General features: G+C 62.2%; 41 protein-coding genes and 1 rRNA gene. 29 read left to right on the forward strand and 13 right to left on the reverse strand.

The window, feature by feature from the left end:
• The first annotated feature begins 91 nt into the window (after positions 1 to 91).
• The 17 genes from K328_RS0116240 to K328_RS0116320 all read left to right on the forward strand — a co-directional run bounded on the left by K328_RS0116240 (position 92) and on the right by K328_RS0116320 (position 16,834).
• On the forward strand, positions 92 to 844 hold the full coding sequence (locus tag K328_RS0116240) for a YebC/PmpR family DNA-binding transcriptional regulator (protein ID WP_028466877.1): 753 nt from the start codon (positions 92 to 94) through the stop codon (positions 842 to 844).
• A gap of 49 nt (positions 845 to 893) precedes the next feature.
• Positions 894 to 1,472, forward strand: a complete 579-nt coding sequence (ruvC, locus tag K328_RS24435) for a crossover junction endodeoxyribonuclease RuvC (protein ID WP_036554684.1) — start codon at positions 894 to 896, stop codon at positions 1,470 to 1,472.
• The gene (ruvA, locus tag K328_RS0116250; protein ID WP_028466878.1) at positions 1,469 to 2,092 is read left to right on the forward strand and encodes a Holliday junction branch migration protein RuvA; all 624 of its coding nucleotides are present in this window, start codon (positions 1,469 to 1,471) and stop codon (positions 2,090 to 2,092) included. The genes ruvC and ruvA overlap by 4 nt, the downstream gene beginning before the upstream one ends.
• Before the next feature lie 29 nt (positions 2,093 to 2,121).
• Positions 2,122 to 3,168 carry a Holliday junction branch migration DNA helicase RuvB gene (gene ruvB, locus K328_RS0116255; protein ID WP_425411523.1) on the forward strand — a complete coding sequence of 349 codons (1,047 nt, stop codon included), beginning with the start codon at positions 2,122 to 2,124 and terminating at the stop codon, positions 3,166 to 3,168.
• Positions 3,161 to 3,625: a tol-pal system-associated acyl-CoA thioesterase gene (ybgC, locus tag K328_RS0116260; RefSeq protein ID WP_028466880.1), complete on the forward strand. Its 465-nt coding sequence runs from the start codon at positions 3,161 to 3,163 to the stop codon at positions 3,623 to 3,625. Before ruvB ends, ybgC begins: the two co-directional genes overlap by 8 nt.
• Positions 3,626 to 3,672: 47 nt before the next feature.
• A complete protein-coding gene (gene tolQ, locus K328_RS0116265) occupies positions 3,673 to 4,404 on the forward strand; it encodes a protein TolQ (protein WP_028466881.1) in 732 nt (243 codons plus the stop codon).
• Between the two features lie 3 nt (positions 4,405 to 4,407).
• Positions 4,408 to 4,851, forward strand: a complete 444-nt coding sequence (tolR, locus tag K328_RS0116270) for a protein TolR (RefSeq protein ID WP_028466882.1) — start codon at positions 4,408 to 4,410, stop codon at positions 4,849 to 4,851.
• A 4-nt stretch (positions 4,852 to 4,855) separates the two neighbouring features.
• Positions 4,856 to 5,824 carry a cell envelope integrity protein TolA gene (locus K328_RS0116275; protein WP_028466883.1) on the forward strand — a complete coding sequence of 323 codons (969 nt, stop codon included), beginning with the start codon at positions 4,856 to 4,858 and terminating at the stop codon, positions 5,822 to 5,824.
• 92 nt (positions 5,825 to 5,916) lie between these two features.
• A complete protein-coding gene (tolB, locus tag K328_RS0116280) occupies positions 5,917 to 7,239 on the forward strand; it encodes a Tol-Pal system beta propeller repeat protein TolB (RefSeq protein WP_028466884.1) in 1,323 nt (440 codons plus the stop codon).
• A 165-nt stretch (positions 7,240 to 7,404) separates the two neighbouring features.
• Entirely contained in the window at positions 7,405 to 7,923 is a 519-nt protein-coding gene (pal, locus tag K328_RS0116285) for a peptidoglycan-associated lipoprotein Pal (RefSeq protein WP_028466885.1), read from the forward strand.
• A gap of 190 nt (positions 7,924 to 8,113) precedes the next feature.
• Positions 8,114 to 9,187: a tol-pal system protein YbgF gene (ybgF, locus tag K328_RS24440; protein WP_051284996.1), complete on the forward strand. Its 1,074-nt coding sequence runs from the start codon at positions 8,114 to 8,116 to the stop codon at positions 9,185 to 9,187.
• 37 nt (positions 9,188 to 9,224) lie between these two features.
• Positions 9,225 to 10,580 (forward strand): tRNA lysidine(34) synthetase TilS, encoded by a 1,356-nt coding sequence (gene tilS / locus K328_RS24445; protein WP_051284997.1) that lies wholly within the window; start codon positions 9,225 to 9,227, stop codon positions 10,578 to 10,580.
• A 47-nt stretch (positions 10,581 to 10,627) separates the two neighbouring features.
• Positions 10,628 to 12,562: an ATP-dependent zinc metalloprotease FtsH gene (ftsH, locus tag K328_RS0116300; RefSeq protein WP_028466886.1), complete on the forward strand. Its 1,935-nt coding sequence runs from the start codon at positions 10,628 to 10,630 to the stop codon at positions 12,560 to 12,562.
• 3 nt (positions 12,563 to 12,565) lie between these two features.
• Positions 12,566 to 13,699, forward strand: coding sequence for a dihydropteroate synthase (folP, locus tag K328_RS0116305; protein ID WP_036554688.1), 1,134 nt, complete (start codon positions 12,566 to 12,568; stop codon positions 13,697 to 13,699).
• Between the two features lie 44 nt (positions 13,700 to 13,743).
• Positions 13,744 to 15,108: a phosphoglucosamine mutase gene (gene glmM / locus K328_RS0116310; RefSeq protein ID WP_028466888.1), complete on the forward strand. Its 1,365-nt coding sequence runs from the start codon at positions 13,744 to 13,746 to the stop codon at positions 15,106 to 15,108.
• Positions 15,095 to 15,940, forward strand: a complete 846-nt coding sequence (thiD, locus tag K328_RS0116315; protein ID WP_342665348.1) for a bifunctional hydroxymethylpyrimidine kinase/phosphomethylpyrimidine kinase — start codon at positions 15,095 to 15,097, stop codon at positions 15,938 to 15,940. The genes glmM and thiD overlap by 14 nt, the downstream gene beginning before the upstream one ends.
• Before the next feature lie 174 nt (positions 15,941 to 16,114).
• Positions 16,115 to 16,834, forward strand: coding sequence for a DNA helicase (locus tag K328_RS0116320; protein ID WP_028466890.1), 720 nt, complete (start codon positions 16,115 to 16,117; stop codon positions 16,832 to 16,834).
• On the opposite strand, the gene K328_RS0116325 is transcribed toward K328_RS0116320, so the two are convergent.
• Positions 16,831 to 17,997, reverse strand: a complete 1,167-nt coding sequence (locus K328_RS0116325) for a hypothetical protein (protein ID WP_028466891.1) — start codon at positions 17,995 to 17,997, stop codon at positions 16,831 to 16,833. The genes K328_RS0116320 and K328_RS0116325 overlap by 4 nt on opposite strands.
• 197 nt (positions 17,998 to 18,194) lie before the next feature.
• Here K328_RS0116325 and K328_RS0116330 point away from each other — a divergent pair, with 197 nt between their 5' ends.
• The 3 genes from K328_RS0116330 to K328_RS0116340 are packed head-to-tail and all read left to right on the forward strand — an operon-like array spanning position 18,195 to position 19,880.
• Positions 18,195 to 18,908 carry a corrinoid protein gene (locus tag K328_RS0116330; RefSeq protein WP_028466892.1) on the forward strand — a complete coding sequence of 238 codons (714 nt, stop codon included), beginning with the start codon at positions 18,195 to 18,197 and terminating at the stop codon, positions 18,906 to 18,908.
• A gap of 11 nt (positions 18,909 to 18,919) precedes the next feature.
• Positions 18,920 to 19,540 carry a DUF1638 domain-containing protein gene (locus K328_RS0116335; protein ID WP_028466893.1) on the forward strand — a complete coding sequence of 207 codons (621 nt, stop codon included), beginning with the start codon at positions 18,920 to 18,922 and terminating at the stop codon, positions 19,538 to 19,540.
• A gap of 31 nt (positions 19,541 to 19,571) precedes the next feature.
• A complete protein-coding gene (locus tag K328_RS0116340; protein ID WP_028466894.1) occupies positions 19,572 to 19,880 on the forward strand; it encodes a virulence factor in 309 nt (102 codons plus the stop codon).
• 13 nt (positions 19,881 to 19,893) lie between these two features.
• Here the strand turns inward: K328_RS0116340 and K328_RS24450 are convergent, their stop codons facing one another.
• Both K328_RS24450 and K328_RS0116350 read right to left on the reverse strand, forming a co-directional pair.
• Entirely contained in the window at positions 19,894 to 20,403 is a 510-nt protein-coding gene (locus K328_RS24450; protein ID WP_051284998.1) for a nuclear transport factor 2 family protein, read from the reverse strand.
• 32 nt (positions 20,404 to 20,435) lie between these two features.
• A complete protein-coding gene (locus tag K328_RS0116350) occupies positions 20,436 to 21,473 on the reverse strand; it encodes an SDR family oxidoreductase (RefSeq protein ID WP_036554690.1) in 1,038 nt (345 codons plus the stop codon).
• Between the two features lie 170 nt (positions 21,474 to 21,643).
• On the opposite strand from K328_RS0116350, the gene K328_RS0116355 reads away from it, so the two are divergent.
• Positions 21,644 to 22,438, forward strand: coding sequence for an alpha/beta fold hydrolase (locus tag K328_RS0116355; RefSeq protein WP_028466896.1), 795 nt, complete (start codon positions 21,644 to 21,646; stop codon positions 22,436 to 22,438).
• A gap of 5 nt (positions 22,439 to 22,443) precedes the next feature.
• On the opposite strand, the gene K328_RS0116360 is transcribed toward K328_RS0116355, so the two are convergent.
• Positions 22,444 to 23,052: a DUF1684 domain-containing protein gene (locus K328_RS0116360; protein WP_156901413.1), complete on the reverse strand. Its 609-nt coding sequence runs from the start codon at positions 23,050 to 23,052 to the stop codon at positions 22,444 to 22,446.
• A 161-nt stretch (positions 23,053 to 23,213) separates the two neighbouring features.
• Here K328_RS0116360 and K328_RS0116365 point away from each other — a divergent pair, with 161 nt between their 5' ends.
• The 4 genes from K328_RS0116365 (at position 23,214) to K328_RS0116380 (ending at position 28,935) form a co-directional block, all read left to right on the forward strand.
• Positions 23,214 to 23,819, forward strand: a complete 606-nt coding sequence (locus K328_RS0116365; RefSeq protein ID WP_028466898.1) for a carboxymuconolactone decarboxylase family protein — start codon at positions 23,214 to 23,216, stop codon at positions 23,817 to 23,819.
• Positions 23,820 to 23,957: 138 nt separating this feature from the next.
• Positions 23,958 to 25,925: a methyl-accepting chemotaxis protein gene (locus tag K328_RS24455; protein WP_051284999.1), complete on the forward strand. Its 1,968-nt coding sequence runs from the start codon at positions 23,958 to 23,960 to the stop codon at positions 25,923 to 25,925.
• Between the two features lie 174 nt (positions 25,926 to 26,099).
• Positions 26,100 to 27,518, forward strand: a complete 1,419-nt coding sequence (locus tag K328_RS25950) for a serine hydrolase domain-containing protein (RefSeq protein ID WP_051285000.1) — start codon at positions 26,100 to 26,102, stop codon at positions 27,516 to 27,518.
• A gap of 142 nt (positions 27,519 to 27,660) precedes the next feature.
• A complete protein-coding gene (locus tag K328_RS0116380) occupies positions 27,661 to 28,935 on the forward strand; it encodes an Hsp70 family protein (protein ID WP_028466899.1) in 1,275 nt (424 codons plus the stop codon).
• Between the two features lie 21 nt (positions 28,936 to 28,956).
• On the opposite strand, the gene K328_RS24465 is transcribed toward K328_RS0116380, so the two are convergent.
• The gene (locus K328_RS24465) at positions 28,957 to 29,814 is read right to left on the reverse strand and encodes a DUF748 domain-containing protein (RefSeq protein ID WP_051285001.1); all 858 of its coding nucleotides are present in this window, start codon (positions 29,812 to 29,814) and stop codon (positions 28,957 to 28,959) included.
• A gap of 251 nt (positions 29,815 to 30,065) precedes the next feature.
• On the opposite strand from K328_RS24465, the gene K328_RS0116390 reads away from it, so the two are divergent.
• The gene (locus K328_RS0116390) at positions 30,066 to 30,458 is read left to right on the forward strand and encodes a hypothetical protein (protein WP_028466900.1); all 393 of its coding nucleotides are present in this window, start codon (positions 30,066 to 30,068) and stop codon (positions 30,456 to 30,458) included.
• Positions 30,459 to 30,502: 44 nt separating this feature from the next.
• Here K328_RS0116390 and K328_RS0116395 read toward each other — a convergent pair whose 3' ends face one another.
• The 4 genes from K328_RS0116395 to K328_RS0116410 form a co-directional block, all read right to left on the reverse strand.
• On the reverse strand, positions 30,503 to 31,171 hold the full coding sequence (locus tag K328_RS0116395) for a DUF4286 family protein (RefSeq protein WP_028466901.1): 669 nt from the start codon (positions 31,169 to 31,171) through the stop codon (positions 30,503 to 30,505).
• A 27-nt stretch (positions 31,172 to 31,198) separates the two neighbouring features.
• On the reverse strand, positions 31,199 to 32,167 hold the full coding sequence (locus K328_RS0116400) for a quinone oxidoreductase family protein (RefSeq protein ID WP_028466902.1): 969 nt from the start codon (positions 32,165 to 32,167) through the stop codon (positions 31,199 to 31,201).
• A gap of 224 nt (positions 32,168 to 32,391) precedes the next feature.
• A complete protein-coding gene (locus K328_RS0116405) occupies positions 32,392 to 33,525 on the reverse strand; it encodes a M20/M25/M40 family metallo-hydrolase (protein ID WP_028466903.1) in 1,134 nt (377 codons plus the stop codon).
• A gap of 246 nt (positions 33,526 to 33,771) precedes the next feature.
• Positions 33,772 to 34,497: a hypothetical protein gene (locus K328_RS0116410; protein WP_028466904.1), complete on the reverse strand. Its 726-nt coding sequence runs from the start codon at positions 34,495 to 34,497 to the stop codon at positions 33,772 to 33,774.
• Positions 34,498 to 34,562: 65 nt separating this feature from the next.
• Here K328_RS0116410 and K328_RS0116415 point away from each other — a divergent pair, with 65 nt between their 5' ends.
• Positions 34,563 to 35,660 (forward strand): ComEC/Rec2 family competence protein, encoded by a 1,098-nt coding sequence (locus K328_RS0116415; protein ID WP_028466905.1) that lies wholly within the window; start codon positions 34,563 to 34,565, stop codon positions 35,658 to 35,660.
• A gap of 65 nt (positions 35,661 to 35,725) precedes the next feature.
• On the opposite strand, the gene K328_RS0116420 is transcribed toward K328_RS0116415, so the two are convergent.
• From K328_RS0116420 to K328_RS0116430, 3 genes are read right to left on the reverse strand one after another with little or no spacing between them, the layout of a single operon-like run.
• A complete protein-coding gene (locus K328_RS0116420) occupies positions 35,726 to 37,780 on the reverse strand; it encodes an ASKHA domain-containing protein (protein ID WP_036554693.1) in 2,055 nt (684 codons plus the stop codon).
• Positions 37,781 to 37,802: 22 nt separating this feature from the next.
• Entirely contained in the window at positions 37,803 to 38,708 is a 906-nt protein-coding gene (locus K328_RS0116425) for a methyltetrahydrofolate cobalamin methyltransferase (RefSeq protein WP_028466907.1), read from the reverse strand.
• Between the two features lie 37 nt (positions 38,709 to 38,745).
• On the reverse strand, positions 38,746 to 39,669 hold the full coding sequence (locus K328_RS0116430; RefSeq protein WP_028466908.1) for a methylenetetrahydrofolate reductase: 924 nt from the start codon (positions 39,667 to 39,669) through the stop codon (positions 38,746 to 38,748).
• A gap of 251 nt (positions 39,670 to 39,920) precedes the next feature.
• Between K328_RS0116430 and K328_RS0116435 the strand changes: the two genes are divergently transcribed.
• Positions 39,921 to 41,123, forward strand: a complete 1,203-nt coding sequence (locus K328_RS0116435) for a hypothetical protein (RefSeq protein WP_028466909.1) — start codon at positions 39,921 to 39,923, stop codon at positions 41,121 to 41,123.
• Between the two features lie 63 nt (positions 41,124 to 41,186).
• Here the strand turns inward: K328_RS0116435 and K328_RS24470 are convergent, their stop codons facing one another.
• Positions 41,187 to 42,503, reverse strand: a complete 1,317-nt coding sequence (locus tag K328_RS24470; RefSeq protein ID WP_156901416.1) for a peptidoglycan DD-metalloendopeptidase family protein — start codon at positions 42,501 to 42,503, stop codon at positions 41,187 to 41,189.
• An 875-nt stretch (positions 42,504 to 43,378) separates the two neighbouring features.
• Here K328_RS24470 and K328_RS0116445 point away from each other — a divergent pair.
• Positions 43,379 to 43,513 (forward strand): 16S ribosomal RNA (locus K328_RS0116445); the annotation flags it as partial.

Below are 43,513 nucleotides of genomic sequence, written 5' to 3' on the forward strand. Positions count from 1 at the left end.
GATTGATCCGGCCTCCGGACCGCTCGGTGCGCCGTGTTGCGCTCCGTTCGGTATTTCGAATGAGCCTGGGCTCCACGAGGATTGTAAGGAAATGGCAGGGCATTCCCAATTTAAGAACATCATGTACCGCAAGGGCGCGCAGGACAAAAAGCGCGCCAAACTGTTCACCCGGCTGATCCGAGAGATCGCGGTCGCGGCGAAGGCGAGTACCGATGCAAGTGCCAATCCGCGGCTACGGTCGGCCATTCAGGCGGCCCGCGAGGCCAATATGCCGAAGGACAATATCGACCGGGTGCTGAAGAAGGCCGAAGGCGGTGGTGCTGACGACAATTACGAGGACATCCGCTACGAGGGCTATGCCTCCGGCGGTGTCGCCATGATCGTCGAGGCATTGACCGACAACCGCAATCGGACGGCTTCCGAGGTCAGGTCCACGTTTTCCAAGTATGGCGGGACCCTGGGTGAGACCAACTCGGTCAGCTTCATGTTCGACCGCGTTGGCCAGATCTCCTACCCGGCCGACAAGGCGGAGGCAGACGCCATGTTCGAGGCGGCTCTGGAAGCAGGCGCCGAGAATGTCGAATCTTCCGAGGACGGGCATGTCATCACGTGCGCGCCTGACGATCTGAGTTCGGTGCGCGAGGCGCTCTCCGAGCAGTTCGGTGCCCCCGAGGAGGCCGAATTGTCCTGGAAGCCGCAGAACACTGTGCCGGTGGACGAAGACCACGCCGAGACCATCATGAAGCTGCTGGGCGCGCTGGAAGACTTGGATGATGTCCAGTCCGTTTCGGCGAACTTCGAGATCCCGGACGATGTTATGCGGAAACTGACGGCGGCCGCCTGAGATCCATGTCAGGCGTTTGCCAAAAGTCCATTGGGGAGATGCAATCACGATGAGGCTTCTCGGTCTCGACCCGGGACTCCGCTTTACCGGCTGGGGTGTGGTCGATGTGGATGGCCACCGGCTGCGCCACGTCGCCAATGGGACCCTGAAGTCCACGTCATCCCGGTCCATTGCGGAACGTCTCCTCGAATTGCATGACGGTGTTCTGGAGATTCTCGACCGTTACAGCCCAGGTGAGGCGGCGGTCGAGGAAACTTTCGTCAACAAGAACCCGGAATCGACCCTGAAACTCGGACTGGCTCGTGGCGCCGTCATTCTGGCTCCCGCCAAGCAAGGCCTCCGGGTTACCGAGTATGCGCCGAACCGGGTGAAGAAAACTGTGGTCGGTGCCGGACACGCCAACAAGGACCAGGTCCAGATCATGGTGTCGAAGCTGCTGCCTGAAGCGGTGTTTGATTCCGCGGATGCGGCGGATGCGCTCGCGGTGGCGATCTGCCACGCGCATTTTGCCCAGAGCCGCCACGCCTTCGGCGAGACGGTAGGCGTGTCCCGGATCAAACAACAATCTGTAACCGGTGGGTACGAGCGCGCGATCCAGGCGGCTCTGCGTAAGGAGATGGGCCAGTGATCGCCAAGTTGCGGGGTGTTCTCGATTCCTTCGGTGACGGCAGCGCCGTGATCGATGTCGGCGGTGTCGGATATCTGATCTTTGCGTCCAGCCGGACTCTCGCGAAACTGGGGGACAAGGGCGGGACTGTCTCCGTTCATGTCGAAACCCATGTCCGCGAAGATCACATTCATCTCTACGGTTTCGCCGACAAGGCAGAGCAGGAGATGTTCCGGATCCTGCAGACAGTGCAGGGTGTGGGGGCCAAGGCGGCACTTTCCATCCTGTCCGCGCTGGCGCCTGACGAGGTCCTGCGGTCTGTTGCCGCCGGGGATGCCAAGATGCTGACCCGGGCGGACGGCGTCGGCCCCAAGCTGGCCGGCCGGATCGTGAACGAGTTGAAAGACAAGGCGGTGAACATCTCGCTTGGCGCCGATGCCTCGATGCCGGCACCTGCGGGTGGCAAGGCCGCACCGGCGGGAGAGTCCGCCGCTGTCGCCGATGCGATCTCCGCCCTTGTGAATCTCGGCTATGACCGCAGCATTGCCTATGGCGCTGTTCATGCCGCTGTCAAAGCGATGGGGCCCGATGCGGACCTTAACCAGCTGATCACCGGCGGGCTGAAGGAGCTCGCTTCGTGAGCGACTGGGATGATGGCGAAGAGGGCCGGATCGTCGACGGCGAACGGTCGACCGAGGACACGCCCGAGCGGGCGCTGCGTCCGGTTACCCTCGACGATTTCGTCGGCCAGAAGCAAATGCGGGAGAATCTGAAAGTCTTCATCGAGGCTGCGAAGACTCGTGAAGAGGCGATGGACCACGCGCTTTTCTTCGGCCCTCCCGGTCTTGGCAAGACCACGCTGGCCCAGATCGTCGCCCGTGAGCTTGGGGTGAATTTCCGCGCCACATCTGGTCCGGTGATCGCCAAGGCCGGAGATCTCGCGGCCCTGCTGACCAACCTTCAGGCGCGCGACGTTCTCTTCATCGATGAGATACATCGCCTTAATCCTGCCGTAGAGGAAGTGCTCTATCCGGCCATGGAGGATTTTCAGCTCGATCTCATTATCGGCGAAGGCCCGGCGGCCCGGTCTATCCGGATCGATCTGCCACCTTTTACGCTGGTGGCTGCGACGACGCGGTCGGGCCTGATCACGACGCCTTTGCGCGAACGTTTCGGCATTCCCTTGCGGCTGCAATTTTATACGCCGGAGGAACTGCAGAGCATCGTCATGCGCGGTGCCTCCCTGCTAGGCATGAACCTGCTGCCCGAAGGGGCGGCGGAAGTCGCCAGCCGCTCACGCGGGACTCCGCGCGTGGCCGGACGCCTGCTGCGCCGGGTGCGGGATTTCGCAGTCGTGGCCGGGGTTGATGAAATCGACCAGAAGGCCGCTGATGGAGCGCTGAACCGTCTCGATATCGACAAGCGCGGGCTGGATGCCATGGATCGGCGCTATCTGCGCTGCATCGCCGATAATTACGGTGGTGGCCCGGTCGGGGCGGAGACCCTTGCGGCGGCACTGGCCGAGCAGCGTGATGTGATCGAGGAAGTGATCGAGCCTTATCTGTTGCAACAGGGCTTGCTCCAGCGCACGCCGCGCGGGCGGCTTCTGTCCGAATCCGGCTACCGCTATCTCGGCCTTGCCATGCCGAACAGGACGCCCGCCGAAGCGGCGCAAATGAACCTTCTCGACAATAATGCCGAGGGTGAGGATGTCTGAGCGGCTGCTGCAGCCTGCGGTGACGGGGTTCACGGCGGACGGTACCCATTTGCTCCGCGCCCGCGTCTATTACGAGGACACGGATGCGGGTGGTGTCGTCTATCACGCCAACTATCTGCGTTTCGCCGAACGTGGCCGCACGGAATATCTCCGCGACATCGGTGTCTCCCAGTCGGAACTCACCGACCAGGAAGGCGTTTTTTTCGTGGTCAGGCGCAGCGAGATCGATTTTCGCCTGCCCGCCCGGCTCGACGATGCGCTTGAAATCCAGACGGTGATTGCCGGGATCAAGGGCGCGTCGTTTCTGGTCGAGCAGACCATATCAAAGACGGGCACGGACGGATATCTGGTGAAGGTGGTCAGCACCATTGCCTGTGTGGACCGGAAGGGGCGCCCGGCGCGGGTGCCACAATCGGTGAAATCAAAATTGGACCGGCACGACGGAGGGCGATCGTGATGATCGCCGCTCAAGCCATAAGACAGACGTCGGGGAAGAGTATCTAAATGGATCAGACACTAGTCGATACCGTGACGCTTGGAGGCACCGCCGCCATGGACATGAGCATCTGGGGCTTGTTCATGGCGGCGGACTGGATCGTGAAGACCGTGATGATCATCCTGATCGGTGCGTCGATCTGGAGCTGGGCGATTATCGTCGATAAGGTTTTGAAAATGCGGCGGCTTTCCAAAGCTGCAGCGCAGTTCGAGGAATCATTCTGGTCCGGCGGCTCGCTTGAGGATCTTTATGATCGTATTGGCGGGCAGCCGGGCGATCCGATGACCGGTGTGTTCACGGCAGCAATGCGGGAGTGGCGCCGGTCTGCCGCCAAAGGGCTGACCACGAAAGGCTCAGACATCCGAGCCAGTCTGCGCCAGCGCATCGAGCAGGTCATGCAGCTCTCGATTTCCCGGGAGATGGATCGCCTCGAAAAACACATGACCTTTCTTGCTTCGGTCGGCTCCGTCGCTCCTTTCGTCGGGCTGTTCGGCACCGTCTGGGGGATCATGAACAGTTTCCAGTCCATCGCGGCGACCAAGAACACCTCACTTGCGGTGGTGGCGCCGGGTATTGCAGAGGCCCTGTTCGCAACGGCCCTTGGCTTGGTCGCGGCTATCCCCGCAGTGATCGCCTACAACAAGATTTCCACTGACCTTGGCCGGTATGCGGGGCGCCTGGAAACCTTCTCCAGCGAATTCGCCTCTATCCTGTCCCGTCAGCTTGACGAGGGAGGCTGAGCCATGGCCGCTTCCATGATCGGAGCTGGGCGGGGCGCGCGAGGGCGCTATCGTCCGCTGAGCGAGATCAACGTGACGCCGCTGGTCGACGTTATGCTGGTGCTACTGATCGTCTTCATGGTCACCGCGCCGCTGCTGACTGTCGGTGTGCCGGTGGATTTACCGAAAACCAAGGCGGCGCAGCTGACGGATGAGGTTGAGCCGTTGGTTGTGTCGGTGAACGCGGAAGGTGTGATCTTCCTGCAGGACACTGAAGTGCCAAGGGAAAATCTGGTGCCGAGGCTGAACGCCGTCACCGGGCAGCGACCGGATGTGCGGATCTTCGTGCGCGGAGACAAGACGATCCAGTACGGCACGGTGATGGAGGTCATGGGGCTGATCAGCTCCGCCGGCTTCAAGAAAGTCGCGCTTCTGGCCGAAATTCCGGACAGCAAGGGGACGCGCTGACGCCATGCGCACCGGGCTCTCCATATCCATTGGCATCCATGTTGCGGTGTTCGCATTTGCATGGTTCGGCCTGCCCGAACTCCGGAATGACGATATTCTCCCGGAGCAACTGGTCATTGTCGACGTGGTGGATATCTCGGAAGTGACCAATACCCCGACGGCAGCGGTCGAGCCCGAGAAGGTGGAAGAGCCGAAGCCCAAGGAGCCGGAGCCCGAAGCCCCGAAACCTGCGCCCCCACCACCTGAGGCGGCAGCACCGCCTCCGCCTCCGCCTCCACCTCCGCCCCCAGCTCCTACACCGGAACCTGCGCCTGAGCCGGTTGCCGAAGTGCCCGAGCCGGAACCAGCGCCGATCCCGAAGCCCGCGCCCGAGAAGGCGCCTGAGCCGGAGAAGGTTGCGCAGGCCCCGGCGCCCGCGCCGAAACCGCGCCCCAAGCCGCGCGCGCCGGAACCGACGCCGAAAGAGGCGGAGAAGAAGCCGAAAAAAGATGACAAGAAGCTCGATTTCTCGCGCCTGCTGAAGACGCTTGAGAAGACGGAGCCCGCACAGCCGGTGAAACCGGAAGAAGAAAAGCCGAAGAAAAAGGCGGATCCCTTGAAGGACGTGCTCGCCAAGCTGCAGGCACCGGCCCGCAGCCGGTCCGACAAGGCGTTCGATCCGGAGAACAAGGTCTCCATCAGCGAGATCGACGCGGTCCGCCGGCAGATCGCGCAATGCTGGAACGTTCCGGCAGGCGCCAAGGATGCGGAAGATCTCTACATCGAGATTGCCTTGCAGATGGGGGCAGACGGCACCGTGCGAGATGCGCGGATCGTCGACCAGGCACGGCTGTCCCGGGACGGTTTTTTCCGGAGTGCTGCCGAAAGCGCAAGGCGCGCTGTGCTGAGCTGCGGCAAGCTTCCGTTGCCGCCTGAAAAATATGAGTCATGGAAAAACATCACCATGACTTTCAATCCGAGGGATCTGCTGTGAAGATCCGCGATCACGACCGACTTGAGAGGCCGATCATGAGGTTCGCTGGACCGTCCCGCACTATGGGCACTATGGAGTTTTCGCCTGCTGCAATGCTTTGGCGGTGGGTACTGCCGGCTCTGCTGCTGGTACTTCTTGCAACAGGCCCGGCCCGGGCCGAGCTGAGGATCGATATCACCCAGGGCAAGGTTGATCCTTTGCCCGTGGCGGTCTCCGAGTTCACCGGCAACAATAGCGAGAGTGCGCAGATCGGCCGGGATATCGCTGCCGTGATCGCCGCCAACCTGGAGCGCTCCGGTCTGTTCGCCCCGATCGACAATGCGGCCTTTATCCAGCGCAATGTATCGCTGAGTGCGTTGCCCCGGTTTGGTGACTGGCGCCTGATCAATGCGCAGGCATTGGTGCATGGTGCGGTGAGCTTCGAGGCGAGCGGCGCTGTGAAAGTCGAGTTCCGTCTCTGGGACGTCTTTGCCGAGCAGCAGATGGTGGCGAACGCCTACACCACGGTTCCGGCGAACTGGCGCCGTGTCGCCCATATCATCTCCGACGCTATCTACCAGCGCATGACTGGTGAATCCGGCTATTTCGATACCCGTGTCGTCTATATCGCCGAAAGCGGTCCGCCGGACCGCCGGACCAAGCGGCTGGCGATCATGGATCAGGACGGTGCGAACCACCGTTTCCTGACAGACGGCAAGGATCTCGTACTGACGCCGCGCTTCTCGCCGACGCTGCAGGAAATCACCTATCTCGCGTATTATAACGACAAGCCGCGGGTCTATATTTTCAACATTGAAACCGGGCAGCAGGAAGTGCTGGGAGACTTCCCAGGCATGACCTTCGCGCCGCGTTTCTCGCCGGATGGCAACCGGGTGATCATGAGTATGGCCCGGAACGGTATCACCGACATTTACACGATGGATCTCGCAACCCGGCGGGTGCGTCGTCTGACCGATAGCCCGTCGATCGATACATCGCCGACCTTCGCACCGGATGGCGGTCAGGTGACCTTCAACTCCGATCGTGGCGGCAGCCAGCAGATCTACGTGATGGATGCGAACGGCAGCAATGTGAGGCGAATCAGTTTTGGCAAAGGGCGCTATGCCACGCCGGTCTGGTCTCCACGTGGCGACCTTATTGCCTTTACCAAAATCGTCGGCGGTCAGTTCTATATCGGGGTGATGCGGCCGGACGGAACCGGTGAGCGTCTGCTCTCCCAGGGCTATCTCGTGGAGGCGCCGACATGGGCACCGAATGGCCGGGTTCTTATATATTTCAAGCAGTTTCCATCGGATTCTTCTGGCCGAGGGGGCAAAACCAAACTCTACTCCGTTGACCTCACAGGATATAACGAGCGCGAGATTGTCACACCTGTGGATGCTTCCGATCCCGCATGGTCGCCCTTGATTCCTTAGCGGCATGCAAATATATTTTTCTCGACAAGCCTTCTCCGGTAATGAGCGGGTATCGCCATCCGTAGAAATCTGTTAGAGAACACAAAGGATTGGCGCGTCCGGTTAGAGTCTAAGGGGCACGGCCGTAAACTTGGATCGAAGGCTCACTTCTGTGGGGGTTAAAGAATGGCAATGAAGTTTCTTTCAATCGTGGCTGCGGGTCTCCTCGTCGCCGCGTGCTCGACCGACCAGGAAACGGCGTCCCAGTCGGGCGGCGCGGGTTCGACTGTACCGGCTGCGAATCAGCCCTCGACATCATCAGCCTCGACAGGGGCTGTTACGGCTGCTCCGGGTTCGCGCGAAGAGTTCGTCGCCGAAGTCGGCGACCGGGTGTTCTTCGGGTTCGATAAGTACGACCTGACTCCGGAAGCCCGTACGACGCTTGAGCGTCAGGCTTTCTGGCTGCGTAAGTATCCGAGCGCGACCGTGACCATCGAAGGACATTGCGATGAGCGCGGTACCCGGGAATACAATCTGGGCCTTGGCGAGCGTCGTGCCAGTGCAGCAAAAGATTATCTGATCGCGCTTGGCGTCGATGCCGGTCGTGTCAGCACCATCAGCTACGGCAAAGAGCGTCCGGTTGCTTTCGGCAGCAATGAAGAAGCATGGGCACAGAACCGTCGCGGTGTGACCACCATCAATTAAGGCTTTGGCCTGCCCGCTTGAGTTAGACCGCGCCGGTCTGGTTTTCCAGACCGGCGCGTTGTCTTTTGTGGAGGCGGAATTGCCTGCACTCCGATGGCAGCCGTGCCTTATTCCTGCTCGATTGGCGGGTTAGATGTGACGGTCGCGACGATTGTGAGACTCGACGATAGTGAGACTGGGAGTTCGAGAGATGACGAGCCGGTTCGTATTTGGCGGAGCATGCACGATTGGTGCTGCGGTCCTTATGGTCCTCGCCCTGACGGCGCTGCCGGCAGCCGCGCAGGACGTCCAGAACTTGCTGAACCGTATCGACCGGATGGAGCGCGACATGCAGGACCTGCAGCGCCAGCTCTATCGCGGCAGCGGCACGGGCATCACGGCGACACCTGTGACCCCGGCACCGATCACGTCCGGGACGTCAACGACCTCGGCCGCCGCGGGCAATCAGGGCGCAGGCTTTGATACAAGCTATGCCGCCCGTGTTGAAGTCCGTCTGCAACAGCTCGAAACCCTGATCCGCTCTCTCACCGGTAAGATCGAGGAAGTTGAGTTCGAGGTGGAACAGAATTCCGGCCGTATCGACCGGTTGGTGCGTGACATCGATTTCAGGCTCCAGGCGCTCGAACGTGGCGGTGTTCCGGTACAGACAGGATCTGTCGAGGGCAATTCGAACAATGCCGCGGCTGGACCGGCGTCGACGGAGACGCCGGCCGCGGGCCAGGGGCAAGGCGTTCTGGGTTATCTGAAGCAGTCCGAGGTCAAGGCTCTCGATAATGCGCCGGCTCCCGCCACGGAGGCTAAACAGCCTCCTGCGCCTGCCAGAGCTCCCGAGACCGTCGCAAGCGCACCTTCGGCTGTTCCCCAGCAGATCCTGCCCGACGGCTCCCCCGAAGAGCAGTACAAGCACGCCTTTGCCTATCTGCAGAAGCAGGACTTCCAATCTGCCGAGCAGGCGCTCAGCGCATTCCTCGACCGTCATCCAAAGAGCCCGCTGGCCGGTAATGCGATCTACTGGCTCGGGGAGACCTATTATGTGCGTAAGGATTTCGCCAATGCGGCCAAGACCTTCGCCAAGGGCTATACGGAATACCCGGGCAGCTCCAAGACCGCCGATAATCTGCTGAAACTCGGTTTCTCTCTGGCCCGGATGGATCGGAAGGAAGATGCCTGCGTCACCTTCGATCAGCTGAAGACCGACTTCCCGAACGCTTCGGCCAATATCAAGCGCCGGGCGGAGACGGAACGGCAGCGGATCGGCTGCTAGCGCATCCCCGGGTAGTGGGAGAAAACGACTGTCCGGCTTGAAACCAGTCTCGGACTCCGAATTCGAGGCGCTTCTCAAGGACGCCGATCCGGCGCTCGCCTCTGCCGGACCTTCAGTCTTTATTGCCGGAGTGTCGGGCGGCGCGGACAGCATGGCTCTATGCCTGATGCTGGCGCACTGGTGCCGGGCCCGAGGGCATCGTCTCGTTGCCGTAACTGTTGATCACGCGCTGCGAGCGGACTCCGCTGCGGAAGCCCGTCGGGTATCTGGCTGGTTGGCGGCGCGCGGGATCGAACACGAGATCCTGTCATGGTCCGGGACGAAACCGTCTGCCGGATTGCAGGCGGCAGCCCGTTCGGCGCGGTTTGCGCTTCTGACGGATCATGCGCTGTCTCTTGGGGCCCAAGCGCTATTCCTCGCACACCATATGCAGGATCAGGCCGAGACCATGGCGATGCGGCTTGCGCGCGGCAGCGGCCCGGACGGGCTGGCCGGTATCCGGCCAAGGCAGATGCGCGGTGGCATTGCTGTCCTGCGCCCGCTGCTGGGCCTGCCGCCGGTTCGGCTCCGCGCTCATTGCCTCGCCGAGGCGCAAGCCTGGGTCGAGGACCCGAGCAACCGTGACCGGCGTTTCGAACGGGTTCGGGTTCGTCAGAGCGCGCAGGGAATGACGGATGCTGGGCTGGATGCGCACCAACTCAATCGCCTTGCGCGGGTATTCGGACGGCTGAGGGACTGGAGTGAGGCCCGACTGGCAGGCTTTCTGACTGAGTTCGCTGACCTGGACCCGCGCGGATTCGCCGTGCTCGATCGTTCTGCTGCTCTGAATTTGCCGCTGCCGTTGCGTGCCAAACTGCTCTCCGGATTGCTGCAATCGATCGGCGGGCTGGATTATCCGCCACGCGCAGAGCGTATGAAGCGTTTTTTGAGGTGGCTGGATGATGGCGTTGGCGATCGGGTCACACTCGGAGGCTGCCTCGTCTGGCGCGGCCGGTCGGACAGGCTCTGGATTGCCAGGGAAACACCACGAGAAACCGGCCCGGAAATGCTGCGGAGCCAGGGTGTGAGCCGTTGGGACGGACGTTTTGACGTCACCTGGTCAGGTGCGCAGCCGGCCTGGATTCACATGCTGGAACGCAGGGGTGAGCGCCGTTTACGGCTGACCGGGGCGGCCGCGAAGACCTCCGTGGCGCTTCCAGCGGGCATTCGCGCGTCACTTCCTGCTGTAACTGACCTTGACGGGCGTCTCTTTGCCCCCCACCTTTCGGACACATGGACAAGTCGGCGGCCCTTGGAGGCTGGTTTGTTCCACATTGAATTTCGTCCAGCTGTGCCATGGGTAGCCGACGCTTTCCGGGCCAGCAGGGATGACAGGGCCGTGACGAACGACTAAGAATGGGCCGTCCGGCTGAACAGGAACCCTACCGAGGCATAATCGGCGTGAACAATTTCGGCAAGAATCTCGCACTCTGGATTATCGTAGGCGTCCTGCTCGTGGCGCTATTCAATCTATTCCAAAGTTCGAACAAACCTGGTGGATATCCGAATTTCGCATTTTCGGATTTCCTTAGCTCGGTGGAGTCCGGTCGGGTGACCGACGTCGTGATCCAGGGCAATACCATCAAGGGTCACTTCAGCGACGGGCGCACTTTTGCGACCTACGCCCCGAACGATCCTGGTCTGGTGGACCGGCTCAAGGAAGGGGGCGTGCGGATTGCCGCTGCGCCGCCTGAAGAGGGCATGTCCGGCCTGCTCGGCATCCTGATCTCCTGGTTCCCGATGCTGCTGTTCATCGGCGTGTGGATCTTCTTCATGCGCCAGATGCAGGGCGGCGGCGGCAAAGCCATGGGCTTTGGCAAGAGCCGGGCTCGGCTGCTGACGGAGAAAGTCGGACGGGTCACCTTTGACGATGTCGCCGGTATCGACGAAGCCAAGACCGAGCTCGAAGAGATTGTCGAGTTCCTGAAGGACCCGCAGCGCTTCCAGCGTCTCGGCGGCAAGATCCCGAAGGGCTGTCTGCTGGTGGGCCCTCCGGGTACCGGTAAGACGCTGCTGGCCCGCGCCATCGCTGGCGAAGCGAATGTGCCCTTCTTCACCATTTCCGGCTCAGACTTTGTCGAGATGTTCGTTGGCGTCGGCGCCAGCCGTGTTCGCGACATGTTCGAGCAGGGCAAGAAGAACGCACCCTGCATCATCTTCATCGATGAAATCGACGCTGTCGGTCGTCATCGCGGCGCCGGTCTCGGCGGCGGCAATGACGAGCGTGAGCAGACCCTGAACCAGTTGCTGGTCGAGATGGACGGTTTCGAGGCGAATGAGGGCGTGATCCTGATCGCTGCCACCAACCGCCCGGACGTGCTTGACCCGGCGCTGCTGCGTCCCGGTCGCTTCGACCGTCAGGTCGTTGTGCCGAACCCGGATATCCTGGGCCGTGAGCGCATCCTGAAAGTGCATATGCGCAAGGTGCCGCTGGGTCCGGACGTCGATGCCAAGGTTATCGCGCGCGGTACCCCGGGCTTCTCCGGCGCCGATCTTGCGAACCTCGTGAACGAAGCAGCCCTGCTCGCCGCCCGCAAGGGCAAGCGCGTGGTCGCCATGGCGGAGTTCGAGGAAGCCAAGGACAAGGTTATGATGGGCGCGGAACGCCGCTCCATGGTCATGACCGACGAGGAAAAGGCGCTGACGGCCTATCATGAAGCCGGCCACGCCGTGGTCGCGCTGCATTGCCCGGACAGCGACCCGATCCATAAGGCGACGATCATCCCGCGTGGCCGTGCCCTCGGTATGGTTATGCGTCTGCCGGAAGGTGACCGGATCTCGCTATCCCGTGCCAAGCTCTATGCGGATCTGCAGGTTGCCTGTGGCGGCCGGCTCGCCGAGGAGCTTGTCTTCGGGGAAGAGCGGGTCACAACCGGTGCCTCCTCCGATATCCGGATGGTCTCCGACATGGCGCGCCGCATGGTCACCGAGTGGGGCCTCAGCGACAAACTCGGCTTCCTGGCCTATTCGCAGGACCAGCAGGAAGTCTTCCTCGGTCATTCCGTGACCCAGCAGAAGAACGTTTCCGATGCGACCGCGAAGGTGATCGACGAGGAAATCCGCCGGATCGTGGATGGCGCCTACAGCGACGCCCGCCGCATTCTGGAAGAAAACTACAACGAGCTGGAAACGCTGGCCAAGGGGCTGCTCGAATACGAGACCCTCTCGGGCGACGAAATCAAAGCCCTGCTTGCTGGCGAAAGCCTGGTGAAGAACAACAAGGAAGACGGACCGAAGCCGGGGGCCGGCCGCCGTTCGTCGGTGCCGACCGGCGGCAAGGAAGACACCGGGAAGACCGGTGGGGGCCTAGAGCCCGATCCGCAGCCCGGCGAGTAATTCATGACCGACATTCTAAAAGAGGCCGCGCTGATGCGCGGCCTTTTGCCGTCCGGGGCCAGAGTTCGCCTCGCACCGACCGGTATCGTCTGGGGTGAGATGGCGGACCGGCTCCTGAAGGCCGGACTTGGCCGCCCCCTGGCTGGCGGCCCCGCCGCATTCTCCGCCGTCGAGATCATTGCCCGTTCCGCAGATGCCATTCACCTGCTGGGACCCGCCCCGCTTGATGCGACCACTGTCTGGGCTGAGGGCGAAGGGATCGGCGCCATCTTCGATCAACAACTCGACCTCATCAGCGCGCCGCGTCCTGCGCTTGCCGGATTGCCGGCGGATCGCCCCCTGATCATGGGCATCGTCAATGTGACGCCGGACAGTTTTTCCGACGGCGGCGACTTTGCTGCGACGAATGATGCCGTGGATCATGCATTCGAGCTGCTGATGCAAGGCGCGGACATTCTCGATATCGGCGGGGAGTCCACCCGGCCGGGCGCCGATCCGGTACCGGTAACGGAAGAGCTGCGCCGGGTGGTGCCGGTGATCGAGGGTATTCGTCGCCGGTCCGGGGCGAAGCGCCCGGTGATCAGCGTCGACACGCGGCGCTCGGACGTGATGCGGGCCGCGCTCAAAGCCGGGGCGGACATCGTCAACGATGTGACAGGGCTCGCCGATCCGGAAAGCCGCCGCATTGTCGCGGAAGCGAAGGTCCCGGTAATGCTGATGCATATGCGGGGCGAGCCGCAGACCATGCAGAGCGAGGCTCAGTACGATTTCACCCCTCTGCAGATGCTGGAGGAGCTGGAGCAACGGGTGTTGGAGGCCGAGCAGGCCGGCATCCCGCGTGAGCGTATCGTCGTTGACCCCGGTATCGGATTCGCCAAGAACACGGACCAGAACCTCGAAGTGCTGGCCCGGCTTGGCCTGTTGCACGGATTCGGCTGCACCGTTCTTCTCGGCGCGTCGCGCAAGAAGATGATCGCCAATATCAGCCGGGACGAGCCGGCAAAGGAACGAGTGCCGGGCTCGCTCGCCATTGCCCTTGCCGGTGTGGAGCAGGGCGTCCAGATCGTCCGGGTGCACGATGTTGCCGAGACCGTGCAGGCGCTAAAAGTCTGGGCGGGAATCGCCGGTCGGCGGTAAGCTGCGGTGCTCGCTCCAGTCATTCTGATATTGCTTGGAACTTCATGACCAGAAATCTCTTCGGAACCGACGGCATCAGAGGCACCGCAAATGCCGAGCCGATGACAGCCGAGACAGCGCTTCGCGTGGCCATGGCGGCCGGCCGTCACTTCGTGCACAGCAACGGCAGGCCGAAGACCGGACACCGGCCGCTGGCGGTGATCGGCAAGGACACGCGGCTCTCGGGCTACATGCTGGAGCCGGCAATGGTGGCGGGGTTCACCTCGATCGGGATGGATGTGGTGCTGCTTGGCCCGCTTCCCACCCCGGCCGTGGCGAGCCTGACCCGCTCCCTGCGGGCCGATCTCGGCGTCATGCTCTCCGCCTCGCACAATCCCTATCAGGATAACGGAATCAAGCTGTTTGGCCCGGACGGCTTCAAGCTGTCGGACGAGGTCGAGCACGAGATCGAGAACCGGATCGATACGCTGGGCGCCGAGGACAGGGCATCGGCGGACCGACTCGGCAAGGTCCGGCGGCTGGAGGATGCCCAGGGCCGTTATATCGAGATTGCCAAGAACACGTTCCCGAAGGGCATGCGGCTCGAGGGCCTGAAGCTGGTGGTCGATTGCGCCAACGGTGCCGCCTACAAGGTCGCGCCGCGCGTTCTGTTCGAGCTTGGCGCCGAGGTGATCGAGATCGGGGTATCTCCCAACGGCACGAATATCAATGCCGGCTGCGGTGCCACGGCCCCGGATGCCATGTGCAAAGCGGTGACGGAGAATGGCGCGCATCTGGGCATTGCGCTGGATGGCGATGCGGATCGCCTGATCATGGCAGACGAGCATGGCCGGATCATCGACGGTGACCAGATCATGGGGCTGATCGCGACGTCTTGGGCGGAAGCCGGGCTGTTGCGTGGTAACGCGCTGATCACCACCGTGATGAGCAATCTCGGCCTGGAGAAACATCTCGAAGGCATCGGCGTTGCCATGCACCGGACCAAGGTGGGCGACCGTTATGTGCTGGAGCATATGCGCTCCGGTGATTTCAATCTTGGCGGCGAGCAATCCGGCCACATGATCATGAGCGAGCATGCGACGACCGGCGACGGGCTGATCGCGGCGCTTCAGGTGTTGGCGGTGCTGATTTCGTCCGGCAAGCCAATGAGCGAGGTCGCCTCGGTCTTCTCGCCCTTGCCGCAATTGCTGAAGAACGTGCGGTATTCGGGTGAGCCGCCACTGGATGCAGAGACCGTCAAGAATGCGATCCGGGAAGGCGAGGGGCGTCTGGCCGGAAGTGGCCGGGTGCTGATCCGGAAATCCGGGACCGAGCCGCTGATCCGGGTCATGGCCGAGGGCGCGGACGAAAAGCTCGTCGCGAATGTGGTGGACGATATTGTACGGGAGATTGAGCGTGCCGCAGGTTGATGCAACAGGCTCCAGCGAAATGCATCCGATGAAGGGGCGGGTCCTGATCTGCGCCGGCTCTGATTCCGGCGGGGGCGCGGGTATCCAGGCCGACATCAAGGCAGTCACCTGCCTCGGCGGTTTCGCTATGACAGCCATTACCGCCCTGACCGCTCAGAACACCGAGGGCGTGCATGACGTTTACGACGTCCATGAGGAGTTCATCGCCAAGCAGATAGAGCTGGTGCTGAAGGATCTCGGTGCCGATTGCATCAAGACGGGCATGCTGCACTCGATCCCGGTGATCGAGACCGTGCATAAGGCGCTGGCCGAGTTGGCGCCGGATACGCCGCTTGTGGTCGACCCGGTGATGGTTGCCAAGGGCGGACACCCGCTGCTGGAGCCGCAGGCGCTGGACGCAATGAAGCGCAGGATGGTCGCCCGCGCGACCATCCTGACGCCGAACATTCCGGAAGCGGAGCTTCTGACAGCAAGGAAGATCGTGAACCGGGACGACATGCTCCGCGTCGGCGAGGTTCTGCTCAAGCTCGGCCCGAAGCACGTTCTGATGAAGGGCGGGCACATGGAGGGCGACGAGTTGATCGATATCCTGGTGTCCGCGGATGCTGAGCCGGTCACCTTCCGCTCAGAGCGAATCGACACCGTCCACACGCATGGCACTGGTTGCTCCACGGCCTCGGCGATGGCCGCCGGGATTGCCCAGGGGCTATCTGTGGAGGATGCCGTCAGTCGGGCGCGGGATTATGTGCGCAAGTCGATCCTGAGTGCGCCGGGTTACGGTCACGGTCACGGCCCCCTCAATCACGCGCATACTCTTCGTGCGGGCGTCTGAAGCGCGCTTGAGTTTTGCATAGGCGTTGCCTAGTCTCACCTGACAGGCACGCCCGAGCCTCCCCCCTCCATTGGGAAAGCATCCGACATGTTGGGCTTCGATCTTATCGAACCCACTGTTCGAGTATGCGCATAAGGAGGGATTGCGACAGACGCTCGCATCAGGAGGTTCCCGATGAGATTCTCTCATCCTGTTTTCCGTCTCAAACGTCAGGCCCGTCTGCTGTCCCGCGAGGACGGTATCCCTCTGAACAAGGCACTCGACCGTATTGCCGCCGGGGAAGGCTTCAAGAGCTGGAGCCATCTCGCGGCCAATGCATCACCCGAGAGGCCGGCCGGCGAGATGCTGGCACAGCTTTCTCCCGGCGATCTCGTCCTGTTGGGCGCACGGCCGGGCCATGGCAAGACACTGCTTGGGCTTGAACTGCTGGCTGAAGCGGCGAAGGCCGGACGGCACGGTTTCTTCTTTACACTGGATTACACCGATGCGGACGTCATCGACCGTGTCCGTGCGCTCGGCATCGAGCCCGCAGCGATTTCCTCACGGGTGACGCTGGATACATCCGACGGGATTTGCGCCGACCATATTATCTCGGAGATGCAGGAGGCTCGGCCTCACAGCATCGCTGTAGTCGATTATCTGCAGCTGCTGGACCAGAGACGTCGGAACCCCGAACTTGCCGAGCAGGTGGTCACGCTGAAGAGTTTTGCGCAAACGGCCGGTCACATCGTGGTCCTGATCTCGCAGATCGACCGCGCTTATGACCCGGGAGAAAAGCCGCTGCCGGACTTGTCCGATGTCCGCCTGCCCAACCCCGTGAACCTGACACTCTTCACCAAGAGCTGCTTTCTGCATGATGGGGAGGTTCGGCTGGAAGCCGTGGCCAGACGCTAGCCGACAACGAAATCCTGTTTTTCCAGGTTATAGACGTGCTTGGCGAGAATGCCGGCCGTCGTCATTTTTTCGATCTCCTGACGCAATGTCTCGATGCGGGACGCGTATGTCGTGCTGCCGATATCGAGCAGGGCGTTCAGGGGATCGCTGGCCTTGAGAGCCTGTTCGATCACGCTGCTTTTCGCCCGTCCCTGATGGCGGATGTCGGCGACCACGATACAGACAGAATCCTTTGCTCCGTTCAGATTGTAGCGCCGGGCGTAGCTCGCATATTTCTGGCGTTGCTGCTCGATGGTGAAAGCAACCTGGGTTGCCCGGTTCTCCGGATTGTTCTCCGCCCAGTGTACGAATTTCGCTGCGACCTCGGCCTCCTGCTGACAGACAGCATCCGGATCCGGATTGAGATAACTCATCAGCCCCTGGCTGCTGGTGTCGTCTTCGAGCTGGACAGTGCCTCCAGGTGTTTTCTGGAAGATGTGGCCATTTTGCAGGACCAAGTCAGGGAAATAGAATTGTGCGTCTTTGAGCAACAGGAACCGGCGTAGCAGCAGGACGAAGTTTTCATCGGGCTCGTGAACGGCATCCTGCATGAATCCGAAGGTGAAGGCCGCGCGGTCATAGGTGTTGAGGCAGTGGAAGCTGCCCTTGCTCTCGCACATCACTGTCGGGGCGATAAGATCGGCCCAGATCCCGAAATTTTCCCGGTAGGCCTCAGGTGTGTAGATGTCGGTGCCGGGGGTGGTGTTCATCAGGCCCCGGAGGCTCTGGAAGCGGACGTCGCTGCCGACAAAGAATGTGGGCCCGTCATTGATCTGCGCCGAATAGCGCTGTCCGTCGGTACTGATGGATACGGTCGCCGGCTCGGTAATCTGCTGCGCCGGGCCGGAAATGGCCGTTTTGGCGGAGACCCGTTCGGTCGGGCTGTTGGCGAATGGCATGGCAAGCAGGGTACGCCCCGCATATTCCGGCGCGATGGCGACATAGAGTGTCGGGCCGGCGGCCATGGAACGGGAGACGCGGACGCCGTCACACTGGACCTCCCAGTTGATCCGCGCCAGATCCGCCGGTTCGGGGTTGGGCTGGTTGAACGCTGACGCCTCATAATGGGCGACTGAGCCGACTTCCGCAGTTTCCGGTCCGTCTACGGCTGTGACGAGCAGCATGGCAGCCTCCAAGATTTCCTAGAAGGGAGAATTACTAGCGCAATTACAACCCTGCAACGAATATGGCCGGCTTTCGATTGTCGATTTTTCGTCGTGCTGCCGATACTTGATGTCGCCCGGGGTATGGAGTTCAGACGCGTCCCGCGTAAGTGTTGTGATAGCAAAAAGAATTCAAGCGCTTTTCTTGTGGAGGCGGCATGGCCGAGGAAGACGATATCGTTCTGTCCGAACTGGACGATGAAGAACTCGTGCAGCAGATGCACGACGATCTCTATGACGGTCTGAAAGACGAGGTCGAAGAGGGCGTCAACATCCTGCTGGGGCGCGGCTGGACACCTTACAAGGTTCTGACCGAAGCCCTGGTCGAGGGCATGCGCATCGTCGGTATCGATTTCCGCGACGGCATCCTGTTCGTGCCGGAAGTGCTGATGGCCGCCAACTCCATGAAGGCCGGGATGGTTATCCTGCGCCCGCTGCTCGCCGAGACCGGTGCGCCGCGCATGGGCAAGATGGTGATCGGGACGGTGAAGGGCGATATCCACGATATCGGCAAAAACCTCGTCTCCATGATGATGGAGGGCGCGGGCTATGAGGTGATCGATATCGGGATCAACAACCCGGTCGAGAATTATCTGGCCGCGATCGAGGAGCACAAGCCGGACATTCTCGGCATGTCGGCCCTGCTGACCACCACCATGCCCTACATGAAGGTCGTCATCGACACCATGAAGGAAAAGGGTATCCGCGACGATTACATCGTCCTGGTCGGCGGCGCGCCGCTGAACGAGGCATTTGCCGAGAGTGTCGGCGCCGATGCCTATTGCCGCGATGCCGCCGTTGCGGTCGAGACCGCAAAGAAGATGATCGCCGAGCGCGAGCGCTCCAACTCGGCGGCCATGGGCGTCAGTTGAGCGGGGCGGCAATGGCCGCCTCGACATACTCTGAGAGACCGCGGGCGCTTGTGATTGCCTGCGGTGCTCTCGGCCGGGAGCTGGTCGCGTTGAAAGAGAGCACCGGCTGGGACGCGCTGGACATAACCTGCCTGCCGGCAATCTGGCACAATCATCCCGAAAAGATCGCCCCCGGCCTGCGGCGCAAGCTGCAGGCGGCGAAGGGCTATGAGCAGGTGTTCGTCGCCTATGGTGATTGCGGCACCGGTGGAGAAGTCGATCAGGTGATCGAGGAGTTCGGCGTCGAGCGCATCGCCGGGCCGCACTGCTACCAGTTCTTCATGGGCACGGACGCGTTCACGGCGCTGACCGACGACGACCCCGCCTGCTTTTTCCTGACCGATTATCTTGTCCGGCATTTCGACCGGTTGATCGTCAAAGGGCTGGGGCTGGATCGTTTCCCGGAACTGCGCGACATGTATTTCGGCAATTACACGGCGCTGGTTTATATCGCCCAGACCGAAGACCCGCGCCTGAAAGTAAAGGCGGAACAGGCCGCCGAACGGCTCGGCCTCGCCTTCGCGTATCGCTATCGCGGCTATGGCGAGCTGCAGAGCTTCATCGAAACCGCACATCCCGTGCATGCCGGATGATAACGGCCGCACACACTAACGGAGAGCCGGCATGGCCCATCTCATCATCGTCTATTGGCGCGATATCCCGGCCCAGGTCATCGCCGAACGCGGCCGGGGCCGCAAACGCGAGCAGGCCAAGATCGAGTTGCCCGTGCGCTTTATCCACGCCATCGACATGGCCGCTATGCGGGATGGCTCGGAGGACGAGGGCGCCTATCTCGAAGGCTGGCGCCGGGCCGATCCGGTGGAGTGCGGCGAGGACCTCGAAGCCGAGGCGCAAGCGGCGGCCGATAAACTCGAAGCCGAGTATGACGGCACGAAACTGAAGGCACTGATCGCCAATGGCGGCAACGCCTGAGGGCATCGGCGTTTCAGCCGTCCAGCCAGTCCGGCGAATGGGCCAGCAGGTCGTGCCGGATCGGCGGGTGGTCCGCTGCCATCGGGTCGAGGCGCAGCCGGGTCAGGCGCAGGAAGCTGAACCTCCAGATGCCGTCCGCCCGGATATATTCCTCTTCATAGTGACCGTAGCCGCAATAGCCGCGGGCGCCTGGAAACTCTTTCAAGGGCATATCGGGTCCGAGTTCGACGAGGTCCATCATCGCCCAGATACCGCGGGCCCGATCCGGGCCGAAGAAGGTGATTTCCGGATTGTGCACATGGTGGACCGAGACGGCATCTTTCATGCGCGTGGAAATGCCCGTGACGAAGGCGCGCTCGTCGGACCCGGTCGGCGCGGATCCGAATCCCTCAAACACGGTTCCGGGCGCGAACAGCCCGGCCAGCCGGTCCCACTGCTTGGTGTCGATATAGCGGCAATATTGCGCCTTCAGCCGCTTGATCGCCTCAATGTCGGCGAAGCGGGCGAGATCTGCATCGGTCATGCATTCCTCCCGTTTGTCAGTCTTTCACCGGATCAGGGGATCAGGCGCGCCGTCCGATAGCTGTCGAACAGGTCGGTGAACATCCGGTCCGACTTGACCACATCATGGAAGCCTGCGAGCCGCGCCTTGGTCGTATCAGCGATGATGTCGTAAGTCGGCGCGAAGACATAATCGCCATAGTCCCAAAGGGCGATGTCGCTGTAGGGCGTTGGGACGAGATCGTGTTTGGCGACGATGCGGTCCCAGACCGGGGCATGTTCCGGCATGGTCTCCGCCAGGGAAATGCCAAGCGGCGGGCCGACTTCAAGGCCGAAATAGGCGGCGAAACGCGGCCATAAAGTGCTCCAGCGGAAGATGTCGCCGTTGGTGATGTTGAAGGCCTGGTTGGCGGCGGCGGGTGTGCCAGCCATCCAGACGGCTGCACGGGCGATGTGGTGGGCATGCGCGCACTCGGCGAGGCAGTCGTAGGCCGTCTCCGTTCCCGGAAAACTGAAGGGGCGGCCGAGTTCCCGCATGATCTCGGCATAGGCGGCGATCACCGAGACCAGGTTACGCGGCTTGCCGGGGGTGAAGCCGAAGACCAGCGGCGGCCGCACGACGCTCCAGCTCCACGGCGCATCGAGTCCGGATATCCAGTCCTGCTGATCGTAATAGAAGTTCGGCACGCCGGGCCGGGGATCGTCTTCCTCGGCGGGTGTTTTATAGGGGCCGAGATGATTGCCGTAATATTTGGTGCCGTGCATCAGATTGACATGGCGCAAGCCCGGCGCGGCGGCGGAGATGGCGTCGACCGCGTTGACCAGCATGGCGAGATTGTCTTCAACGGACTCGTTACCGCCTTCGCCGTGCGGGGCGCGTCCGGCATAGAAGATGTGCGTTATGTCTGAGAGTTCCGCAGCCTTTGTCCGGCAATCCGCCGGGTCAAGCAGGTCCATCGAGAGATAGGGGATGGGCAACGGTTCGCGCGGCGGTCTGCGGCTGACACCGACGACCTTTTGGCCGTCTTCGATCAGGCGGCGGCAGATCGCACTGCCAAGCATGCCACTCGCACCCAGCACCAACGCCTTCATTACGGAACTCCCCCCACCAGTTTTTTTGAACTGCACAATGGCGCGGGTTGCGTGGCAAGGTGAATTCCGCCCAGCGGAGGGGCCTAACGTTCCCTACCTCGTTCTAGATGCGAAACTGCTGCCGAAAAAAAGATCCAGCGATTAAGGCAGAGCGACCAGCGGAGGCATTGTTGACGGTACCTGCTCCAGACGTTGTGCAATACGGAAGCCCCCCTTTTCGGGTCGCCGTTATTCATGGTGGACCGGGCGGAGCCGGAGAGGTTGCCCCTCTCGCGCGGGAACTGGGTGCGAGAGGGTATGGCGTGCTTGAGCCGATGCAGACCGGGAGGTCGATCACAGCTCAGGTCGATGAACTGAAATGCCAGCTGGAAAGCAACGGGAGCGGGCCGTTTGTTCTGATCGGCTGGTCCTGGGGAACCTGGCTAAGCTGCCTGCTTGCTGCTGCTCATCCCTCCCTAGTGTCCAGACTCATTCTCGTCGGCTGTGCTCCATTTCATGCTCGGGACGCGACAAGGATTGCTCCGGTCAGGCGTTCCCGGCTGACCGACAGCGAGAACGTGGAGCTGAGCGCTTTTTTCGCTGCCGATGGGACGTGGAACGAGAGGGCTTTCAAGAGAGCGATGCAATTGTCCGACAAGGCGGACGCGTATGAATTGCTCGGCGATTCCGATGCTGTCATCAAATTCGACCGGGCGATATTCGAGGCCGTCTGGCCGGAGGCCGCCGAACTCAGGAAATCCGGGGAACTACTGAGCGTCGTCGAGAAAATCCGATGCCCAGTGCATGCAATTCACGGAGACTCCGATCCTCATCCTGCTGACGGTGTCAGCGACCCATTGGGTAAAATGCTGACTGATTTCGAATTCGTGCTTCTGGACAGATGCGGCCATAAGCCGTGGCTGGAGCGATACGCACGCGACGCGTTCTATGGAACGTTGGAGCGCATCCTTTATCTCGATGAGTGACCGGCTCAGCCCATGCGTTCCCCGGCGCGGACCGGCTCCGGCAAGCGATTCTCCGGCGGGGCGAGGGGGCAAACCCAGTCTGGCGAGTGATAGCAGGACGGGTGATAGGCGAAGTTGAAATCGAGGATCAGCTTGCCATCCGGCGTTTGGCCCAGATCGGCGCTCTTGATGCTGTCCAGCAGGTACCGGCCGCCGCCATAGGTCTCGTGGCCGCTGGTGGCGTCGGTGAAAGGCAAAAAGGTGCCGCCTCCATAGCCCTCGATCCAGTAGACGGTCAGCTCGGCGCCGAGTTTCGAGGCAAGCCCGCGCGTGCGGGCGGCTGGGCGCAGGGAGATGTGCCCGTCATTGCCGATTTCACCCGCCAGAACGCCTTCGTTTGCCGGGGCGTCCAGCGCGACCTCGAAACGCATTTCGGGATCGTAATCAAATAGCGGGATCGCGCCGTAGTTTGCCCGGCGGTCTTTGCTAATGGGGGATTGTTCATGCTCGCAGAACAATGCATCGCGCGTGTCGCGCCAGAGCGCCCATGCGGTCTCCGGATCGTCGGTCCGGCGGATATCTGTATAGAGTTCGGCAACCCGGCGGCGCCAGTCGGCAAGCGAAACAGTGTTCATAACGGTCCCCCAAACATAGTCCAGAGTGACATGGCGCATCTGTCCCGCCAGTGCATCTCACGGACGCGTGAGGTCGACTGGCTGTCGTATCCGGCATGCCTTGACCGCTTCTGCCGAGACGCCGAAGCTGCTCCACGAAGAAATCTAACCGGAGGAACCCTATGACCTGGATCGCGACCGTGCCCTACGCAGAGGCAACCGGCCGGCTGAAGACGCTCTATGACCGGGTCAAGGGGCCAGACGACAATGTCGACAACATCATGATGGCCCACAGCCTGCGCCCCCATTCCATGGAAGGGCACATGCACCTCTACAAGTACGTGCTGCACCACACAGGCAACAAGGTGCCGAAATGGATGCTGGAGGCGCTCGGCGTCTATGTCAGTCAGATCAACCAGTGCGGCTACTGCGTCGAGCATCATTTTCAGGGCATGAAGCGACTGCTGGCCGACGATGCCCGCGCCGACGCCATCCGGGCGGCTTTCGAGGCCGACGCACCCGAGCTGGCCTTCGACGGTGCCGAGCTGGAAATGTGCCGCTATGCCGAAAAACTGACCCGCGATCCGGCCATGGTGAACGAGGCTGAAATCGAGGCGTTGCGCGCCGCCGGTCTGGATGACGGGCGGATTTTGGAAGTAAACCAGGTTGTCAGTTACTTCTGTTACGCAAACAGAACGGTTCTCGGGCTTGGAGTGAGCACGGCCGGGGACATCATCGGCCTGTCACCGAACCAGTCGGACGATCCGGATAACTGGTCGCATGCGTGAGGTCGCGGGCGTTTCAGCGTTCTGGAGATAGCCGATCATTGCAGTCAAGAATTCCGATTAAAATTTTACATTAATGGTTGATTAATTTCGGCCGTTTAAAATGGCGCTTATACGGCGGAATTTAATTGGAATGAAGCAATGTTTCGGAAGCTCCAGGTAAAGACCAAGCTCGCGTTGTTGGTTGCGGCAGGGTTGCTGATCGCGATTGCGATCGCCACTGTGTCCGGCCTCTACAATTCTCTTGAGCTGACGAATACGGCACTGAAGAACCGGCTGACGGCCAACACGACGACACTGACCCAGGAAATCGAGCAGGAAGGGCTGCGGGCCCTTTCGATGGCGCGTCTGATCGCGTTGCAATCGAACGTGATCGAGGCAATGCGCGCTGGCGACCGAGAAAAGCTGTCTGGGATCTTCGTTCCGGGGTTCAAGGAACTGAAGGCAGACTATGGCGTTCGCCAGTTCCAGTTTCATCTGCCGCCAGCGACGTCTTTCCTGCGGGTTCACAAGCCGGAAAAATTCGGCGATGACCTCTCCGGCTTCCGAAACACGGTACTGAAGGTCAATAACGAGAAGGTTTCGACCAAGGGACTTGAGGTCGGGGTCGCCGGCCTCGGCATGCGCGGAGTCGCGCCGATTGCGGATGCCGAGGGCCATATCGGCTCCGTCGAGTTCGGCCTCTCCTTCGGACAAAGCTTCTTCGACGCGTTTCGGGAGAAGCACGAGGCGCACGCAGCACTTTTCGTCTCTCGCGAGAGTGGCTTGGAACCGCTGGCCTCGACCTTTCCTGAAGGGGTTGTGATCGACCCTGCGTTGCTGCAGGAGGGGCTTCAGGGGGAGGCGTTCGATTTGAACGTCAAGGCCGAGGGTCATTCCTACGCACTGGCTGTGAAGCCGGTGACAGACTTTGCCGGCACCGTCATCGGTACCGCGCTGGTGGCAGTCGACAGGGCGAGCTTCGACCGAGCCATCGATAATGCCTATATCTCGGCCGGAGTGCTTCTTGCGCTGAGTATCGTCATTCTTCTCGTTCTGCTGCTTTTCATAAGCCGTCTGATCTCGGCGCCGCTACAGAACGCCATCGATGTCCTCCGTCGTCTCAGCCAGAAGGATTTCACGACGAAGATCGCCAACCTGGACCGTGCCGATGACATCGGAATCATGGCCCGCGCCATGGCCGAGTGCCGGGACGGGCTGGTCGAGGCGGAACGGCTGAAAGAAGAGGAAGAGGCGAACAAGGCCCGCGCCGAGGAGGAGCGGCGCCGGGCGGTGCTCGATTTGGCCCAGAAGTTTGAGGATCAGGTGAAGGGCATCGTTGATGCTGTGGCAGGCTCCGCCGCCGACTTTGGCACAACCGCCGACACGCTGATGAGCGTCGCGGACAACGCCTCCTCGCGGGCCAGCACCGTCGAGAGCGCAGCGCGGGAGAGTGAGAGCAGCGTGCAGACCGTGTCGGCCGCCGCCGAGGAACTCGCGGCCTCAATCCGCGAGATTACCGAGCAGTTGCAGAATACCAGCCGGATGTCCCGGGACGGCGCTCAGCGGGCGGAGGAGACCTCCAGTAAGGTCAGGGAGCTTTCGGAGGCTGCGGACAAGATCGGCGAGGTTGTCGGGCTGATCACCGATATTGCCGAGCAGACCAATCTGCTGGCACTCAACGCTACCATCGAGGCGGCACGCGCAGGCGAGGCGGGCAAGGGTTTCGCGGTGGTTGCCAACGAGGTCAAGTCTCTCGCCTCCCAGACGGGCAAGGCGACGGACGAGATCGGCGGCCAGATCCAGAAGGTGCAGGAAGCGGTGCGTAGCACTGTCGAGGCGATCGAGGCGCTGGCCGGGACCGTGAACGACATCGACCAGGTGGCCGGGACCATTGCCGCCGCTGCTGAGGAACAGTCGGCCGCGACGAACGAAATCGCGCGCAGCGTCGAATCCACGTCCGCCAATGTGCAGGACGTCACCGTCAATATCGGCGAGGTCGTCTCCGCCTCTGCCGAAACCCGCTCGGTCTCCGTCGGGGTGAAAGATAAAGCGAACCATCTCGGCGGCCAGGCGGGAGAGCTGACCCAGGCGGTCAACGGCTTCCTCGCAGAGGTACGCGCGGGCTAGGGCTTCCTCAGAAGCTGTGTGAGCGCCGGTCCGATCTCTCTAAACTACCGTCATTCCCGCGCAGGCTGGAATGACGGTTTTGGAGGGAGAAGAAGAATAATCTTCCGAGTGATTGAAGCCTAGGCCAGACTCCCCATTTCAAATCCGGGTACTTAAGCTGGACGGGAGGACAGGGTGGCCGCTTTCTCAAGACTCTTGCGAAGGGCTACCGTTGCACTTGGTCTGGTCGCATCGCTCGCGGTCGCCTCAATCGCGCATGCCAGCGACATGACTGTGGATTGGCCAGCCTGGAATGCGGCCTCACCGCCGATATTCCCGGGGGAAACCTGGCAGCGCTATGCCTCTCCTGAAGAAGCCGGTTGGTCTTCCGCCTCGCTGGATGCCGCCATGGAAGCTGGCTCCCAACTCGGCGGCGATGCGCTTTTCGTGGTCTATAACGGCGCTGTTCTGGCCGAATGGGGGCAGATCGCCCGGCGGATGAATGTGCATTCCGTTCGCAAGTCGCTGATGAGCGCTCTCTACGGCATCGCTGTGGGGGAGGGGAAGGTCGATATTTCCGCCAGTCTCGGTACCCTCGGCATCGACGAGATCACACCGCTGACAGAAATCGAGAAAAGCGCGACCGTCGCGGATCTGCTGGAAACCCGTTCCGGCATTTATCTGCCCGCCGCCTATGAGACGAGAAGCATGAAGCGTGGCCGTCCCGAGCGCGGCAGCCACGCACCGGGCAGTTTCTGGTACTATAATAACTGGGACTTCAACGCGCTGGGCACGATCTACAACCAGCAGACCGGCAGCGACCTGTTCCGCGATTTCGAGACCCGGCTGGCCCGGCCGACCGGCATGCAGGACTTTTCCCTCCGGCACACATTCTACCGTGGGGACCCTGACGTCTCGCACCATCCGGCCTATCTTTACCGCCTGACCGCACGGGACATGGCCCGGTTCGGGCTGCTGTTCCTGAACGAGGGCCGCTGGCGGGACAGCCAGCTCATCCCGGCGGACTGGGTGGCGGAGAGTACACGCGCGCATGTGCAGCGGGAGCGCGGCGGCGGCTACGGTTATATGTGGTGGACCTTCGCCCGGCGTCTCGAGGAACTCGGCACCTATGCAGCGTTGGGTAATGGCGGGCAGACCATCATCATTGTACCCGCCGCCCGGCTGGTGCTGGTGCATAAAGCGAATACCGCAGACGGCCATCGGGTCGAGACGGGGGATATCGTCGAGGTTCTGGTCGCGATCCTGAAAGCCCGAACCGGCCCTCCCGCTGCCACGCCGAAACTGGTCCCGGCGGTGCAACCGGTTATTCCTGGCGCGACGGTTGAGCTGGGGCCGGAACAACAATCCCGGTTGCCCGGCGCATATAAGGGGCGCCGGGCAACGATTCATGTGGTGGAGACGAAAGACGGTATCGAGATCGCCGATCCGCGGCTTGGCCAGTTCCGCCTGCTGGCACAATCGGACACAAGGTTTCTGATCGAGGATCTTGAGCGCGAAGCGGTGTTCACGGCGAACGAAGCAGGCGAGGTCATCGGCGTGAGTGTCGAAAACCGCAGAGGCGGCTGGACCGATTTGGAGCGCGTTCGGAACTGACCGGGTTATCCAGCCGCGCCTCATATGACGCTTTCGTTGCCACGCCACTTTCATCTTGACCCCATACGGGGGAGTGGCTGTAAACAGGTCGGCTCCGCTGAGACGGGAAACTGTATTTCCAATCCGAGAGAGCCCGCATCCCATGAAACCGATTGTCGCCGGGCTGGATTTCGGCACCTCGAATTCCGCCATCGGATACGCGTCCGGCAACGCCCTCGATCTCCACAGGTTCGAGCATGGCGGTCAGTCCGTCCCGACGGCCCTGTTCTATGACGAGGAAGAGGGCGTGCTGGTCAGCGGGCATGACGCCGAAGCGCGGTTCCTGCAGGGGTATGAGGGCCGTTACCTGCGGGCGCTCAAAAGCATCCTTGGCACCAGCCTGGCCGATGATGCGACCCGGATGGGCGCCCGGTCCTGGCCATTCCGTTCCCTGCTGACCAGCTTCCTGACTGCGGTGAAGAAGAGCGTCGAGCAGGCGGCCGGCGGGGAGATTTCCGGGCTGGTCGCCGGCCGGCCGGTGCGCTTCGTCGACGAGGACGAGACGCGCGACAGACGGGCGGAGGCGTTGCTGCGCGAGGTGCTGGAGGAAGTAGGTTTCGGCCCGGTGCGGTTCATCTACGAGCCGGTAGCGGCTTTGATTGATGCCGAGGCGGCGATGCAGGACCCGACTTATGTGCTGGTCGCCGATATCGGCGGCGGCACCTCGGATTTCACGCTGGCCCACCGGTCAGTGGACGGCGCTTCCAAAGAGGTCGCCGGGTTCGAGATCCTGGCCAATCACGGTGTGCATATCGGCGGCACGGATCTCGACAAGCGGCTGTCGCTGAAGGCCGTCATGCCCGCCTTCGGGTACGGCACGGAGATGAAGGCGCTGACCTCCGATGTCCTGCTACCGGTGCCGCCCAGCTACTACAACGATCTCGCCACCTGGCAGAAGATTCATTTCTGCTACAGCTACGCGATGAAGCGGGATGTCCGGTCGGTCATGCGTCAGGCGATCGAGCCGGAGAAGATCGAGCTGTTGCTGGAGCTGTTGGAACGGCAGCTCGGCCATCGGCTTGCGAATGCCGTGGAAGGGGTGAAGATCGCCCTCAGCGACAGTGAGGCGGCGACGCTGGATTTCCCGGATATCGAAGATCTGTCCCCTATCACGGTGGACCAGGCTGCCCTGGCCCAGTATTTCGCGCCGCTGGAACAGCAGGTCGCCAAGGCCGCCGGGGAGACCCTCGCACTGGCCGGGGTGCGGCCGGAGCAGGTCGGCCACATCGTCCTGACCGGCGGCTCCACCCTCTTGCCGGACATGCGCAGGACGATCACCGCCTGCGTCCCCGCCGCCCGGATCGTCCCGTCCGATCCGTTCACGGCGGTGGCAAAGGGCCTGACCAAGGCGGCGCAGAGGGTGTTTCCTGCTGGGTGACGCGGTGTGGCATCGGCCCACTCAGTTCCCGAACAGTTTCTTCAGCCCTTCGCCGGCCTTCTCCAACTCCTTGCCGGTGTCTTCGATAACCTTCTTCGTATCGTCGACGGCCTTCTTGGCGCCTTCCACATCGGTTGGCAGCTTGCCGCCGTTGATCTTGCCGAGATTATTTTTCAGCGCCTCAAGGGTCTTGCCGACACCGATGCTGGCGGCTGCCCGGCTGGCGGCGTCGGTCAGGGCAGCCATCACCTCTGCGGCCACTTCTTCCGGTGTCGCCCCGCCGGACTCCTTGCCGATATTTCGGAGGGTGATGTCCGGCAGCCGTGCTTCCAGTGCCTTGCCCTGATCGAGCAGGGAGGCGGCGACCGTCACCTTGCCGCCGCGCACTTTGAGGGTTTCGATGATCAGCTTCTTGTCCGTGCCGCCGCTTTCACCGGACGATGGCGCGCTGGACGAACTGCTCCCACCACCGCTGTTCTTCTTCACGTTGTCCGCGATGGTGCCGATATTGTTACCGCCGGGCATCAGCTCGTAGGTCACCGCCGGCCCGTCTACGGAGATCTCCTTGATCACGATCACCGGCTGGCTGACGCTTGCGGTATCCAACGCAACACTGATCCCGCCGAGCGAGATCGCGCTGTCGCTCTTGAAGCCCGAGGGATTGCCGACCGTCAGCCCGTTGATCCCGGCCCGGCCGTCGAGAACCTCGATCTTCACCCCGGAGACGGTCACCGGCACACCGGCAACGCGCGTGCCCTGCTTCTCGATCACGTCCTTGACGAGGGAGTCGAGATTGCCGAACACGAAGACGACGACGGCAACCACCGCCACCAACAGGACCGCAACAACGGCCCCTACAATCATCCCCAAACGCTTCATCGTCTCACTCCACATCTGGCGCGCACCAGAGGCCGCGCGGCTTCATCGCTTTCCTGACGAGTCTAGGCGTGTTCGGGGGAAGAGGTCCAGAGACGAGGATATGACGGTGGTGCGGGTGCCGACGGAGCGCTTACCGGGGCGCTGGGCGGAAGTATAGTTATCGGCGGATTTCCGCCTTTTACTCCGTATTAATGAAGTCTGGCCTAAATTCGGCTTCCAGATGACCGGCCAGAGCCAGAAACAGCGATCTTATGCCCCGTGAAGTCCGAACGATTATCCTGAGCGACGCCGAGCTGAGCGGTGCGGTCGACTCATTCCGGCGGGTCAACAAGGACCTTCTGCCGCCCGGCACGGTGCATGGGATCGAAGCGCAGCCCGACGGCAGCATTCTGGTCGCCATCGAGATGAAATTCGGCCCCAATATCCGCAAGGACAAGTTCATTCTCGAGCAGCAGAATGTGGTCGAGGCTTTCGTCAGATTCTGCATCGAAACCAACGTCGTCATCCCGCGCAGCGGCACCAGAAAGATTGTGCGGACCGACAAGGAGTGGATTCTCGAAATCCGGCTGAAGAGCGACGAGATGGCCCATCAGGCCGCCTATGCGGATTTGAAGAGAAACGAATTGAAGGGACGGGCGACCTGAAGCCCCAATCTCCGCGCCGGCCGGAACCCGGTCGAAATGCCCCGTCAGCCCTGCAGCGCGAACATCATCGCGTAGAGCCCGGCATCCACATGCTTCGCGCCGCGCTCGGCAAGGCCGTCGACGATCCCCGCCTCCTTGAGGGCGGCTTCGACGAAGGCCCGGTCGGTGCCTTCGATCACCGCCGTGAACGGCGCCTCGCCATCCTTGCTCTTGCGGATCGACTGCTCGCCGGTCCCGGCAAGTGAGCGGCCCATATCGGCCTGCCAGTGCTGCACCCTTGTGATGCCTTCGCGGTTGCGCAGGTCATGCAGGGCGGCACCGGCGAGCCAGCGGGCAATCGCCTCCGGATCCCCCGTGCCCGGATCGTAGCGCACGGTCGCGACAACCGAGCCCAGAACCTCACCGCTGCAGAACCGCACCCGGTTGGTCGCGCGCACGAAATTGCGGAATTCCTGCATCATCCGGGACGTCCATTCCGTCGGATGGTCGAGCGCATGGCGATAGACCGGATCATCAAAACAGGCCAGGCCCTCGACATCGTAGGCCGCGAGATACCTGTGCTTGCCGCGCCCGAGCTTGCGATAGCGCCGCCCGTTCCGCCATCCCGGCATGCCGACCCGCTCCGGAATATGCTCGCGGTGGTACCACTCGCCGAATTCGGCATCGCATTCGGGCGTCGTGTCGCCCCATACCGCCATCACAGCATCACTCATGTCTGTGTTTCCTCCTGGTTGGCAGGATCAAACCGTCAAAATCGTCGAGCCCGTCGTCTCCCGTGCCTCAAGCGCACGGTGGGCCTCGGCGGCGTCCTTCAGGGCGTAGGTCTGGTTGATCTCGATCTTCACGCCTTCACGGATCTTGTCGAACAACGCACCCGCGATATCGAGGGTCAGCGCGCGCGTCGCCGTGTGCGGGGCAAGTCCGGGCCGGGTGAAGTAGAGCGCCTTGCCGGCCAGCAGTTTAGGTTCGACCGCCGGTGCGGGGCCGGAGGCGGCGCCGAAATGCACCAGCGTGCCGAAGCGGGCCAGCGAGCCGAGCGAGCCCTCATAGACGGCGGCGCCGACCCCGTCATAGACGACCGAAACGCCCTCGCCGCCGGTGATCTCCATCACCCGGGCCTGGAAGTCCTCCCGGGTATAGACGATCGGATGATCGCAGCCATGCGCCCTGGCAATCTCCGCTTTTTCATCGGAGCCGACGGTCCCGATCACCGTGGCGCCGATCTTTTTCAGCCACTGGCAGGCAATCGTCCCGACGCCACCGGCCGCTGCATGCAGCAGGACGGTCTGGCCGGCCTGTACCGGAAAGGTGCGGCGCACAAGGTAGGACACGGTCAGCCCCTTTAGCATGGACCCCGCAGCCTGCTCGTCGCTGATATCGTCCGGCAGGGGGATCAGCCGTTCGGCCGGGTAGATCCGTTCCTCGGCATAGGCGCCGGGTGTGCCCATGACATAGCCGACACGATCACCCACCTTGACGGTCTCGACACCCGCGCCGACGGCTTCGACGACCCCGGCGGCCTCCATGCCGATTGAGGCGGGCAGATCGAGTTTATAGCCGCCGGACCGCTGATAAACGTCGATATAGTTCAGCCCGACAACGGTCTGGCGCAGGCGCACCTCGCCCGGCCCCGGATCCCCGACAGCGAACTCCTCGAAGCGCATCACGTCGGGGCCGCCCTGCTCGTGGATGATGATTGCGTGCGCCATGGCGGTGGATCTCCCTGGAAGATGGTTCTGGTTGTTGCTGTGCGGGTCATTGGGTGCCGCTCGGGACGCACTGTCCGCATGGCCGGCGTCATGGGTCAATGCACGGTTCCATGTGGCGGCAAAAAGTCCGTCATCCCGGACCTCCCTCAGCCGCCATCACGGACCCTCCCTCAGCCGTCATCCCGGACCCCGATCCGGGATGACGATCGAGGACGGCGTCACTCTCAGCGCAGCGTCGCCAGCAGCCCGGCCATCAGCTTGCCCCGCTCGGCCAGGCTCTCGATCTCGATATGCTCATCCAGCGTATGCAGGCCGGCGCCGCGCACGCCGAGGGAGTCGAGGGTCGGGATGCCCATCGCGCCGGTGAAATTGCCGTCCGAGCCGCCGCCCGCCATATGGGCCGTGATCTCGAAGCCCAGATCCGCGGCGAGGCGTCTTGCATGCTCGAACAAAGCCGTGTCGGCGGCGCTCGGCTCCCAGACCGGGCGGGTGACGCCGCGCGCGACCTGGAAGCCGACATCGCCATCGGGATTGTTCAGCGCCAGCATCTTCCCGACGCCCGCATCCAGATCCTGCTGCCGCTTGGCCATGGACAGCGCCTCGGCCGCGCAGCCCGAGGGCAGGCAATTGACGTGCAGCTGGTCCGAGGTCACGCAGCCCACCGAGAAGGTGCAGCTGTCGGTGCTCATCTCCTCGATCTCGAGGATGCGCCGGGCCATTTCCCGCACCGCCGAGCGCCCGAGGCGCGGATCGACGCCCGCATGGATCGGGGTGCCGGTGGTCCGGAGGTTGAAGCGCGCAATGGCATAGCGGCCCCAGACCAGGCCGCCATCGGAACGGGCCGGTTCGGGGACGAGCACGTATTTCTGGCTTTTCGCCGTGGCCTCGATCAGCTCCCGGGTCGCGGGCGTGCCGATCTCCTCGTCAGGCGTGAACAGCACGGTCACGGGCAGCGGCGTCTCGATCTGCGCCGCCGCCAGTTGCCGGATCGCTTCGAGCGACAGGTAGTTGCCGCCCTTCATGTCCTGGATGCCGGGCCCCCAGCACTTCCCGCCCTCGCGCCGCCAGGGCAGGCGGGCGAGCGTGCCGACGGGATGCACCGTGTCCATGTGCCCGGCGATCAGGATGCCCGGCGCGCCCGCCCTGGGATGCGGGAAACTGGCGCGGACGCAGCCGCCGAGGCCCATGCGCCCGGGAATGCGCTCGATCCTGGCGCCCATGGAAGCGAGGTCATAGCTCGCAAGGTCGATCATCCGGTCCACCGCCGCCGCGTCATGGGTCGGGCTCTCGCATTCGATCCACGGGCGGAGGCCGGTGCACATGGCGTCGGAGTCGAAAGGCAGGGCGTTGAAATCCATGGGGGGGCTCCGCAGTTGGGGAATGGGGCGGGCAGAAAGAAGGGGGCAGGATACTCAGATCGCGGACCTCAATCCGTCATCCCGGACGTGATCCGGGATCCATATGACCACTGTCACGGTTCTATGAAAAGCTGGTTCCCGGCCCTCCGGCCGGGATGACGGTCGAAGAGAGAAGTAGGGAGCTGTGCGACGCAAGCCCCAACTTGGTCAGGGTCATGTGGCTGCAGGATCTAAAACCGAGTGTGCCTAGCCAGCCGACGGGGGCATTGGTTCGAGAGTTTCAAGTAGCGCCTGCGCGTAGGCGTCGGCATGGTGTCGGACAAGGTCTGAGCGGACCATGAAAAGCCAGCCGACAGTGATCAGCACGAGCACCAAGAAGCCAAAATTGTTTGCTGTGGAGAGTTCTGCGAACTTCCAATCAGCCAGTGCCAGGGTCGCGCATGCGTAACTCGACAGTGAAATTAAGCTGATACTAAGTGCCGTTGGTTTTAGGGCCAGTAGGTTTCGGCAGAACCCATATGCTATGTTTTCGCGACGAACTCCTTTAACTCCGGTGATCTTAGCCCTTCGCCTCGCTTCATCAATTGCCGTCTCGTAAAGGCTGTCCGCAGCCGATGGATTAGCCTGTTCTTCGTCGGCAGTCGGAATCTCAAATGCTGGTCCGAAAGCTCGGAGTGCGTCGTGGTACCTAGCCTTAGTGTGTTGATTTACCCGAGTGTCTTGGTGCCTGAGCATTGCAGTGGTTGGCTGTCCGCCCCATTGCTCGAACAGGCCAGCTTCGATCTCTCGACCTTTCATCCGGGCATATCTCACGAGAAACACGTAGATCGCCACTCCCACACTGCCAGCGAGCGTAGCGGGCAGCGCGAAGGTTGTGCTGGCATCTGGCACCAGAAGGACAGCAACGAGCAGCATTGGTAAGACGGCAAGGACGGTTGGCAAATGCCGAGCTTGGAGGTCATAGGTATCCATGTTTTAAATACTACCATAGAGAATTTGACCGCCGATGAGAAGACCCATTGCGGGTGTGAGGGCGCATGAATTGCGAGATAGAGTTTCTCCCTGTCGGTGAAGGGGCGAAGAGCGGTGACGCCATTGTCCTGCGCTACTGGGATGCCGACCTTAACGACTGGCGCGTGATGGTTGTCGACGGCGGTTATGCGGCTACCGGAAAAGCGATATGCGACCATATCCGGAGATACTACGAAACCGAGATTATTGATCACTTGGTGAGTACCCATCCCGACAATGACCATATGAGCGGCCTGAGAACCGTCATGGAGGAGATGGATGTAAGGCAGCTCTGGATGAATGTGCCGGAAGCGCACGCAGCAGATATCTTGCCATTGTTCAAGAGTCGACGGTGGCAGGTCGAGAATCTTAGGCGCGAGCTGCGAAAGTCCTATGACTACGTCACAACGCTTCTTCAACTTGCTGAAGCTCAGGGGACGACGATTTACTTGCCGTTCCAAGGCCAGCAGATAGGCCCATTTACGGTCCTGTCGCCTTCGCGTGAAATGTACGAGGGGCTTTTACCGCAATTTCGAGATACGCCCCCTCCTGACATAGAGTTGCTCACCCAGCTCGGGACCTGGCTTCGAGGTATCGGTCGTCGGGTAGCGCAGGCAACTCGAATGGTGATTCCTGAAGACTGGGCGACGGAGACGCTGAAAGACGGAGGGGTCACTTCAGCCGAGAACGAGAGCAGCGTTGTCCTCTACGGTAGGCTCGGTCACGGTGGAGTGTTTCTTACAGCTGACGCCGGTCTAAGGGCGCTCTATGAGGCTTCGAGGTTCGCTGATGAGAGTGGGATAGATATCAGCGATGGACTCTGGATTTTCCAAGTGCCTCATCACGGAAGCAGAAACAACATCTCACCTAGCGCCTTAAACTATTTTCTTGGAGGGCCTGTCAGTCCAGGCGCGAGCAGACGTACGCAGTGTGTTGTGTCTGCAGGGGTGAGCGATCCAACGCATCCTAGGAAGGTCGTTGTTAACGCCCTGCTCCGGAGAGGCTGTAGTGTCACTACGACGAAACAAACGGCGCTTAGGTTCTGGTATGGATTACCTCAAAGACCGGGGCTAACGTCTGTACAAAGTCTGACGTTCTCCGATCATGTGGAGGCCTACGACTAGTTCGACGATCATTTGGAGCCTGTTTTTCAACAGGATTAGGGCCGTTTGGAGAAGATAGCGCAAACCTACCCCCGCCGCCGTCTCCGCCGTCCGCCTTCGTCTCCCGACTTCACCGCCACCCTCGGCGCCGGCATTTTCACCGCCGCCGACAGTTTCGGATACGGGTCCGTCTTGTGCGGCAGGGCCATGGCGCCGACGAAATGTTCCTGGAAGCGCGGCTCGACGGCGGTCTCGACCTTTTCGATGGTGCGCACCACCCACTCGATTTCCTTGCGCGCCTGACCGTTGAGCAAGGCGATGCGGGCGCCGGTGCCGGCCGCGTTGCCGACGGAGACGACGTTTTCCAGCTCGCAGTCCGGGATCATGCCGAGGACCATGGCGTATTTCGGGTCGATATGGCTGCCGAAGGCGCCGGCGAGCACCACCCTGTCGACGCTGTCCACGCCGAGCCGGTCCATCAGCAGGCGCGAGCCGGCATAGAGCGCGGCCTTGGCGAGCTGGATGGCCCGCACGTCGCCTTGCGTCACCGAGACGGTGTCGCTGATCCGGTAGGAGAAGGTGCGGCCGTCCGGGAAGACGCGGTCCGACTTTGCCGCCAGCGCGCCGTCGATCATGCCGTCAGTGGTGATCATGCCGGCCAGGAACATCTCGCCGATGGCCTCGATAATGCCGGAGCCGCAGACGCCGCTGATGCCAAGCTCCGCAACCGTTTCCTCGAAGCCTTCCTCGTCCGACCAGCGGTCGGTGCCGATGATCTGGAAGCGCGGCTCCAGCGTCTCGGGATCGATCCGCACGCGCTCGATGGCGCCGGGGGCGGCGCGCTGACCGCTGGAGATCTGGGCGCCTTCGAAGGCCGGGCCGGTCGGGCTGGAACAGGCCAGGAGCCGGTCCCGGTTGCCGAGCACGATCTCCGCATTGGTGCCGACATCGACGATCAGGGTGATCTCGTCCCGCTTGTAGGGCGTTTCGGACAGCACCACGGCGGCGGTGTCCGCACCGACATGGCCGGCGATGCAGGGCAGGGCATAGACCCGGGCGCCTGGATGCAGATAAAGGTCCATCTCGGCGGCGGTCAGCTCGACGGCGGTATCGACGGTCAGCGCGAAGGGCGCGCCGCCGAGTTCCGTCGGGTCGATGCCGAGCATCAGGTGATGCATCACCGGGTTGCCGACAAAGACCAGATCGACGATCTCGTCCGATCCGGCGCCGATCTCGGCCGCCGTTTGCGTCGCCAGATAATTCACCGCCTCGCGCACGACGCGGGTCATTTCCTCGTCGCCGCCGGGGTTCATCATGACGTAGGAAACCCGGCTCATCAGGTCTTCGCCGAAGCGGATCTGCGGGTTCATGGTCCCGGCCGAGGACAGCACCTTGCCGGTGGCAAGATCGCAGAGATGGCCGGACATGGTGGTGGAGCCGATATCGACGGCGAGGCCGTAGATCTTCTCCCGGAAGCCTGGCCAGACGCCGACCACCCGGTCGTTGCCGCGAAGCGCGACGGTGACTTTCCAGGCGCCGTCCCTCAGGGCCTTCTGCAGACTGGTCATGACCGCGTAATCGCAGGAAACGTCGTCGGCGATGCCCCAGTTCGGCCATTGCTCGCGCAGGCTCTCGCACAGCCGGCGGAAGTCGCTCGACTGATCATGCAGGTCGGGCTCGCGCACATCGACATAATGCAGGTGGGTGACCGGCCGGATCTCGATATCCCGGACCTCGGCCCGCTTGCGCACGACCTGCCGGTGCACCTGGCTTTCCGGCGGAATATCGATCACGCAATTGGCAAGAACCTTGGCATTGCAGCCAAGGCGGCGGCCCGGTTTCAGGCCGCGCTTCTCGGCGTAGCGCTGCTCGGACTTGGTGGTCTCGCTGATGCTGCTGGCGCGCGAGGTGATCTGGAACTTGGCGAACTCACCCTCGGAAAGCTGGATCTGGCAGCGCCCGCACATGGAGCGCCCGCCACAGACGGAATCGAGATCGACGCCGAGGGACCGGGCGGCGTCGAGCACGGTGGTTTCAGGCGGCACGAAGCCGCGCCGTCCGGAGGGCGTGAAGACGACATAGACGTCCTCGGGAGTGTCGTCCTGCCGGATATCCGAGGCAGCGTCAGCCGGTGCGGTCATGGCGTCACTTCCATGGTGCCGCCTAGGCCCTGCGGCGGCGGCGCTCACGGCCGCCGCGCGCGCCGACCGCTTCGCCTTCCGCCGGCTGTTCGCGGAAGCGCTTGATCCAGCGGCGGCATTCCGGGTCGTGCCCCATCATCACGTCCGCACCCAGCACTGCGCCCATTTCCTCCGCATGCAGCGGGTTCATGATGGCGGACGTCATGCCGGCATGGATCGCCATGGAGAGGAAAGCGGCGTTCATGGCGTGCCGGTTCGGCAGGCCGAAGGAGATGTTGGAGGCGCCGCAGGTCGTGTTCACCTTCAGCTCCGTGCGCAGCCGGGTGATCAGGTCAAAGGCGGAGCGGCCGGCGAGATTGATCGCGCCGACCGGCATGATCAGCGGGTCGACCACGATATCCTCGCGCGGGATGCCGTAATCGGCGGCATGCTCGACGATCTTCTTGGCCACCTCGTAGCGCACGTTCGGGTCTTCGGAGATACCGGTCTCGTCATTCGAGATGGCGACCACGGCGGCGCCGTATTTCTTCACCAGCGGGAGGACGACCTCGAGCCGTTCTTCCTCGCCTGTCACCGAATTCACCAGCGCCTTGCCCTGATAGACGGCAAGGCCGGCTTCCAGCGCCTCGACAATCGAGCTGTCGATGGAGAGCGGCGTGTCGGTGAGGGACTGCACCAGCTTGATGGACTCGGCGAGGATCGCTGGCTCGTCCGCCATCGGGATGCCCGCATTGACATCCAGCATGTTCGCACCGGCCTCGACCTGGGCGAGAGCGTCGGAGCGGACCCGGCTATAGTCGCCAGCGGCCATTTCCGCCGCCAGCAGCTTGCGGCCGGTCGGGTTGATGCGCTCGCCGATGACGCAGAACGGACGCTCGAAACCGATCACGATTTCCTTGGTCGCCGAGCTGATGACGGTATCGGTCATTCCGGTTTTTCTCCCTTGATGCGGCTGATGAGACGGGTCAGGAAGCCGCGGCCGTCTTTTCGGCCAAAGGGGCGGTGTCGAACCCGCCCTTGCTGTTGAGGCTGAACGCGCCTGCCGTCACCTGATCGACCCAGGAAACGGTCTTGGCGAGGCCGCCGAACGGATAGAAATGCAAATGCCGGATCAGGCAGTCCGGGTCCGCCTGGATGCCGTCGGCGAGGCCGACCAGCAGTTTGTCCGGGGCCTGCACGGTGAGCAGGCGGGCGATGTTCCGGGTCTGCCGGGTCAGCACTCGCATGGACGGGCCGATGCCGGAGACCTGGGCGAATTTCAGCAGCGTCTTCAGACTGGCGAGGCCGGGAACGCCGATATGGATCGGCAGCGCGTTACCGGCATCGCGGATGCTGTTTTCCCATTTCAGGATGGCGCCCGCATCGAAGCAGAACTGGGTCTCGATATAGGTCTCTATCCCGGTCTTCGCTGCCCACTCGTTCTTGGCCGTCAATGCGCTGGCGAGACCGTCGGCGGTAATGTCAGGAGAGCCTTCGGGATGGCCGGCCACGCCGACCTTGCGGATGCCAGCGGCTTCCAGTCGGCCGCTCCGCAGCACGTCCATGGTTTCCGTATAAGCGCCAGCCGGAGTGTCGACACCGCCGCCGATCACCAGCACCTCGGTCACGCCAGCCTCGCCGGTGAGGCCCTCAAGGTAATTGGCAAGCGCGGCGTCGCTCTCGATGCTGCGCGCGGCGATATGGGGGACGGGCTCCATACCTTCGGCCCGCAACCGGCGGCAGACGGCAATGGTGTCGGTGAGGGCGGTGCCGGGGAGCTGGGTCACGTTGACAGTGGTTCCGGCCGGCAGCAGTGCGCCGAAATCGTCCACCTTGGCGGCGGAGCCAGGGGTGGTCTCAACCGAGAAACCCCGCACCAGAGTCTGGATATCCGTCATGCTCGCGGCCATCGCCCTCTCCTCAGATCCCGTTGGCGCCTGATCGCGCTGTTCTTCGGATTTAAGAGCAGATGCGGGAATTCAATGGCTGTCTCGCGTCACAACTTCTCTCAATTGCGACACTGTTCACGAATCTGTCGTCCGGGCGCATTTCTGAGAGCCTGAACAGCCTGCCCGCGCGGCGTCGTTCGCGTGCGCTTGGCGTCGTCTACGCAGGGGGACTATTCTCCGGCACCAGTCGGCAACCCGGTATCTTTTCAGTCATGATCGAAGCTTCCTTTATCACCGCCAGCCTGGCCCTGTTCGTGGCCATTCTGTTCACCCGTATCGGCCGCTCCGTGACATGGCGGGCGATGGTGGCGCCGCTGGCCTCGATCATCGGCAGCGGCTTTCTGGTCTCCGCGCCTCTGCTCGGGCGCGAGCTTGGCGGTTTTGCGATCCTGGGTATTGTCGGCCTCTGTGCATTCGCCTGGGCGATTGGCGGGGCTATCCGATACAACATCATGCATGTCGAGCAGCTGCTGGAGCAGGCACCGCCGCCACGCCACATAGCGGTTCTGGAGCGGCTGAGTACCTTCACCCTGTTCTTCGCCTATGTGATTTCTGTCGCCTATTATCTGGCGCTGCTGGGTGCCTTCGTCATGAAGCAGGTGACCGGGGCCGTGGATCCGGTGATGGCGAAGCTGATTGCCACATTCCTGTTGGCCTTGATCGGATGGCTCGGCTGGTCAGGCGGATTGGGGAAGGTGCTCCGTGTCGAATCCGGTGTGGTCGCCCTCAAGCTGGCGGTCATCGGCGGTTTCCTGACCGCGCTCGCGCTCTATGGCGGCGGTCTCCTGGCGGACGGCGAAGCTGTCATGCCGCCCGAGCCGCACGGCGACTGGAGCAGTCTGCCGGTTTTGCTCGGCATGTTGATCATGGTGCAGGGGTTCGAGACCTCGCGTTTTCTTGGCGAGGAATTCGATCGTCCGACCCGGGTCAGGACAATGCGTCTGGCGCAGCTGGTCGCGACGGTCATCTATATTACCTTTTTCCTGCTGCTGTCGCCGCTGATGCTGACAGCGATGGAAGGCACGGGTGAGACCGCGGTGATGGATGCGGCGCTTATAGTGTCGCCGCTGCTTCCCCTTGCCCTGGTGTTCGGGGCTGTCGCCAGCCAGTTCAGCGCAGCTGTGGCGGACGCCATCGGCGGCGCGGGACTGGCCAACGGGGCGAGCCACAGGCTCAACGGCCATCAGGTCTACCCGTTGCTTGTCTTTGTTTCGGCGCTTGTGCTGTGGGAGACGGATATCTACGGGGTGATCGCCCTCGCGAGCCGGGCTTTTGCCGTCTACTACATGCTGCAATGTGCGATAGCGGCGGTAGCAACGGTGAGGGCAGGTGGGCACGGGGCGGCGGTCGCATGGCGCGTGCTGTTGGCGCTGTCCTGCGCTGCCGTCGCGATATTCGGCATCCCCGCCGAATAACGCCGGTAGTCACCTTATTAACAAGGGAGTGGGAGGGAGACGGTTTGCCGCCTCCCTTGGTGATCAGTTGCTCTGGGCGGCGACCAGCGTGTTGTCATCCCGGGCAACGGCAATCCGCTGCTCCAGTGTCGGCAGCACGGCGGCGAACCGCTTCAGCTCCTGGCCCTTGAGCTTTTCGCCAGCAGGCAGTTTCACGCTCATCGGATTACGCTGGCGGCCATTCTCCAGCACTTCATAGTGCAGGTGTGGGCCGGTGGAACGTCCGGTCGTGCCTATATAGCCGATGGTCTGGCCCTGTTTGACCCGCGCACCCTTGGTCAGTCCGCGCTTGAAGGCGGACATGTGGGCATAGGCGGTCTTGTAGGTGCTGTTGTGGCGGATGCGGATGTATTTCCCGTAGCTGCCGTTGCGGCCGATATAATCCACGACACCGTCGCCGGCGGCCATGATCGGCGTGCCGGTGGGGGCCGCGAAGTCTGTCCCGCGGTGCATCTTGGTATAACCAAGTATCGGATGCTTGCGCTTGCCGAACCCTGAGGACAGCCGGGCGCCGTTCACCGGGGTACGCATCAGTGTCTTGCGGACGGACTGGCCCTTGCGGTCGAAATAATCGGTGAAGCCGCTCTTCGGCGTGTAGCGGTAATAGGCGAGTTCCTTGCCGGAAAGCGTCATCGCCGCATAAGCGATGTCGCCGCTCCGCACCAGGGTGCCGTCGCCGGTGCGCTGCTCGTCATACAGTACTTCGAACCGGTCGCCGTTCTGGATGTCGCGCTGGAAGTCGACATCGAAACTGAAGATCCGGATCATGTCATACAGTACGGAGATCGGGATACCGGCATCGACAGCGGCCTCATAGAGGCTTGAGCGGATGAGGCCGGCGCCATACGCATCCCCTCGCTTCAGGGCCTTCTCCTTGACGTCGGCCTTGTAGGCGCCGTCTTCGGTATAGCGTACCTGGATCGTGCGGACCGGATCGGCCTTGAAGGAGATAGAGAGCAGGCTGGGCGTGTCGGGCTTCTCCGCGGACTCTTCCAGAGAGAGCTCGAACAGCTGGCCGATCTGCATGCGTCGTGGATCGTAGACCTCGGTCAGGGCCACAATGGCCGCATGGGCTTCCCGTCGATCGATCTCGTTCTTGGTCAGCAGCTTCATCAGAGTATCGCCGCGCTCAACCTTGACCGCGCGGGTCTCGAGCGTGGGGGTGCTGCCCTCTGGAGAGGGGATGACGAAGCTGTTCGCGCTGGAGGCTTCGGCTGTCGTCGGATCGGTGTCGGGGGAGCCGACGGTTCCGAACATTGCGAAGCCGCCGATGCCGGCCAGAAGAACGGTACCGAGTACGCCGGCAGCTAGTGCCGAGCGAGGGCGAACCCGCTGTGTCATGTAAGCGATCCCGAAATATACGATATTTCCGCTGATTCTGTTGTGATTGCCATGTGAAGTCAAGGCTAACCGCAATTGAATCAGTACCCTGCCGATGGAAACTTAAGGCGGAGAATTAAATCGAGAAGATGGTTGAGGGAAATCGCGGATAGGCTGCGGCAGCTTGGCTGCAAACTGTAGAGTTATTAGGGCCTGTTTAGGCCCCCTATATAGAGAGCTATATATGGAGGCTCTATAGGGAGCTGTCCTTACTATGCTTTCGGGGGCTGAAAGCACGCGGTCTATGGGGCCGCTGAAATACGCATTGCGACGACAGCTCGCCAAGCGGTCACGGCATTGCCGCGTATCTTCGTGGATGCAGGAAACGGTGACACTGGGGCCCGGATGTCGGATCGGACCGGAACAGCGTCGGGAAACAGGCGGGTCAGCCGGGCATCGAAGGGGCTCATCAGGAGCGCTCGGAGGCTCCCACGAATAAATCGGATCCGGAAATTGGCGGAAATCCGGGAGTCCTCCAGATAATTTTCTCTGCGTGTCATTTTTTTGCAAATAAGTGTTTGACGGTTTGCGAGGGAGGGTCGTATAAGGCGCCTCCCGTTGCGGGGCGGCCCACTGATTGGGGCGCGGCGGCGGGGTCCGAAGTCTCTGGAATGTTTGGAGATTTTGGGTTCGGGGGAGACCTCGGGTGCTCTTTGACATTGTAGATATAGGAAAGGGATGCGCAGGCGGCGGGCCTGAATTGGTTTGCCGGTTTTCGATCATAATGATTGATCTTGAGCATCCTGAGCTAAAGTTAACACAGAAGCTCTTGTGCATAGGATTGGATCTAAAGTTTTGTGTTGTCTGTTCGTGTTTTTGCGGATGGATGGCTCACTCAACTTGAGAGTTTGATCCTGGCTCAGAACGAACGCTGGCGGCATGCCTAACACATGCAAGTCGAACGAGAAGGTACCTTCGGGTACTGGACAGTGGCGCACGGGTGAGTAACGCGTGGGAACCTGCCCTGAGGT

This window comes from Nisaea denitrificans DSM 18348, from assembly GCF_000426505.1.
Lineage (GTDB): Bacteria > Pseudomonadota > Alphaproteobacteria > Thalassobaculales > Thalassobaculaceae > Nisaea > Nisaea denitrificans.

Bases quoted from the DNA above. Each gene is read 5' to 3' on its own strand.
- K328_RS0116380 (WP_028466899.1), top strand. From the start codon at position 27,661: ATGAAACCGATTGTCGCCGGGCTGGATTTCGGCACCTCGAATTCCGCC.
- K328_RS24450 (WP_051284998.1), bottom strand. From the start codon at position 20,403: ATGACCGATGCAGATCTCGCCCGCTTCGCCGACATTGAGGCGATCAAG.
- K328_RS0116395 (WP_028466901.1), bottom strand. From the start codon at position 31,171: ATGAGTGATGCTGTGATGGCGGTATGGGGCGACACGACGCCCGAATGC.
- K328_RS0116410 (WP_028466904.1), bottom strand. From the start codon at position 34,497: ATGGATACCTATGACCTCCAAGCTCGGCATTTGCCAACCGTCCTTGCC.
- ybgC (WP_028466880.1), top strand. From the start codon at position 3,161: ATGTCTGAGCGGCTGCTGCAGCCTGCGGTGACGGGGTTCACGGCGGAC.
- K328_RS24470 (WP_156901416.1), bottom strand. From the start codon at position 42,503: ATGACACAGCGGGTTCGCCCTCGCTCGGCACTAGCTGCCGGCGTACTC.
- K328_RS0116405 (WP_028466903.1), bottom strand. From the start codon at position 33,525: ATGGATTTCAACGCCCTGCCTTTCGACTCCGACGCCATGTGCACCGGC.
- K328_RS0116330 (WP_028466892.1), top strand. From the start codon at position 18,195: ATGGCCGAGGAAGACGATATCGTTCTGTCCGAACTGGACGATGAAGAA.
- K328_RS24465 (WP_051285001.1), bottom strand. From the start codon at position 29,814: ATGAAGCGTTTGGGGATGATTGTAGGGGCCGTTGTTGCGGTCCTGTTG.
- K328_RS24455 (WP_051284999.1), top strand. From the start codon at position 23,958: ATGTTTCGGAAGCTCCAGGTAAAGACCAAGCTCGCGTTGTTGGTTGCG.
- K328_RS0116360 (WP_156901413.1), bottom strand. From the start codon at position 23,052: ATGAACACTGTTTCGCTTGCCGACTGGCGCCGCCGGGTTGCCGAACTC.
- pal (WP_028466885.1), top strand. From the start codon at position 7,405: ATGGCAATGAAGTTTCTTTCAATCGTGGCTGCGGGTCTCCTCGTCGCC.
- tolR (WP_028466882.1), top strand. From the start codon at position 4,408: ATGGCCGCTTCCATGATCGGAGCTGGGCGGGGCGCGCGAGGGCGCTAT.
- tolB (WP_028466884.1), top strand. From the start codon at position 5,917: ATGCTTTGGCGGTGGGTACTGCCGGCTCTGCTGCTGGTACTTCTTGCA.
- K328_RS0116415 (WP_028466905.1), top strand. From the start codon at position 34,563: ATGAATTGCGAGATAGAGTTTCTCCCTGTCGGTGAAGGGGCGAAGAGC.
- K328_RS0116365 (WP_028466898.1), top strand. From the start codon at position 23,214: ATGACCTGGATCGCGACCGTGCCCTACGCAGAGGCAACCGGCCGGCTG.
- K328_RS0116325 (WP_028466891.1), bottom strand. From the start codon at position 17,997: ATGCTGCTCGTCACAGCCGTAGACGGACCGGAAACTGCGGAAGTCGGC.
- ruvC (WP_036554684.1), top strand. From the start codon at position 894: ATGAGGCTTCTCGGTCTCGACCCGGGACTCCGCTTTACCGGCTGGGGT.
- K328_RS0116350 (WP_036554690.1), bottom strand. From the start codon at position 21,473: ATGAAGGCGTTGGTGCTGGGTGCGAGTGGCATGCTTGGCAGTGCGATC.
- K328_RS0116240 (WP_028466877.1), top strand. From the start codon at position 92: ATGGCAGGGCATTCCCAATTTAAGAACATCATGTACCGCAAGGGCGCG.
- K328_RS0116420 (WP_036554693.1), bottom strand. From the start codon at position 37,780: ATGACCGCACCGGCTGACGCTGCCTCGGATATCCGGCAGGACGACACT.
- folP (WP_036554688.1), top strand. From the start codon at position 12,566: ATGACCGACATTCTAAAAGAGGCCGCGCTGATGCGCGGCCTTTTGCCG.
- tolQ (WP_028466881.1), top strand. From the start codon at position 3,673: ATGGATCAGACACTAGTCGATACCGTGACGCTTGGAGGCACCGCCGCC.
- K328_RS0116435 (WP_028466909.1), top strand. From the start codon at position 39,921: ATGATCGAAGCTTCCTTTATCACCGCCAGCCTGGCCCTGTTCGTGGCC.
- K328_RS0116320 (WP_028466890.1), top strand. From the start codon at position 16,115: ATGAGATTCTCTCATCCTGTTTTCCGTCTCAAACGTCAGGCCCGTCTG.
- K328_RS0116425 (WP_028466907.1), bottom strand. From the start codon at position 38,708: ATGACCGATACCGTCATCAGCTCGGCGACCAAGGAAATCGTGATCGGT.
- K328_RS0116390 (WP_028466900.1), top strand. From the start codon at position 30,066: ATGCCCCGTGAAGTCCGAACGATTATCCTGAGCGACGCCGAGCTGAGC.
- K328_RS0116430 (WP_028466908.1), bottom strand. From the start codon at position 39,669: ATGGCCGCGAGCATGACGGATATCCAGACTCTGGTGCGGGGTTTCTCG.
- K328_RS0116340 (WP_028466894.1), top strand. From the start codon at position 19,572: ATGGCCCATCTCATCATCGTCTATTGGCGCGATATCCCGGCCCAGGTC.
- glmM (WP_028466888.1), top strand. From the start codon at position 13,744: ATGACCAGAAATCTCTTCGGAACCGACGGCATCAGAGGCACCGCAAAT.
- K328_RS0116400 (WP_028466902.1), bottom strand. From the start codon at position 32,167: ATGGCGCACGCAATCATCATCCACGAGCAGGGCGGCCCCGACGTGATG.
- K328_RS0116275 (WP_028466883.1), top strand. From the start codon at position 4,856: ATGCGCACCGGGCTCTCCATATCCATTGGCATCCATGTTGCGGTGTTC.
- ybgF (WP_051284996.1), top strand. From the start codon at position 8,114: ATGACGAGCCGGTTCGTATTTGGCGGAGCATGCACGATTGGTGCTGCG.
- K328_RS0116335 (WP_028466893.1), top strand. From the start codon at position 18,920: ATGGCCGCCTCGACATACTCTGAGAGACCGCGGGCGCTTGTGATTGCC.